Genomic DNA, 57,671 nt, shown 5'->3' on the forward strand with positions numbered 1-57,671 from the left:
TCCAATGCAAACTTGATACTGGCGGGCGAAAAATCTAATTTTTCTCTCATGTAGCCAAAATTAGGATTGGGTCCGGCAATTTTGGAGGCCAAAACAATTTCTTCTCTTTTCCCTGTTTTCTTGAACCAGGTTCCAAGGATTTTCTCTGTACTTCCATAGGTTTCCTGACGCCCCGGAATAGAATACATTTCGGCAGTATCAAAGAAATTGACTCCGTTTTCAAAAGCATAATCCATTTGTGCGTGACCATCAGCTTCTGTGTTTTGTTGCCCAAAAGTCATGGTTCCAAGGCAAATTTTGCTGACTTTTATATCAGTATTTGGTAATGTTGTATATTTCATATTTAAGGAAATTTTATTTTATTTTCGAAAACAAAGATAAAATTAGTTTGCGGTTACGATTTAGTGTTAACAGAAAATTGACAAAAGTTTACAGGATGTTAAAAAAATAACCGCGAATTCGCAAATTAAAAGCCCTTGAAACGAAAGATAAAATTAGCGAATTAGCGGTTAAGAAAAGGTTTCTTTTTTAAATCATTAAGAGAGTAAGTTTCATTAAGAATTCACGCATAATTTTCTTAATTCCTTAATGGTTAAACTTATAAAACTGGAGATTATTTTATAAAACATCCCGTAGAGAACAAAAAAAGGTTCAAAGCATACACTCTGAACCTTTCTATACTTTAACCTTTAAACCTTAATTTATTTCATTCAGCATTTCGGCAATTTCATCTAATCTTGGGGTAAGAATGATTTCGATTCTGCGGTTCTTCGCTTTTCCGTCAGCAGTTGCATTGCTGGCTAGCGGAGAGAACTCTCCTCGTCCTGCGGCGGTAAGACTTTGTTTGTTGATTTTTGAGTTTTCGCTCAAAATAGCTACGATTGCGGTGGCTCTTTTGGTTGATAAATCCCAGTTATCCGCAATTGGTCCAGAAGCTGAAAAAGCATCATCATCCGTATGTCCTTCAATAAGAACGGAGATTTCAGGATTGTCTCCTAAAACTTTACCTAATTCTACTACTGCCTTTTTCCCTTCGGAACCTACTGACCAACTTCCGGAATTGAAGAGCAGTTTGTTCTCCATGGATACGTATACTTTTCCATTTTTTTGTTCGACAGTCAATCCTTTTCCTTCAAAACTATTCAAAGCATTAGAGAGTGTTTCTTTTAGTTTTTTCATGTTGGCTTCTTTGGCGGCGATCAAGTCTTCTAATTCTTGCAAACGCTGGGCACTTTTGCTCAAACGCTCTTGTTCTACTGCCAACGCTTTTGCTTTCTCATCCAATTGGCCTAGTAAATCACGATTTTTCTTCATGTTACTTTGTAAAGCCTCTCCGCTGTTTTTCTCTAAAGCGGCATAGGAATCCTGCAGGACTTCGAGTTTGTTTTGAGCAGCAGCATAATCTGCTTTCAATTTATCAAGTGCTGCTTTAGAAGCACTCAAGTCAGAAGTTAAAGCAGTCCTATCTAAATCCAATTGGTTTTTAGTTTTCAGCAAATCTTCATTTTCGTCCGTTAGGCTTCGGTTTTCCTTTTTGGAATCCGCATACTTGCTTTCTAAGTCATTGTATATTTTTTTTGACACGCAGGATGTTGAAAGTGCCAATACGAGTAATCCTAAGGAAAATTTTTTAATCATTTTAATGGTGTTTATATCGTTTTTATTGTTGTTTTGAAATCAAAAATTTGAATTGCATTCGGATGCCCTAGCCCCGATAGAAGTGAAAATCCTTTTCTCTCGTTTTTTAACGAGAGAAAAGATTGTAACGGATAGCGGGAAATAGCTCCTCCTTTGGCTGCGTTAAAGATGATTACTCTAATTCTACCAAGACCGGGCAATGATCTGAATGTACGGCATCTGATAAAATAACGGCTCTTTTGAGTTTATGTTTCAAAGAATTGGCAACTAAATTATAATCGATGCGCCACCCTTTGTTATTCCCTCTGGCTCCAGCGCGGTAACTCCACCAGGAATACTGGTGCGGTTCACTGTTGAAATGGCGAAAACTATCGACAAATCCGGACTTTATAAATCCGTCAAGCCAGGTTCTTTCATGGGGTAAAAATCCGGAAACGGTCTTGTTTCTAATTGGGTCATGAATGTCAATTGCCTCATGGCAAATGTTGTAATCGCCACAGATAATCAAGTTTGGCGTTTCTTTTTTGAGTTCATCAATATAATTCTTAAAATCATCCATAAACATGAATTTATGGTCGAGTCGCTCCATATTTGTACCGGATGGCAGGTACAAACTCATCACGGAAAAATCATCAAAATCAGCCCGAAGATTTCTTCCTTCAAAATCCATGTGGTGAATTCCGGTTCCGTGGACCACATTATTAGGTTTGATCTTTGAAAGAATCGCTACGCCGCTGTACCCTTTTTTAGTGGCTGAATAATAATATTGATACGGATACCCTGCCTTTGCAATAGCCTCCACAGGAATTTGATCCTCAGTGGCTTTGATTTCCTGTAGGCAAATGATGTCCGGATTTGCCTGTTGCAGCCAATCGATAAATCCTTTTGAAATTGCGGCTCTAATTCCGTTGACGTTGTATGAAATAATTCTCATAAAGTGTGTATTTGAATTTCTGTAGAAATAAATAATTCCCAAATGGTATTAGAAATGCATTTTTAGAATCTGTCAGAAAAAATCATGGTGTGTATATAACGATTTCAAATGTAATAAAAAAGTACAAGTTTGACTCAGAAAAATAGAGAAAATGGAGTTTTTTGCTATCTTTGTTTCTTGCTTTAAAAGAAAAAAATTCATGGGTTTAGTAACCGCCAAAGAAGTTGCAAAAGCAATAAATGCTGATAAGTATGGAGTTCTAGGTACCTTCTCAGGATGGATGCTTATGAAGGTGCTAAAGATTTCTACCTTAAACAAAATGTACGACAGAAATAAGCATTTGAAAGATGTTAATTTCCTGAATGGAATATTAGATGATTTACAAATAAAATTTGAAATTCCGGAAGAGGATTTAAAGCGCCTGCCAAAAGAAGGAGCTTACATCACGATTTCAAACCATCCACTGGGAGGAATTGACGGGGTTTTATTATTGAAATTAATGCTGGAGAGAGAACCCAATTTCAAGATTATTGCTAATTTTCTTTTACACCGAATTAAGCCGCTCAAAAAATACATCATGCCTGTGAATCCTTTTGAAAATCATAAGGATGCTAAATCAAGCGTGGTGGGAATCAAGGAAACACTGCGTCATTTAAGCGATGGAAAACCCTTAGGCATGTTTCCCGCAGGCGAAGTCTCTACCTATAAAGATGGTAAGTTAATGGTAGATAAGCCTTGGGAAGAAGGAGCTATCAAAGTAATTAGAAAAGCGCAGGTGCCTGTGGTTCCTATTTATTTTCATGCTAAAAACAGTCGATTATTTTATTTGCTTTCTAAAATAAGCGGGACTTTTAGAACGGCAAAACTGCCTTCGGAAGTCTTTAGCCAGAAACGCCGTGTGATCAAAGTGCGTATTGGTAAACCAATTTCCGTAAGCGAACAAAATGAGCACAAGACTTTAGAGGAATACTCTGAGTTTTTAAGAAAAAAAACGTACATGTTGGCCAATCCTTTTGAGAAAGAAATTCCTTTTTTGCCAACGCCTACTTTAAAAATTCCTAAAAGCCCAAAGACAATTGTCACTGCTGCCAACAGCGAAAAGATGATTGCCGAAGTTGATGCCGCCAGAAATAGCGATTGCCGACTTTTACAAAGTAAAAATTATGAGGTTTTCTTTTCTGAAGCCACTAAAATTCCAAATATCCTGCATGAAATAGGACGTCTTAGAGAAATCACTTTCAGAGAAGTAGGCGAAGGAACCAATGAGTCTATTGATTTAGACAAGCACGATAAATATTATCATCACTTGTTTTTATGGGATAATGAAGCCCATAAGATTGCCGGTGCGTACCGAATGGGATTGGGTTCAGAAATTTATCCGAAGTATGGAATCAATGGATTCTACCTCAACGATCTGTTTAGGTTTGAGCCCGAATTACATGATATGATGCACAAATCTATCGAAATGGGACGCGCTTTTATCATCAAAGAGTACCAACAAAAACCAATGCCGCTTTTCCTGCTTTGGAAAGGAATTATGCATACCACCTTACGCTATCCCGAACATAAATTTTTATTGGGAGGCGTGAGTATCAGTAATCAATTTTCAGATTTTTCTAAATCCCTAATGATTGAATTTATGAAATCCAATTATTATGATCCGTACATTGCGCAATACATTCATCCCAAAAAAGCGTATAAAGTAAAATTAAAAGATGCCGATAAGGATTTTATTTTTAACGAAACCGAATCGGATTTGAATAAGTTTGATAAAATTATCGACGAGCTGGAACCGGGAAGTTTGCGTTTGCCGGTTTTAATCAAAAAATACATCAAACAAAATGCAAAAGTGGTCGCATTTAATGTGGATCCGTTGTTTAATAATGCCGTAGATGGATTGATGTACATCAGGATTGCAGACATTCCGGAAAGTACCATGAAGCCCGTAATGGAAGAATTCCAGAAAGAATTGGAGCGAAAACTGAGCGAGAAAGAAGATTAATTTCAGAATCCCATTAAATAAGTAAGTCGAAAGTTTAAAAGTCGTAAAGTCAAAAGAATTAACTTTAAGTAAAACAGCTTTAAATCAGATTGTTACATAATTTTATCCTGATTTTAAAATACGACATTATACCATGGTTATTACTTAGTTGCTAGAAATTTTACAAATCAGCACAAAATTAATTCGTGGCAATTAGTAAAATTTGTGGTAGAAAAATACCCCCAAATAGTGTCTGACTTTTTGGGGACAGTCTAAAACCGGGATTTTTTTATGTTTTAAAACCAAGCCTTTTTACCTACTTGATACATTTGGTAAAACTCCTCGTCAGATTTTGTCAAATAAATTATTCCTTCGATAATACCTAAAATGTATGTCACCGTTCCGCAGGTAAAAAGACTAATTACCAGCCATATTATCCCTTCAGTAGTATACCCCAATAGGAATTTATGAATCGCAAGAGGACCTAAAAGTATCGCTAAAATTCCGGCAGGCAGCTTTTTATTGTTTTGACGAACTGGCAGCGGATTATTCCAATTTTCAATCTTCGAATTTTGCATAAATAATTTGTATTAGATTGTTTTTCAATGGTTAAAAATATAAAAATTATTGAAACACTCTACCAATTGGTTCAAAAATTCGGTTTTATTTCCTCCACTATTCAAAATCTATCCGAATTTTCTAGAGTTACAAACCTCCATAACGCCCACAATTATTACGCCTTCATCTGATAATTTTGCAATAAACGTTCTAAATCATCAACTGTAAAATTTTGCACGAACCGTTTTTCGCTTGGCTTAAAATGATTGGTACCATCCATAAACGGCTGCCATTGGATAGAACAATCCTTCCCATTTTGTCTTTCCACCAAAAAGTAAAACGATACGAATTGGCTTTAAACCAATATGTTATCTTCGCAACAAGCGACGAGTTTTAGGGATTTTTACTTTAAAGAAGAAACTCCAATTCCCGTATTGCGCTGCTACGGCACGACAAATTTTACCTATCTAAGATACTTTGCTTTTATTTTATCAACGATCACTTGTGCCAATCGTTCATGGCTTTCGAAAGTCCAACCGGCAATATGTGGCGTCAGAATTGCGTTTTTGGCTTTCAACAAATACTGAAAAGCCTCTGGTGTGTTTTTATCGTTAAAAAGGGTTTCAAAAGACAACTTCTCATATTCCAGAACATCTAAACCTGCTCCGAGAATTTTTCCGGATTGCATGGCAGTAACCAAATCGGCAGTGACAATATTCTTGCCTCGAGAGGTATTAATAACCCAAAAAGGCTTAAGAAATCCATTGATAAAATCAGCATTCACCATTTTATTTGTTTCGGAAGTCCATGGAACATGCAAACTCACTACATCTACTTTTTGCTGAAATTCTGCTAAGGAAACCTGCTTCGCATTAGCATCACCCACATTTTCCTGAATGTCATAACACAAGACTTCGACATCAAAACCACGGAGTTTTTTGGCAAATGATTTTCCCATGTTTCCGTACCCGATAATTCCAACGGTTTTACCGTCAAGTTCCTGACCGCGATTGCTTTCCCGGTTCCAATGGCCTGCTCGTATCTCGCTGTCAGCTTGATTCAATTTATTAAAAATGGATAAGATCATACCCAAGGTGTGTTCAGCAACAGCGTTTCTATTTCCTTCTGGAGCGGCAATAAGTGTAATGTTTTTAGATGCTGCATGCTCGCAATCAATGCTTTCCAATCCGGCTCCAACGCGAGCGATGAATTGCAAATTAGTAGCTTTGTCCAAGAATGTTTTGTCAATCTTGAAACGGCTTCGAATCACAACTCCTTGATAATCCTGAATTTTAGCTTCGATTTCTTCTTTTGAAGAAGTAAAATCACTGTGATTGATAAACCCGGATTTTTGCAATTCATTCCACAGTAAGGAATGATTGCTGTCGATATGAAGTATTTTGATGGTCATAATTGCTTTGTTTTTGCTACATCAAAGAAACAAAAAAATTACGGTTTATACTTTTAAGAACGGAAATTAGCTTTCAAAAGCTTAAATTTGCAGAATTCCTATTCATCATTTATACTATTAATTATAGGAAAAGAAAAACAACAAATGAGATTAACAAAAACATTCAAAGCCTTTTTTGAAAACGAAAAAGCGGGAGGTCTTTTATTACTCCTAGTTACGATACTCTCTCTTCTATTTGCTAATTCCCCTTTTCAAACTGACTATATTGCCTTTTGGGAAACCAATGTCGGCAACCATTCGATCACCCACTGGATCAATGACGGACTGATGACTATCTTCTTTCTTTTGATTGGTTTAGAGCTAGAACGGGAGATCTACAAAGGAGAATTGTCGAGTATTAGAAATGCCACTTTACCTGTTTTTGGTGCTTTAGGCGGGATGATTGTTCCGGCAGGAATTTTTTTACTGCTCAATTTTGGAACACCCACACAAAATGGTGCCGGTATTCCTATGGCTACTGACATTGCCTTTGCAATTGGAGTTTTATCGCTTTTAGGAAATCGGGTTCCTACCTCGCTGAAAGTATTCCTTACTGCCCTTGCTGTAATTGACGACTTAGGGGCTATTTTGGTAATTGCTGTTTTTTATACAAAAACAATTGCTTTTACCAATCTGTTTATTGCTTTTGCCATTATGGGTGGTTTATTTATCCTGAACAAAAGAAAGGTTCACAACCTTATCCCCTATTTAATTGGGGGTGCTGCTATGTGGTATTTTATGCTGAATTCAGGTGTTCACGCCACAATTACCGGAGTGTTATTGGCTTTTGTCATTCCGTTTGGAGACGGAGGCAAGAAAACATCATCTTATAAATTACAGCATTTTTTGCACAAACCGGTTGCATTTTTGATTCTGCCGCTTTTTGCCATCGCCAATACCAGTATTGCCATTGGTTCTGATTGGTCAGAAGGATTGAATCATACCAATACAATTGGGATCATGCTGGGACTTGTGGTGGGAAAACCTCTTGGAATTTGGCTTTTCTCCTTTTTAGGAGTGAGTTTAGGCATTTGCACGTTGCCCAAAGATTTAAATTGGAAAAAAATAATTGGGGCAGGAATGCTTGGTGGAATTGGGTTCACCATGTCCATTTTCATTACCCTTCTTGCTTTCAAAGAAAGTGGTAAAGAGGTTATTACATACTCTAAAATTGCCATTCTGATTGCTTCTTTTGTTGCTGGTCTGACGGGTTTCTTCTGGTTGAAATATACCTTAAGAAAACAATCTAAAAAGAAGAAAACAGCACTAGTATAAAACATATTGTGATCCTAAAAAGCCTCGTTTAAGCAATTAAACGAGGCTTTTTTATGTTCAATAATTGCTTCTATTTTGAATAACTTATCGCAAAACTATTTTTAAAATCTCTTTTTTTAATAAATAAATAAAGCATGAATGGAATAATCATCACGGGAGAAAATTTTTGAAGTACTGCAAATTGAATAACCAAACCGGTTACCACCATTCCGGTCAGTATTCCGAATCCAAGATTGTACGTAAGACTGGGATTTATGCTCAGTACTTTCGTTTCTCCCGCCTTTAGCACTATCTCTTCTGTTTGAAAAGAAGTCCCATCACCAATTTCTATGGTATGTTTTCCGGGCAAAACACGGTATTCTTTCCGGTTGTTGCTGTAGTTCATTTCACACTCCGTTTTGCTATCAATACGTACTACATAGCGATTGGATTTATTGTAAATACCACTGCTTTTAGACATTCTGAAAACAATTGTGCTCTGATTCATGTTTTATTTTTTACGGTTTACTATGCAGAAAAATTGTTCTTTGATTATTTACTGCGATTTCTGTTTACTTATTCGTCCAATAATCTACTACGGTAACTTTATCTGGTGCCGGACTCAAAACAGCTACAAAAGCTTTGTGATCCGGATGAATTAAATATGCATCTCTGTCGGATTTACTGGTGAAAGTCAACACAAAACAATGGGTCAAACCATTATTCAGGTTTTCAGGACTGTTATTAATTCCCCATTCATACGCTTTGATCAATTTGATTTTATGTTCTAAGTTTCCAAAAGCAGTGACTACTTTGTCAATTGCTGCTGCATCTGTACCGGGTTTCCAACCAAACATCACCACATGCTTAAGGAGCTGTTTTTGTTCGTCTTTTTGCGCATTCACAGTATAACTTGAAATTAAAATAAGGATTAATAGGAGTAGTTTTTTCATGGTTGTTTTTTTCAAATATAAGATTTATTTGAGTGTTAATACAAATATGAAATGTCAATATTCATCCCTTTTAAGAAAAAAATTGCTTAAAGTCGGAGCCGTTTGCGCAGTTTATATAACGAAAAAATTACGGAGTAGCTGTTCGTTATTTTATATATTCACTTATCAATTCCATTTTTTGCTCAATATATTTCACTATTTCATTTGGTTTCATTTCATTTTCTTTAAATCCAGATATATCATTATCACAAGTCCCACAATATTGTCCAATTTCATTTGATTTATTTCCACATTCACAATTCCAAACATCTTTTTCTTTTGAGAACAAAAGTTGTTTTTTAGTTGTTATTTCACCTCTTTCTTTAAAAGTTGTAAAAATAAAATTTTTGGTTTGATTTAGATCTTCAATGTCATTTTTACCATAAAATGATTTGTCATAAGCAGATATTCTTATTCCAATTTTTTGTTTTTTGAAATCTGAATTTTTAAGTAAACTCATGTTTTTTTCATAATCAAATAGGTTTAATTCCTTGATTACTTTAGATAGATATAAAGCAACTTGCTGATTATTATCAGTTTCGATTGTGTCATAAAGTAAACTTGTTTTTTTGTTTTCCTCCAAAGAGTCAATGTAACTTATAAAATTTTTATTGAAAACATTATAAGAGTCTGGCATTGACTGAAAGTTTTCAATTGTGTGAGAAAATCTTTTTAATAAGAAAGTAAAAATTTCTTGAACTTGATTCGAAGTTATAAAACTCCATGTTTCATCATCGTAATCTAGTTCTCTATTCTCAGCTCTTTTAATAATATTTTTTCTTTGTCTTAAATTATTGATTCTCTCAACTCCAACATTTTCAAACTTTTCATTTGTATTTGATTGTGAGTTTGACTTTTCATCGCTTTCAATAATAACCGCAGTTCCAATTGCGGTTAACATAAACATTGATTTTCCTTTTCCTGATATTTCATCCATATCAATACTTAAACCAATGACACAATTTCCACCAATCTCGTGAGCATTATGTTTTATTCTCTCAATAGCTTCATTATAAAGTGACGATAATTGTTTTTGATAAGAGCTTGAACGACCACCAAAAACATCTGTCAATCCTCCTAAAAAATCACTAAATAAATTTGTTCCTGCAACAATATGAGCTGAAACTGGTTTTAAATGTTTTTTTATTTTCAAACCTTCTGCTGAAGATGTTGTTATTACCAAAATATCTTTAGGGTTTGCCATTTTTAAATTTTTATTTGATTTCTAAATGATTGTTTTTCGTAGCTAGTGCTAGCGTCTCGCTCGTATACATTATAATTTATATTTTAACTTTTAAATTAGTTTGTAGTCATTTTTTTGTGCTGTCGTTTGAGAGCTCTTAGGAGATGGCATTTATTTTTTTTCATCCTTGTTTTCAGTAGAACTAGATTGATTTTGATTGTTATTTTCTGTATTTGTTGTGATAGTTTGGTTAGTAAGTGAGCTTGGAGGCTGTCTTAGAAACATTGCTTTTTCTTCAATTTTGTCTTGATTTCCTAATCTTTGTTTAAGAATCTCATTTAATTGTTCTTTGTTTATTTTATCGCTCATAATTATTTTATTTTTATAGTTGTTTTTTTATTTAAGGTGTCATTATATCTAAATTCTTCCAATGAACCTTCTGTAAATATTTTTTCTCCATTTTTTGATTCTTTTTCAATTGTCATTTTTTTATTTAAATCTGTCTTTTTATGACCTCTTACATTCTCAATATTCAGCACACAATACAAAACCAAAAACAATATCCCTAAAGGTAATGATATTGCAATTGTTAAATTTATTTTAGGAATTAGATTGTCAATTTTTATTTCTGAGACTTTATTTTCTTCAACTTTTTTGATTGATTTTGAAATTTGATTTAAACTTAAATAATGAGCTATAAATCCAAGTGTTAAAGTCAAAATAAATAATCCTAATGAAAAATAAAAAAGTAAAATATATTTTGATTCTTCGAATGGAACAATTTCTTTTATGAAAGTTAATGATAAACCTATTGCACCGCTACTTATTGCTAAAGATTGACTATCAAATTTAGATAAGCTATATTTTAAATCTTCAAACAAATCTTTTATATATTGTTCTTTCTCAGTCATTTTTTGTTTTTAAAAGTTTTCCTGTAGCTATCTATTACCTAACTTGTTTATATAGCTTTTAGCGCCCGACTTATCTACCCTAAATTGAGTTGCTAAGTCTGAAAAGCGACCGTGTTTGTTTTCAAATATAAGATTTATTTTATAAAATTAATTCTCTCCAAATTTATCAAGAAGAAAACACACTTCTTTACGGTTTTCCTCATTTAGGTGAAAAATAAAATGATTGCAAATTTTTTATCAACGATTTTTGATTGCTGATGTAGAAAACCGAATACAATACCAATCCGAGCTACGTGAAGGATAGAAGCAAGCTACCGAAGTAGCGCGGATAGCCTGACGCCAATAAAAAAAGGGTCCTCTCAACAGTTACGCTGAGAGGACCCTTTTTGTAATGGCGGCACGCCCAAATGAAATTTACCCCTTGATTTGTTTCAATGACGTCTTAATACCTCGTATCAGGGACGAACTGAATCCGTGCATTTCCATTTCGTTCAATCCCGCGATCGTGCAACCTTGCGGCGTGGTCACGCGGTCTATTAATTGTTCCGGGTGTACTTTTTCTTCTAGTAGCATTTCGGCAGCACCTTTTACCGTTTGTGCCGAGATGGCTAAGGCGGTCTGCCAGTCAAATCCAATTTCGATTCCGGCTTGCATCGAGGCGCGAATGTAGCGTAGCGCAAAAGCGGTTCCGCTGGCCGCCAAAACGGTTGCAGCATCCATTAATTTTTCGTCAATAATAGGAGCGGTTCCCAAATTCTGAAAAAGGGAAACAACATCTTGCGCCTTCTCTTTGTCTTTTTCATTAAACGCAATACAGGTGGCTGAGGCGCCAAACTGTGCCGCGATATTGGGCATGATTCGGATGGCACTATTAGCCGTACCGATTTTGTTTTGCAGATTTTCTATCGACAATCCACTCACTGCCGAGGCGATGATTTTATTAGAAATTACGGGAAGAATTTCGGCCAAAACAGTGTCTACTTGGTATGGTTTGATGGTCAAAATAATGACATCGGCTTCCTGAATCTGATGCATATTATTTGTAGAAACTGTTGCTCCTAATTTTTCAAGATACAGAATGCTGGAGGTGTTTCTTCGGGTTATGGTAACTTGGTCATCTGGCGAAAATTTTGATAATCCTAATGCGATAGAAACTCCTAAGTTTCCTCCGCCAATAATGTGTACTTTCATGCTGGTTGTGGTTTTTCCTCTCCCCTCCAGAAGCTTTGGGACTTTCCAAAAGAAAGCCAAGCCGTCTGGAAAAAGTGTTGGTTGTATAGTTATAGATGTATTCGTTTGTTGTTGTATTTCCTCTCTATTCTCTTTGTTCTCTATTCTTTTTCTCTTCTCTTACTTCTATCTTAAAACCCTAAAATCATTTTTGCTATCGAAAAATAAATCAAAATGCCACAAATATCATTACTGGTTGTAATAAACGGACCAGTTGCCAATGCGGGATCAATACCAAATTTATCCAGCAATAACGGGATAAAAGTCCCTATTAATGAAGCAATAATAATTACTGAAATTAATGCTACGCAGATAATAACGCCAATTATCATTTCAACATCCAATAGAAAATGACTTCCTAAAAATAATATTGTAGCCAGAATCAATCCATTTAATAAACTTAGGGAGACTTCCTTAACTAATCTATTAAATAGCGATCCGCTCAACGTATTATTAGCCAAACCCTGTACAATAATTGCCGAGGATTGTACACCGACATTTCCTGCCATCGCAGCAATAAGGGGCGTGAAAAAGAATAAATTACCATGTTGCAGCATTGCGCCTTCAAACAATCCCAACACTTTTACGGAGATAAAACCGCCTAAAAGAGCCAAAACTAACCAAGGCAACCGTGCTTTTGTATGTTCAAATATGCTGTCATCTGCCTCAACATCTTGCGAGATACCTGCAGCCAACTGGTAATCCTGATCGGCTTCATCCTTGATTACATCCACAATGTCATCAATAGTGATTCGACCCACTAACCTTCCTAATTCATCTACAACAGGAATAGCTTCTAAATCATATTTCTGCATAATTCGGGCTACCTCAACATCTTCTGTATCTACTTTTACGGAGTTTAATTTCCGGATGTACACATCATTAATTGGGGTTCTGGAAGAAGTGGTCAATAAATCCTTGAGGGATAAACGCCCTTTCAATCGGTCTTCATCATCCACCACATAAATCGAATGGACTCTGGAGATATTTTCGGCCTGAATGCGCATTTCTTTGACACAAGTAAGCACATTCCAATTTTCATTGACTTTTACCAATTCCTTGTGCATGATTCCACCGGCGGTATCTTCGTCATAGCGCAATAAGTCAACAATATCTTTGGCATGTTCTACATCCTGAAGTTCTGATATTACTTCGGCTTTCAAATCTTGTGAAAGCTCCGCTATAATATCAGCTGCATCATTGGTTTCCAGCTCATCTAACTCTTCTGCAATTTCTTTTGGCGAAAGCCTGCTTAATATATTTTCCCGCAAATCATCTTCTAGTTCCAGAAGAATTTCAGCAGTTTTTTCACTGTCTAATACTTTAAAAATATAGGTCGCTTCATTAAAATCAAGCTCATCGAGAATTTCAGCAATATCAGCATGGTGCATATCATTCAATAATACTTCCAGTTGCTGGTCGTTTTTGTTTTGAATGAGTTGCTCTAATTCCTGAATTAATCCTTTGCTGATTTTAAACTCCATCGGCTTCTATTTTTTGGGTGAGTGCTATAAACTGCGCTACATTTAATTGTTCTGGTCGAAGGTTGAAAATTTCATCCTCTCTCAAACTATCCGACAAATTTAAGGTTTTTAAACTATTTCGTAACGTTTTACGTCTCTGCTGAAAAGCAGTTTTCACTACCGTAAAAAACAATTTTTCACCACATGGCAAGCTGTAATCTTTTTTTCTGCGCAAACGTAAAACACCTGATTTTACCTTTGGCGGTGGAATAAAAACATGTTCGTCTACCGTAAATAAATACTCGGCATCATAAAAAGCCTGTACCAAAACCGACAGTATTCCATACGCTTTTGTTCCCTTTTTTTCACAAATGCGTTGCGCCACTTCTTTCTGGAACATTCCGGCAAATTCCGGAATTTGGTGGCGATATTCCAATGTTTTAAAAACAATTTGTGTCGAAATGTTATACGGGAAATTCCCAATGATTGCGAACTGCTTTCCTTCAAAAACTTCGTTAATGTTGTATTTTAGGAAATCTTTAGAAATAATTTTATCTTTTAATTTTGGATAATTTTCGTCTAAATACGTCACTGATTCCGCATCGATTTCAATAACGTAGGTGTTCACCGGTTTATCCAACAAATATTTTGTCAAAACGCCCATTCCTGGTCCTATCTCCAGTACATCATCATACCCTTCTAAGTTCAATGTATCTGCAATGTCTTTGGCAATACTTTCGTCTTTCAAGAAGTGTTGTCCGAGGTGTTTTTTTGCTTTTACTTTTTCCATGTTTGTCTTTGCGAGGCACGAAGCAATCTCACTTTATTGTTAGGTTTATTTTGTCCCTAAGGCACTACTGTATTGTATTAAATATCCAGAAAACTATCGCAAAATCAATATTGCAACTACTTTTTATATCCTATTTTTCCTCGTTCTGGAATGATTTCTTTCTTTTCCATAAGTTCATCTACATATTGAAAAATGAGTACTATGTTTTTTCCCTGATTTTCAATTTTCTTTTTCATTGTTTCAAAATCAATACGTAAATCCGAATTATCAGAGAGCATTTGCCTCGTTTTTGTAAATATCCGCATTATCTGAATATTGGTTTGAATTGCTTTTTCACTATTCAAAACACTCGATAACATTAATACGCCGTGTTCTGTAAAAGCCATCGGAGCATATCGCAAACCCATCTTTTCAGAATTGGAGGTCGCAAATTGCGACCTCCAATTATATTTACTTTTACAATTTGAACTTAATATCGCAATTTCCCATTTCAAGATTTATTATTCCCAAACTGAACACTAAAAAGACGAACACTGAACACTTTTTTAATAATCCGCAATCAATTCTAATTCCGTTCTAAACGCCAGCATTTTGTCTCCAAACAGCTTCGCTCCTTCTTCACGAAAAGCAGGTGCGTCCTCCAGATAATATTTCTCCAAAGTGTCTTTGCTGTCCGTCACATATTGAACGGAATAGGTAACTCCGCCCATTTCTTCTTCAATTAAAACCCGTACCATTCTTGCCGAAGAGAATTTTCCTGTAGCCAGAATTTCTGGAATGTGCTTGTGTTGCATCCAAATCATCCATTGATCGTGCACGCTTTCGTGTATGTTTGTAGTAACGTTGTATAGTATCATTTTTTTGTTTAATTGGTTAACTGGTTAATCGATTAAACAGTTAAACTTTTTTATAAATTAGTATCTCCCCTCAATTGCCTGAATTTCTTTCTGGCTTCCACAAAATAAATACTGTCCTGATGATTAAAAATAATCTTCTCATACAAAGGTTTCGCTTTATCAGGCAATAGCAGTTGTTTTTTATATATCTCTGCCGAAAAATACAGCGCTTCGTCTATGTAAATCCCATCGCTATACTGATCCATAATCGTTTGATATTGGCTTAAAGCCAAAGTAAAATCGCCCGTTTCTTCGTAAATATTTCCCAAACGCAACAACGTCACGGCTTCTATTTGCTGACCTTTATGATTTTTTAAAATCGATAGAAACTGCGTTATCGCTTCCTGATTCCTATTTTGATACAACAGATAATCTCCTTTGGCAAATTGTTTCAAAGCCGTTTGTGTCGAATCAACGACGGTATTGTCATTGATTAACAGAAAATATTCCAAAGCATCATTCGCAATCAACTGTGTATTGGCTGATTTCAATTCCTTAAATTGTTTCAACGCCCAAGCAAAATCAGCTTTAAAATAACTCGTTTTTGCGGCTTTCAAACTGGCTTCATGCGCCATTACATCATTCTTCAAGTCCAATTCAATCTGCGAATAATAGATCAACGCCTGATTGAATTTTTCTTCGTACAACAAAATATCTGCCAGTTCCATTTTGGCATCAGCCACCTGATAATCATTCAATTGCAATTCCAGCGCTCTCTTGATTATTGCCTTTCCTTCCTCCGGTTTTTTTAACTTAAATGCCGTGAAATGTGCCTGAATCAGCTGCAAAGATAAGGTAAAAGGACTTATTTCAAATTGTTTCATCAAACCGTCTAATTCTTTGCTGATCGCGGCAAAGTCTTTTTCGGTTGCTTTTTCAATTTTCATCGCAATCAAATACGAATTCGCTTGGATCAGCAATTCTAAATCTAGTGTGTTTTGCAATACAAACCCTAAAATTTCCTTTGCCGCTTCCTCATTCTCTTCTTCAATTGCCAGTTGCCCTAAATTTACAATCGTAGCTAGCGATTCCGGATTGCGTTTATAAATGGCTTTTTGCTGAATAAATGCTTTCCCAAATTCCTTTTCCTGCACATAAAACCAACTCAGATAATGGTTCCAAAAAATGTCTTGATTTTTCTGCGTCCTTACAATTAAAGCTTTACGCAACAATTCATTGAAATTTGCATCGCCTTCATCAGCCATAAAACGAACCAGTTGATTTTGGATTCGAATGGAGTTTTGAGGATTAGCAAACGCTTCATCCAGAAAAGTGGAAATCATCATTTCTATATTAGACAATTGACCGTAAAGCAATCCTATTTGATAATTGAAATTAAAATTAGGCTCTAATTCTACTGCGATTTGGTAGGATTTCAGCGCGTATTCAAGTAGCACTTTTCGCTCAAAAGTGTTTGAAATTCCGTACACTTGATTTGGATTTTTTCTGATGCGGTCTAATGCCTGATCGTAGTACATCTTGGCTTTATCATCATTTTTTTGCAACTGAAAATTATATCCTAATTCTACCAGAAGATTTCCTTGATTGTACTTGTCAAGTCGTTCTTGAATGGCTTTTTCGGCACTTTCAAACTCTTGCAATTGCTGTGAACAATCGATTATTCTTAAAAAATACTGAGAGTTTAATGGAATCTCTTGCAGTAATTCTTCATAACTGATTTTGGCTTTTTCAAAATCGCCCTTGTCATAATAATACTGTGCCAATTGTTCGTTTTGGGCGAAAGCGAATAGCGATAAAAACAGGTGTATTAAGAGAACGATTTTTTTCATTTTTTATCTGTTTTTCTAATTCAGATTAGGTGTTGGAATACATATTCGTGTCTTTATTCATTTCCCTTTTTAATCCATTTTCCAACTTCCGGTGCGGTGTAATTTTCCATTTTGTTCAGCAATTCTTCCGCATTATCACTAACCAAAATCATCTTTTGATTGATTTCTTTTAAAAAACCGTTATCAACCATTTTTTGGATGAATTGCAATAATAAATCATAAAATCCATCAACGTTTAAAATCCCAATGGGTTTCTTATGAAGTCCGAGTTGCCCCCACGTGAGCATTTCGAAAAACTCCTCTAAAGTTCCAAATCCACCAGGCAATGCAATTACGCCATCGCTTAATTCATTCATTCTGGTTTTTCTTTCGTGCATACTTTCCACAATGATTAACTCGGTCAAATTATCGTGAGCCACTTCCTTAGACATCAAAAAACGGGGTAAAACACCAAATACTTTTCCGTTTTCACTCAAAACACCGTCAGCAACCGCACCCATTAAACCCACTTTTGCGCCACCGTAAACCAAATCAATGTTCTTCTTAGCCATTACCTGTCCCAGTACTATCGCTTGAACCTCATAATTTTTTTCATTCCCAAAACTGGAGCCACAGAACACCGTAATCTTTTTCATCAACAAAATATTTTTCAGTAGTGTTTTAACTAATTGATACTATCAAATCCGCAATACGCACGCAAAACCTCAGGAATTACGATTCCTTCCGGAGTTTGGTAATTTTCTAAAAGTGCTGCCAAAACTCTTGGCAAAGCCAATGAACTTCCGTTTAAGGTATGCGCTAATTGATTTTTTCCATCTTTATCTCTAAAACGTAATTTCAACCGATTTGCTTGAAAAGTCTCAAAATTAGAAACCGAACTGATTTCTAACCAACGGTCCTGTGCAGTAGAAAACACTTCGAAATCATAGGTTAACGCTGCTGTGAATCCCATATCGCCGCCACAAAGACGCAATATTCTGTAGGGTAATTTCAATTCCTGCAAAATACTTTTTACATGCTCCACCATTCCGTCCAAGGCTGCATACGATTTATCGGGATGCTCTACACGAACAATCTCGACTTTGTCAAATTGATGTAAACGGTTCAATCCACGTACGTGCGCACCATAAGAACCTGCTTCACGACGAAAACAAGGCGTGTAAGCCGTGGTCAAAACCGGTAATTCACTTTCGTTTAAAATTACATCCCGAAACAAATTCGTTACTGGAACCTCAGCAGTTGGAATCAAGTATAAATCATCCGTTTTATCATGGTACATTTGCCCTTCTTTGTCGGGCAATTGTCCCGTTCCATAAGCAGATGCTTCGTTTACCATGTGTGGCACCTGAACTTCGTTATATCCTGCAGCGGTATTTTTGTCCAGAAAATAATTGATCAAAGCACGTTGTAATTTTGCTCCTTTTCCTTTATAAACCGGAAATCCTGCGCCTGTGATTTTTACTCCCAATTCAAAATCGATAATGTCGTATTTTTTTACCAATTCCCAGTGTGGTTGCGCGCCTTCATGCAAAACTGGGATTTCCCCTTCTTCAAAAACGTTCAGGTTTTCCTCCGGTGTTTTTCCAATAGGAACAATATCAGCAGGAAGATTGGGTAAGGTATATAATTTTTCTAAAAGTTCAGCGGCAAGTGCATCAGCAGTTTCGGCTAATTTCTTGCTTTTCTCTTTATTTAAAACAGTTTTTTCTTTTAAGATTGCGGCTTTAGATTTCTCTCCCGCTTTCATCAATTCGCCAATATCCTTGGATAATTTATTAGATTCGGATAAAATGCTGTCTAGCTCCACTTGCGTAGCGCGACGTTTTTCATCCAGTTGTACCACTTCTTCAACAACACTTGTAGCATCGATGTTTCTCTTTGCCAAAGCGGTGATTACTTTTTCCTGATTCTCTCTAATAAATGCGATTTGTAACATAGCTTGATTTTTTTAACGCTAACTTATATATTAATGGAAGCAAATTTAGGGAAATGTTTGGTAGTATGAGATAAAAATTTTATCAAAAATCGAATTAAAAAGGGGAATTGCACCGCCATTTTTTGCGCGCCTATAGATTTAAATAAAATAAATAATCGAGAAAGTTTTTTGTGTAGTTTTAATGACCCGATTATAAATTTTTGCAGCAATTTGAACAATACATTATTTAAGTACAACATTTATAGCACGTTGAACGTATTGTAAAAAAACATAATTTTGAGTAGCTATTTTTACTTATTAGAAAATAATAAAGTAGTAGGGAGTCGATTGTACAAATCAAATTTGAAATCGTTATGAGTAATACTATTAACCGTAGAAATTTATTTAATTTAATACTAAATAAATTAAAAATTAATCAGGATACCAAAGATCCATTATTTGAAAAATATTCCCGAAAAATATTTACAGGCAGAAGATATCAAAGCGTTAAAAGCGCTACAAAATCGGCTTTTACCGATAGAGTAGTTCCTGTTAACAGTGGATTAAATCCCTACAGCGGTAGTTGGGGCAAGCAAGAAGTACTGCATTTGCTAAAACGTACTGGTTATGGTTTTAGAAAAGCCGATGTTGATGTGTTACTCGCTTTAAATATGACAAATGCAGTCAATGCCGTGTTGAACATCAGCACTACTGCGCCTGCGCCTCCCGTAAATTCATACAATAATTATTCTCCAGATGAGAGCAACTTGCCCTACGGAGCTGACTGGACAAATGACCCATTGCCTGCGGGAACCAATACCACTAACTCGAGAAGAATAGATTCATTATCACAGTGGAATTTTGGTTTAGCTTGTAATCAAAATTTGACTATTAAGGAAAAAATGACTTGGTTTTGGTATCATTTTATTCCAGTAGATTTTGACACCGTACGCAGTACACCATTTTCGTATGCGGGCAGTAATTCATGTCGCATATTGTACTCCTACATGAAAATGTTTCGAGATAATCCGCTTGGAAATTACAAAACACTGATCAGAAAAATGGCTACACAGCCCGCTATGATGTACTATTTAAATAATCAAGCCAACACAAAAACATCTCCAGACGAGAATTTTGCACGAGAGCTTATGGAGCTTTTTACTCTAGGAAAAGACCCATTAAGCCAGTATACTGAAGCTGATGTGTTACAAGCAGCAAAAGTTTTAACAGGATGGAGAGTTGTAAATTTAAATACAGCAACACCCAGCACTAATTTTGACACCAATTTTCATGATACGAGCAATAAGCAGTTCTCCTCGTTTTTTAACAATATCGTTATTAGCAATGCTGGTGCTTCAGAGTTAGATGCTTTGATTGATATGATTTTCACTAAATCACAAGTAGTTTCAGAATATATTTGCCGCCGATTATATCGCTATTTTATCTATTACGATATCGATGCCACAATAGAGTCAAACATCATTAAACCATTAGCACAAACATTTGTAGCTAACAATTGGGAAATCGCACCGGTATTAAACCAACTTTTCAAAAGCCAACATTTTTATGATATGGCCAATAGAGGCGTTTACATTAAATCGCCTTTTGATCTGGTCATTGGTAGTTTGCGGACTTTTAACTTGAATTATACGGTTACAGACGCAACTAATTTTGAAGCACAATACAGAGTTTGGAGTTACTTCAACAATACTGTTTTGAGCGGTTTAGAACAAACTATGGGGAAAATTCCAAATGTTTCCGGTTGGGTTGCTTTTTATCAAAATCCGTCTTTTCATGAATATTGGATCAATTCCAGTACCACTCAAAAAAGATTCGATTTCTTAAATAAAATTTTCAACGGTTACAATCTTACTTACAACTTGCTCACAACTCGGATAGAAGTAGATATAATAGGTTTTATTCAACAATTTAGTCCTGCTATTTGTGCTAATCCAGATTTATTAGTTGCTGAATCTATACAGTACTTACTGCCCATTGATATTAGTAGTACACAAAAAGAGCAAATAAAAATTCAATCGCTACTTTCCAATCAAACAAGCAATGATTACTGGACCTCAGCTTGGACACTTTACCTAAATGACACGTCAAATACAACCAATAGAAACATTGTGAAATCTCGACTTAAATCCTTGCTTGTGACTCTTACTCAACTTGCTGAATACCAATTAATGTAATCTTTTGAAGTTATGAAAAGAAGAAGTTTTATAAAAACAAGTGCATTAGCCTCCATCCCTTTAGCTTTGAATGGAATTCCTGTAATGGCGTCAGCTTCAATTGAAAGTAATGCATTAGATGTTTTGGCAAACGCAGCGGTAAATTGCGGGAAAATTTTGGTTATCATTCAAATGAATGGCGGTAACGATGGGTTAAATACCGTTTTCCCTTTAGATAAATGGACAAATTTAAATAACGCACGTTCGAATATATTGATGAACCAAAATTCTGTTCTGCCACTGGCCAATAATACCACTACTGGCATACACCCTGCAATGTCTGAAATGAAAACTTTGCATGATAATGGCAAATTAATGATTATTCAAGGGGTTTCCTATCCCAATCCAAGTTTCAGTCATTTTAGAGCAACTGATATTTGGTTTACAGCTTCTAATAGCAATCAAACCCTTGATGATGGCTGGCTAGGACGATCGCTAGATACCATATATCCTAATTTCCCTATTGGTTATCCTAATAGCGCCATGCCTGATCCATTGGCTATTCAAATAGGTTCTACTTTGCCTTTTTCTTTACAAGGACCTACTATTAATATGGGTTATAATGCTCCGGATCCAAATGCACTTTTGAACGTTATTAATCAAATTACGGATCCCGCACCTAATTCTGATTACGGAACGGAGTTGACTTTTTTACGTTTAATGAAAGACCAAAGCAATGTGTATCGCACTGCAATACAAACTGCTTTTAACACTGCTCAGTCACAAACCGCAACATATCCCAGTGCTAATAAACTAGGTGATCAATTAAAAATTGTTGCTAAATTAATCAACGGCGGATTACAAACTCCTATTTACATTGTCAATCACCCTAATACATCTGATTTACACAGTGGTCAAGTGGATGCTGCTGATAAGACCAAAGGTGCTCATGCTACAAATCTCAGTATTTTATCGCAGGCAATACATGCATTTCAACAAGATTTAGAGCTTATGGGGAAATCAAATTTAGTAACAGGAATGACTTTTAGCGAATTTGGTCGAAGAATTAAAAGCAACGGTAGCCTTGGTACCGATCATGGAGCTGGAGCGCCTGTAATTTTCTTTGGAGCCGCCTTGAATACTGGATCTAGTGCTATAACCGCTCAAAATCCAGTTTCAGGAATGATGGGAACCTCACCAAACATACCTTTAAACCCAACCGTTTCAGACCAGATTGCGATGCAATTTGACTTTAGACAAATTTATTCTTCGATTATGCAAGATTGGTTGTGTATGAGTGAAGCACAAACTGCGGAAGTTTTGGGTGGCACTTTTACAAAATTAGCCCTGTTCAAAACTGCAACTTTAGACACCGTTTCTTATGAAAATGAGCACTTTTTTGTTGTTTATCCAAATCCAATTATAAACAATACTATCAATATTAATTTTAAAGACAGTTTAAGTGATTACATAAATGTGCAGTTGTTTACGATTCAAGGAACAAAAGTCTTCCAAAAATCGTTCAAAGTATATGGAAATACCTTAACATTTTCGCCAGATAATACCTTGGCATCTGGAATCTACATCTTAGAAATAGAATACAACAACTATAAATTTCACACCAAAGCGATTGTGTCTTGATAGATTAAGAATGGAATGCTTTAAGTTACTTCATAGAAAAACACAAATGTAAAACACAGAGATTCGCTACGTTATACTTTAACTCTCTCCACGTTTATTTGTACTTTTTCTATGTAAAATAACTACTCCCTTTTAATCTCATGTCCCACAAATTCTTCTAAGGTTGCAAACATATCATCTACAGAAAGAACTTCAAAATCTGGGTGTGTTTTTAAGAAAGTAGCATTCAACGTAATCAAGTTTTCTTCAATTTCGAAAAAAGTGTCGTTGTTAAGCAAATCTCGAGTAGGATTTACGCCTTCGAGTTTTCCTTTCAGGAATTTATTCAGCTTGACACTGCTAATTAATTTCACTTTTTTGGATTGTTGTTGAAACAATTCCAAGTGCTTTTCAGCACCAATCAAAGCCAAACCTTCTTCGATCAATTCGTTTAGTTCTTTATCCCAACCCGAATTGTGAACAAATTGAGCAAAATTTCCTTCAGTATATTGCGACGTGTAATAGTCTAAATAATAACTCATTATGGCATCTTCGTGAATCAAATCATCGTTCACGCCTTCCTCACGCATTAAGTTGATTACCGATATATTAGAGTGAATTACATCTTGGAGATTTCCACTGTTCATTGCTGTTTCTGAAATAATTATTCTACCGAATTCCATAGGTTTTGTATTTGAATATGTGCTGCAAATTTCGGGCAAAATAGTGAAGAATCGAAATGTTTTTTTAGCCACAGATTAGCACCGATTGATTAGCGCAACCATTTAACTGACATCAGATTCGTCACTACGCTTTTTCTGATTCATTTTGGTAACCAACGCTTTCAAACGCATCGCTTTTTCTTTTTTTTCTTCTTGAAGTTTGGTCTTTTTCCGATTGAGCAATTTGGTATGCAACGCCTTATTTTTGGTGTTTTTTTCGGGTCCTTTTGCCATAATGTAGAAACTTTGTTAATTACCGTTACAAAGATATAAAAGAGACCACTCTTTCTGGATTTGTTATCTATAAAACAGAAAATATCTTTTAAAAAAATAAACTATCTTAACTTTATGAAAATGAAAGAGTCTATACAAATGAGATTAGCGGAATTTTTAACATTATGCAAAAGTCATAATGTTAAAAATATTTATGCTTTTGGCTCTGCTGTGACTGAAAATACCAAATCCCCTAGCCCCGATAGCAGTGGAAATCCCACGCTTTTGGGCGTGGATTGCAACGAATAGCGGGAAATAGCTCCAAAAAATACAAACAATTTCTCCGTAGTACAGACAAGTCGCGAGCTGTTCTTATCCTAAAAAATATTTTGTTTTTTGCTGCCAAAAACATATAATTTTCAGAAATATTGGGACATGAAGGAAGCGAACTGATGCTAAGCAGCGACTTAAAATTATTTTTTGGCTACAAATCTGGTGTCGGTTTCCATTATGGTTCCACATTTTTCACAGGTTCGCATCTTTGTAGAAGTATAGAACTGTTCAAAATGAGGCAGGAAATCTTTCTCGATATTATGAAGTTCAAAATAGACTTCGTGCAGCTTATGATTACAAGTATCACAAAACCAAAGCAATCCGTCCGTGAATCCTTTTCCAGCTCTTTTTCTTTCGATGACAAGTCCTATAGAACCCTCGGAACGCACCGGAGAATGAGGGATTTTAGCAGGATGAAGATACATATCACCGGCGTGTAATTCCATTTCTTTGCGTTCCCCATCTTCTTGAATAATCACTTTGATGGAGCCTTCAAGCTGGTAAAACAATTCTTCAGTTTCGTTGTAATGGTAGTCTTTCCTGGCATTTGGGCCGGCAACAACCATGACGATATAATCACCGGATTCCGTGTATAAATTTTTATTACCAACGGGTGGTTTCAGCAGATGACGGTTTTCGTCAATCCATTTATTGAGGTTGAAAGGTTTTGCAATTGCCATTTTTTCTGAAGGTCAAAGTTTTTAAGGTACTAAGGTACTAAGATTTTAAATGATAGAACCTACTAATTCTCTCCAAAAGTACAAGCACTTTAGTTCCGTTTTTCCTTAATCAAATAAATATACACGGGAAAATGGTCGCTAAATCCTATTTCGGTGGGGGAATGCCGCAACGGATAGCCTTTGTATTGTCCGCTGGTTTGTATCAAAAAAGATTTGTTGTAAATTCCGGCTTTCCAATACCGAAAGCTAGAATAGTCTGATTGCAGTAAGGTTTCGGAAACCATTATTTGGTCAAAAATATCCCATGCATCACGAAATGCGATAGTTCCAAATCCTTTCTTGGCCATTTCCTCGAAGGGATTATAAATCCCAAACGGTAGCACGTCTGCTTTTTTTGCTTTGGCGCCAAGCCCAAATTTGACACTTCTATTATATGGTCCGTCATTCAAATCACCTAAAGTAATCACTTTTGCTTCTGGATTTATGCGTTGCAAAGAATCGATTATTTTTCGGTTTAATGCTCCAGCGGCTTCCCGGAACGGACTTGATTTTTTCTCGCCGCCAGAACGCGACGGCCAGTGATTGACTATGATATTGATTTCCTCTCCGTCCAGAAATCCGGTTACCAATAGCTGATCTCGTGTGTAAACCCGATAATTTTTGGTGCTTATTTGCAATTCGTCATCTGTTTTTTCTTCGGAATTGGCTTTAGAATTTTCGTTTGTGGTGGTTCCTTCTTTATAAATGTACAACGGAATGTTACTATAACTCGTGGGCTGAAATTTCTTTTTTTGATACAACAGCGCCACGTCAATTCCTCTTTTGTCTGGTGAATCAAAATGGATGATTCCGTAGTCTTTATCAATAAGTTTGGGCTGTTTTACTAAATCTTCTAAAACGCCTCTGTTTTCTATTTCACAACCGCCAATAAATGTGGGCGAATCCGTGTTTTCAGCTGAACCAATTTCAGCTAACACTCGGGCTAAGTTTTCCAATTTTTTTTGGTACTTCCCATAATTCCAGCGTTGCAACCCTTTTGGAGTCCACTCTTCGTCAAAAGTATCCGGATCGTTTATGGTGTCAAAAAGATTTTCAAAATTATAAAACGCAACGGTATGAATAACATATTTTTTTGGTTGCGCAGTATTTTTTGCAATTGGAAAGAATAAAAAAAGAATAGGAATCCAGTACGTAATTCTCATAAATATCATTTATTTACCGCTGTTGCTGAGATCCCTTTTAGAATCTGGTTATTGTAAAAATAGTCATTTGAGTGTGAACTTAGAATTATTTTCTAAATGTCTATCTTTGTTTTTGTCATTTAACGCCTTTATCATTAGAATTTCTCAGAAAAGCAATACCGCATGAATCAAAATCAATTTACTTTTACATCCCGTTATTCTATTTTATATCAATTGCTATTGCTTATTTTTGTGTTACAATCTTTCAACAGTCAAGCCCAATACAATATGATTACACCCCCTAGTTTACAAAAAGGAGATACCGTAGCTATTTTGGCAACAGCCCGAAAAAACACAGATGATAACTTGAAACCAGCTATTGATTTGCTGCACAGTTGGGGCCTGGAAGTGGTCATAGGCAGCACAATAGGTTTAGACAACAACCAATTAGCCGGGACTGACGAACAGCGAGCAACTGATTTTCAGCAGCAACTGGACAATCCAAACATCAAAGCCATTTGGTGCGTAAAAGGCGGATACGGAACCGTGCGTATGATTGATTTGTTAGATTTTACTGCGTTCAGAAAAAATCCGAAATGGATTATTGGCTTTAGTGATGTGACTGTTTTACACAATCACTTGAACACTATGGGTTTCAAATCCATTCACGGAATCATGCCGATAACCGCTCCAAGAGCCACTCCTGAAGCTATAAAAACTATGCGGACTGCTTTATTTGGTGAAAAACTATCCTACAATATAACGCCTTTTGTAATGAATAGACCCGGGAAAGCTACCGGAGAATTAGTGGGTGGGAATTTATCCATTCTATACAGTTTGTTGGGTTCACCCTCCGCGATTGATTGTTCCGATAAAATCTTGTTTCTAGAAGATTTAGACGAATATTTGTATCACATTGACCGCATGATGATGAATTTAAAACGAAATGGTTGCCTGGAAAGCGTCAAGGGAATTGTGGTAGGTTCGATGACAAAGATGAAGGATAATGATATTCCGTGGGGGAAAAATGCCATCGAAATTATCGAGGATGTAACCAAAAAATACTCTATTCCTATTTTGTATAATTTCCCGGCGGGACACATACAAGATAACAGAGCCTTAATTTTAGGCAATACTGTAACGATCAATGTCAGCGAGAAAAGCAGCACACTAGTTTTTGAATAAAGAAATCCTCCCTCCGGCTCCCTCCGAAGGAGGGAGAGACTAAACGGAAATAGACTCAGGATAATTGTTTGTAATATTACATATCATTTTGGGTTTTTGGTTATAAATTACCATTCTGAATTGTAGGAATTAATTTCACAGGTTTATTAACTGAAAACTTTTTTATGGCTGCACATAATGAACTTGGAAAACTAGGAGAAGAAATGGCAGTCGAATTTCTACGGAAAGACGGCTACACGATTTTGCAAACCAATTGGACCTTCCAAAAAGCCGAAATAGATATTCTCGCCCAAAAAGGAAACACACTTGCTGTTGTTGAAGTCAAAACGCGTTCCTCATTAGAATTTGGCTTACCACAAGATTTTGTAAAACCAAAAAAAATCCAGCTCCTTGTCAAAGCAGTAGACGCATTTGTAAACGAAAGAAATTTAGATATAGAAGTCCGTTTTGACATTATTGCAATACATAAAGAAGGGAAATCTTATGTCATTGAGCATCTTATCGATGCGTTTTATCATTTTTAATTCGTTTTTTTAATGTTATATTTGTAACAAATTGTTTTTTTATTTACATTTGCGTTATATGTACACACTGACTACGCGTATATTTACAACCACTAAAAAAATTAAATTATGAAAACTGTTTCTTCCATTGTAGAGAACTACATCAAAACAAAGCCATTTTTGTTGAATGCGTTATCATTAGGGATCATTAATCTGACCTCATTATCCCGGAATATAATGACTGAATTAGAAAGTGAATTTGGCAAGGAAGTAAAACAAGGCGCAGTGGTTATGGCTTTAAAAAGACTCACTGAAGAACTGGATTTCAGACTGAATCACAAGATCAATAAAGTAATTAAAAATATTGGGGAAATTACCGTTCGTTCTGCTTTGACGGATTATACATTTGCTGCTTCTGACACTGTTTTAAATAAACAAGCAGATTTAATTACCGATATTAATACGCTGCCGGATATTTTTTACACTTCGTCCAGAGGTGTGAATGAAACAAATATTGTGGTCAGCAACAGCATCAACAATTTGGTTGACAAGCATTTTGCTTCTGAGAAATTAATTCAAAAACTGGATAATCTGGCTTCGATTACCGTGAAATTACCGAAAGAAAACATCGTTGTTCCTGGGATTTACTATTTTATTTTCCAGCGTTTGGCTTGGGAAGGAATCATCATAAACGAAGTAATTTCGACTTCTAATGAATTCACTATTTTAGTAAGTGAAGAACAAGTAGATGTGGCTTTCAAAGTAATTAAGGATTTGAAGAATTAACAAAGCTTCCAGCCTTTTGAAGGCTGGAAGCTTTAAGAGGGAAGAAGTTTTAAAACTAAAAAATACATTATGAATCCAATTCCTCTTGAAAACGGTAAATATTATCATATTTATAATAGAGGCAATAATGGAATTGATTTATTTCATGAAATTGAAAACTACAAACATTTTTTGAGGTTATACGAGAAATACATTGACCCGATAGCAGAAACTTACGCTTGGTGTTTGATGAAAAATCATTTTCACATTCTAGTTTACATCAAAGAAACCGAAGAAATTGATGTTACCAAATTAGAATATTCTTCAACTGATAAACCAAAAATGGTTAGCGCTTCAAAACAGTTTTCTAATTTATTCAACGCTTATACTTTAGCGATGAATAAACGATATAAAAGGACCGGTAGTTTATTTGAGAAAAACTTTAGGCGAAAAGTGGTTGATTCGGAAACTTACTTTCAAAAACTTGTTTTTTATATCCACAATAATCCGGTTCATCATAAGTTTGCAGAACACATCATAGAATACCCTTGGACTTCTTATGGAACAGTTATCTCAAACAAGAAGACAAAATTACAAAGAGAAAAGGTAATAGAATATTTTCATGATTTAGGAAATTTTAAATACTATCATTCTAGTAATCCAAATTTGGATGAAATCGAAGGATTGCTTATGGAGTAAGTTTAAAAGCTTCCAGCCTTTTGAAGGCTGGAAGCTTTAGAAATGTCTTATTCCCCGCCCAATAGCTCCATCAATTCCAAAGCTCTCCTGGTGTACTTTACATTGTCAAAAGTCAACAGTAATCGCAAACCAGCCGGCGTTTGTTTTTCTTTCATTTTACAAATAGAACTGTTTTTTTGCACAAACAGTAGGACTTGATTAAAACGTTTCGATTGGTAATAATCGGATTGTTGATCCGAAATGAAATACCCAATCATCTTGCCTTGTTTCATTACTAATTTTTCAATTCCAATGCGGGTAGCGATCCATTTGATACGAATACTGTTCATTAATGCTTTGGCACGTGGCGGCATTGGGCCAAAACGATCAATCAATTTATTTTGGAAAATGATGAGTTCTTCTTCGTTTTTTACAGCGCCTAATTCATTGTACAAACTCAATCGTTCCGATACATTATTGATGTATTCATCCGAAAATAATAACTCAAAATCAGTGTCGATTTGAAGGTCCTTGACATATTCTTTGGTTTCCAAATTATTTTCCTCCGGATACAAATCCTTGAATTCATTTTCTTTCAATTCATCAAGGGCTTCATTCATAATTTTTTGGTACGTATCAAAACCAATTTCGTTGATAAAACCGCTTTGTTCACCGCCCAATAAATCTCCGGCACCACGAATCTCAAGATCTTTCATCGCAATATTAAATCCACTTCCCAATTCACTAAATTGTTCCAAAGCCTGAATTCGTTTTCTAGCATCGTCTGTCATTGCGGAATACGGCGGGCAAATAAAATAACAAAACGCTTTCTTGTTGCTACGTCCTACACGACCGCGCATTTGATGTAAATCAGACAATCCAAAATTATTCGCATTATTGATGAAAATCGTGTTCGCATTAGGAACATCCAAACCGCTTTCGATGATGGTCGTGGCCACCAAAACATCAAATTCTCCGTTCATAAAAGCCAACATTAATTCCTCCAGTTTTCGTCCTTCCATTTGGCCGTGACCAATTCCAACTTTGGCATTGGGTACCAAACGCTGGATCATTCCGGCCACTTCTTTGATGTTTTCTATTCTGTTATTGATGAAAAACACCTGTCCGTTACGCTGAATTTCATACGAAATCGCATCCCGAATCAACTCTTCGCTAAAACCGACTACATTGGTTTCAATAGGATAACGATTGGGCGGTGGAGTTGTAATTACGGATAAATCACGCGCTGCCATCAACGAAAATTGTAATGTTCGTGGTATTGGAGTTGCGGTCAATGTCAGTGTATCAACATTGGCAGCTATGGTTTTCAGTTTGTCTTTTACATTAACTCCGAATTTTTGTTCCTCATCCACAATCAACAATCCAAGGTCTTTAAAAACTACATTTTTGTTGACCAGTTGGTGTGTTCCTATCACAATATCGAGTTTCCCTTCGGCTAGTAATTTTAAGGTTTCTGCTTTTTGTTTGGCAGTTCTAAAACGGTTTAAATAGCCAACGGAAACTGGCATATCTTTCAATCGTTCCGTAAAAGTACGGTAATGCTGGTATGCCAAAATAGTTGTAGGAACTAATATCGCCACTTGTTTGCTATTATCCACAGCTTTGAAAGCCGCACGAATAGCGACTTCAGTTTTACCAAAACCTACATCACCACAAACCAAGCGATCCATTGGACGGTCACTTTCCATATCCGCTTTTACTTCTGCCGTTGATTTAGTTTGGTCCGGCGTATCTTCATAAATGAACGAACTTTCCAGTTCATTTTGTAAATAACTGTCGGGCGCAAACTGGAATCCTTTTTCGAGTCTTCTTTTGGCATACAACTGAATCAAATTGAAGGCAATATGTTTGACACGCGCCTTGGTTTTTTGTTTTAAAATCTTCCAGGCGTTCGAACCCAATTTGTAAATTTTGGGTGGCGTTCCGTCTTTTCCGTTGTATTTTGAAATTTTGTGCAGCGAATGAATACTCACATACACAATATCATTATCGGCATACACGAGCTTGATGGCTTCTTGCGTTTTGCCTTCGACTTGTATTTTTTGCAGTCCTCCAAATCGTCCAATTCCGTGATCGATATGCGTCACATAATCCCCAACAGCTAAGGTCGTCAGTTCTTTTAACGTGATATTCTGCTTTTTCGAATAACCGTTTTTAATATTGAATTTATGATACCGTTCAAAAATCTGATGGTCAGTGTAACAGGTAATTTGGTTTTCCTCATCAATAAATCCTTGGTACAAAGGCAAAACAACCGTGTGATACTGCTTGCGGATATTCTCAGAATTGGCTTCATCCAAAGTTTTGAAAATATCATGAAATCGTTTGGCTTGAGCCTCATTAGAACAAAATAAATGATTCTTGTATCCATTGAAATGATTTTCATTCAGATTATTCAACAACAAATCAAATTGTTTGTTGAACGACGGCTGTGGTTGAATGTGAAATTCGAATTTTTTGGTGGTTCTAAAAATAGGTTTTGAACTCAATTCTACAATCGAGAAATCCAAGGCTCGTTTTATAAATTCGGCTTGATTCAAGAACAATTGCTCCGGGGATGACCGCTTTATTTCTTGCGATAATTTTGCGAAAGCTTCTTCGGCTTTGCCAAATTGCTTGTCTAATTGTGATAAAAAATCTTCAGTATTCTGGATGAAAATCACCGTTTTCTCTGAAATATAATCCAAGAAACTTTCTCTGTTTTCCTGAAAAACTTTGTTTTCCACATTAGGGATTATCGTAATTTTCTTCTGTTGTACCATTGACAATTGGGTCGCAACATCAAAGGTACGAATGCTCTCCACTTCATCTCCAAAAAACTCAATTCGGTACGGATTATCATTCGAAAACGAAAAGACGTCGACAATGCCACCACGAACCGAAAATTCTCCGGGTTCAGTAATAAAATCGACTCTTTTGAACTCGTATTCGAACAATACTTCATTGATAAAATCGATAGAAATTTTGTCACCAACAGCAACCTTCAACGTGTTTTTATCTAATTCTTTCCGGGTGACCACTTTCTCGAATAAGGCTTCGGGATAGGTGACAATAACGGCTGATTTCTTGCGGGAATTGATCCGGTTGAGGACTTCGGCGCGAAGCAAAACATTCGCATTATCCGTGTCTTCAATTTCGTACGGGCGGCGAAATGAACCAGGATAAAAGAGTACATCTTGTTCGCCAATCATTTGTTCCAGATCGTTCAAGTAATACGCTGCTTCTTCTTTATTGTTTAGAACAATTAGAAGAGGAAGTTCGGCTTTCTTAAAAACGGATCGAATTACAAATGAAAGTGCGGAGCCCAAAAGTCCCGACAGCTGTATTTTGATTTGCTTGTTTTCTAATAAACGAGCAACGATTTGCTGGGTTTTTGGCGAATTATCGTAGGTATTGTATAAGGCTGTTTTACTCAACGCGTGGAATATTTGGGTCGATTATCGGTGTATTGGGAATGGCTCTTGTGGTATCCATCATTTTCATTAACTCAGATTCCCCTTCCTCGATGGGAATCTTACTTTTCTCTATGATTTTGTCCATCTGTCTTTGAAGCGAAACCAATTCTAAATTGATTTCTGACACTAGCTGCGTTACTTTTTTATCTGGAATAGCATCTAAATTAATAAATAAATCCAACAATCGTACCTTAGTAATTAAGGTCGAAATTCTGCTTTTTATTTGAGGTTTACTGTATTCATAAGGGATATTTTCGTTTAAATCCATTACTTTTTTAGAAAGTGCTTTTGATTTTTGTTGGAACGCTTTAATTGATTTTCTGGGTTTCAGCGCTAATTCAGCCAAAAAAATACGCCAGGCATTCCAAGTAGCCAAACTTTTTTCAGAAGCCTCCGTAACTGGAGTATCATAAAAAACCCAACCCTTCTCTATGTTTTTAAAAATAATTTCTCTTCGCTGCATCTCTTTTTTATTTTCGGAAAGGCGTTTTTGATTATTATCCTGACAGGAAAACAAGAGCAAAGCAAGAGCAAAGAAGATTGCTGTTTTATATTTCATGTGTGGCAATTTGTTGTTTTTTACTGGCTGAATGCAATCGCTATACGCTCTTACTTTTGCAAACGAAAACCCATTATGCTCGTTTAAAAATCGCCATTAATTTAGGTGCAAAGTTACAAAGTAAATTTACAATTACGAATTACGGCATCGGAATAACTATCTAATATCCCTAAAGCAGATTTTATATTTAAAACCTATAAAATTAAGAAACATAGCTTGTTTTTAATTACAACTTTAAGAATTTAACAGTATTTTTTATCAAAATTATGTTATTTACGAAAACGTTATCTTTGTTTTTTAAAACAGACAAAAATGAGTACTAAAATATTAATTATTGGCGCTTGCGGCCAGATAGGAACGGAACTTACCCAAAAATTACGAAAAATATACGGAACAGAAAATGTAATTGCTTCGGATATTCGAAAGTTAAATATTGACGTTGTCAATTCCGGTCCATTTGAAGTGGTAAATGCCTTGGATTTCAATCAAATTGAACATCTGGTGGAATTGCATCAGATTGACGAGGTCTATTTGATGGCAGCACTTTTATCAGCTACAGCAGAAAAAAACCCAGCTTTTGCTTGGGATTTGAATATGAATTCGTTATTTCATGTTTTAAATTTGGCGAAAGCCGGAAAAATAAAAAAAATATTCTGGCCTTCGAGTATTGCTGTTTTTGGTCCAACAACACCCAGAGAAAATACGCCGCAATACACAATCATGGAACCTTCAACGGTGTACGGAATCAGTAAACAAGCTGGCGAAAGATGGTGCGAATACTACCATAATATTTTTGGTGTAGATGTAAGAAGCATTCGTTATCCTGGTTTAATTAGCTGGTCATCGCCTCCTGGTGGCGGTACAACGGATTATGCGGTAGATATTTTTCACAAGGCGATTTCGGATAAAACATACGAATGCTTTTTATCCTTCAAAACTAAAATGCCCATGATGTACATGGACGATGCGATTGCTGCGACGATTCAAATTATGCAAGCGCCGGTAGAACAAATAAAAATTCATTCTTCGTATAATTTGGCGGCAATGAGCTTTACACCAACGCAGATTGCTGCCGAAATCCAGAAACATATTCCTGAGTTTACGATCACTTATGAGCCGGACTTCCGTCAAAAAATAGCCGATAGCTGGCCAGCGAGTATTGATGACGCTGAGGCTAGAAAGGACTGGGGATGGAAACATGAATTTAATTTAGAAACGATGACTGTCGATATGTTGGAGCATTTGAAGTAAATCATTTAACAATATAAACCAAAAAAAAGTCTAGTTGTTGAACTAGACTTTTTTTATAACGTTTCAATAGTAGTTACTTTATCTCGTACGTATTGTTTTCCTTTTTCAAATCAGCCATTAATCCGCTTGGGTCAATGGTAATTTTTTTGATGGAAGTTTTCGATTTAGAAATATCAAATTCAAAGGTTGGGTACGCCCACGCCCAATCATTCAAAACCGTTCTTTTTATGGCGGGATTTGGATTTTCTTTTTCGAAACTCATCATGCGCAACGGAATGTAGAAACTTTCCGTTGTTCCATCTGTGTACTCCACTAATAAATCAATTGGCATTGGCATTCTACCAATTCTTTCTAAAGTAACGGTTGTTTTGTCTCCATTTTCTTTTATATCCTTAATACCATAATCAATAGTATTGGTGGTTTCTGTCCAATCCACTAAGTACCAATCGAGATTTGCTCCAGAAATTCGTTCTGCAGATCTTTTAATGTCATTTGGCGTAGGGTGCTTGAATTTAAAATCGCTGTAATATTTCTTCAATGTTTTCATGACATTATCTTTTCCAATCAAATACATCAATTGAGTCAAGAAAATTTCCCCTTTACTATACGATGTGATGCTGTAGACTCTGTTTTCATCAAAACGATCTGCATGCGTTCCTTGTGGTAATTCTTTTCCCGAATTTGCCATAGAAAAATAACCGGTATAGGCTCCTGTATAAGGGTTTTCTACTTTTTTATTTGCAATTTCATTCAGTCCAAAATCTTCCAGAAATGAGGTAAAACCTTCGTCCATCCATCCGTGTTTTGATTCATTGGAAGCCAAAACATGTTGGAACCAAGAGTGCGCCATTTCGTGTGCAGTTACTCCAAGCAATCCTTCAAAACTACCTTGTCCTAAAATCAGTGTACACATGGCATATTCCATACCACCATCGCCACCCTGAATCACAGAATATTGTTTGTACGGATAATCCCCTACCGTTTTGTTGTAAATTTCCATTAACTGGACCGTTTTTGGTTGCAGGTTTTTCCAGTTTTGAATGTATTTAGGGTTGTTTTTATACAAAAAATGCAAATCAACACCGTTAGGCCCTTTTACTACATCGTGAATGTAATCTGGATCAGCAGCCCATGTAAAATCATGAACCATTGGTGCATTAAAATGCCAAGTCAACATTTTTGTTTTCTTTGGAACAGACACAACAACACCTTGGTCTTGATAGCCGTGACCAATTTCATTTTTGTTTTGTAAATAACCGGTACCGCCTAAAACGTAATCCTTGTCAATAGTAATATTCACGTCAAAATTTCCCCAAACACCATGAAATTCTCTGGCAATGTAAGGATCTGCGTGCCAACCTTCAAAATCAAATTCAGCCATTTTTGGATACCATTGCGACATAGATAATGCTACACCTTCAGCATTATTTCTTCCGGAACGACGAATCTGAATGGGAACCTGACCCTCAAAATCTAATGTAAATGTAGTTTTAGTATTCGGTAATATTGGCTTGGCCAAAGTCACTTCAAGAATAGTTCCAACCTCTTTTGCAGTAGCAACTGCTCCATCTTGTTTAAAATTAGAAATTCGCAAAAAACCAATTTCATTTGGTTTCAGGTTTTTAATGCGGCTTTCCTTCACTTCTTTACCGTCTACTTTTATTTTGGTGACCATTCTGCCGTCAGGATCTTTGATACTTTGGATTCTGGCATCCATTTCGCTTCCGGGCTGAAAGGCATTATTAAATAGGTGATAATATACTTTTCTCAAAGTATCCGAAGAATTATTGGTGTATACCAATTCCTGCTTCCCGGTGTACTGGTATGTTTTTACATCCAAGGTAACATCCATTTTGTAATCGACATGTTGTTGCCAATACGAGGAGTTTTGGGCAAAAACAGTTCCGAGACCAAAAACAACAAAAGAAAATAAAAGTAATTTTTTCATAGGTAGGTTTAAATAAAAATGGAAGGACAAACTGCCCTTCCAAGTACTAAATTCTTAAAATATTATTTTTTAGACATTTTTTCTGCCATGAGTAAAGCATTGTATGCATTTACTATTTTACCAGATTTAGAAAGTGCCGAAAAGGGACGCGTGTCATTTGGTTTTCCTCCCACAATAACAGCTGTTGTAATTGCAATTCCGGAATCCATCAAGATGTGTTTTACTTGTTGCGCGGATAATTTTGGGTAATACGAACGGATCAAAGCCGCTACTCCGGCAACGTTTGGCGCAGCCATTGAAGTTCCTTGCAAGTATTTATAAGTATCGTTTGGAGTTGTAGCATAGATTTTTACGCCAGGCGCAAAAACATCTACATTAATTTTTCCAATGTTAGAAAAACGAGCCACCACTTTGTTTCCATATTCAAAATTTAAAGCCCCAATTGTGATAAAATTATCTGCAAACTCTGTTATTTTATCCTCAGAGTCATTTGGAAAATTGTCTGCATAATCGATGTCTTTTGCGTCATTTCCGGCTGCATGTACAATCAAGACGTCTTTTTTCTCTGCATATTTTATAGCATCGTACACCCATTGCTTGTGAGGAGAAAAGCCTTTTCCAAAACTTCCGTTGATTACTTTGGCTCCATTATCTACTGCGTAACGAATTCCAAGTGCAATATCTTTATCATACTCATCTCCATCCGGCACAGCGCGAACGGTCAGAATTTGAACATTATTAGCCACACCATCACCCCCCAAAGTATTATTTCTGGTTTGAGCAACAATTCCGGCAACGTGAGTCCCATGAAGAATTTCATTCTTGTCTGGTCCCATCACATTATTGTTTCCGTATTTAGTATCCGTAATATCATTTGGATTATCTCCTACCACTTTACGGTAGTCTGTTTTTAGATTGTCTCCGTTTATAAGGGCAACCTGATCGTCTAATTGTTTTTGAATAGCCACTTTTAGTTCCGCAATTGGCAATCCATAAGAAAGCATTTGTTGCATAGCCGCTTTGCTCTTTTGTATTTCCAGTTCTTGCGAAACAATCGCATTTACCTCTTCAATGGTATAAACTGACTTACCAAAATGTTTTACTAAAGTAGCATCGCTGGTCATAAGAGCCGCTAACATTTGCTCGGAACGTGTTTTTCCTGCCGCAGCATCAGCCACTTTTTTGTCATTCAACGCTTTTGCAGCTTGATAGGTAACGTCATCTACCAGGGTTTTATCTTTGATAATCCTTTCGTATTCCAGATTCTCTTTGGTACTATCTCCAAGAAAATTCCAACCGTGAATATCATCAATATATCCATTTTTGTCATCGTCAATTCCGTTTCCGGGAATTTCTTTGGTATTAGTCCAAAGTGCCGATTTTAAATCCTCATGTTCAATATCCACTCCCGAATCTACAATCCCAACAATAACAGGCACGCCTTTTTTACCCTTCAATAATTCAGCATACGCTTTATCTACGCTCATTCCGGGAATCGTGTCAGTAACAATATCTAAATGGCTCCAACGTTTCAAGTCATTTTCAGTTATTGGTGCTTTTTTTGTAATATTCAAAGGAGCGCTTATGGCAACCAGTCCAGAAATTGAAGTATTTGAAACTTGTCTTGAAGCGCCACAACCTGCTAATGCTAATAAAGCAAAAGCAGAAATGCAAATGGGTTTAATGGTATTCATCGAAAATGTTTTTTGTTAATTTTAAAATATTTGTCTAAAATAATTTTTTTTGTTACAACTGAAACTATACTTAACACTACGTTAAGACTTCATCACATGAAAACCGTTCTTTCAAACGCACCCCTTTTTCCGTTTTTTCAACCGTTATGATTTCGTTATGCGCATCATGTTCTAAAAATAAATAGTAATTATTTTCTGCTGCAGCATTTAGAAATTTCGCTTTTTCAGGCATCGTTAACAAAGGTCTGGTGTCATAACCCATGACATACGCAATGGGAACGTGTCCGGCTGTTGCCAATAAATCAGCGCAAAAAACGATTGTTTTGTCCTTGTATTGTATGTGCGGAATCATTTGCTTTTCCGTATGTCCATCAGCAAAGAAGATGCCAAAACCCAATTCCGATTTTGCCAGAAAATCGCCTTCCGGTCTTTGGATGAAATGCAACTGACCGCTTTCCTGTATCGGCAAAATGTTTTCAGACAAGAACGATGCTTTCTCTCTGGGATTTGGTTTGGTTGCCCATTCCCAGTGATTTTCGTTACTCCAGAATTTAGCGTTTTTAAAAGCCGGTTCATACCCCGTTTTGCCCTTATTCCATTGTACACTGCCCCCACAATGGTCAAAATGCAAATGCGTCATAAAAACATCCGTGACATCATCCCGATGAAAACCGTGTTTAGCTAATGAGTTGTCCATCGAATGGGTACCCCAAAGCGAGTAATACCCAAAAAATTTATCGGATTGTTTGTTTCCCATTCCGGTATCAATCAAAATCAATCGATTTCCCTCTTCAATTAGTAAACAACGAGCGGCAATGTCAATCAGGTTATTCTCATCTGCGGGATTGGTTTTGTTCCAAATGGTTTTTGGCACTACGCCAAACATTGCACCTCCATCTAATTTAAAGTTTCCAGTTTCTATGGGGTATAATTTCATGTTTTTGTGTTTTTTGAGAAGTTTCAAAGTTAAGGAATTCAAATGCTTTTAGTTGTTTAAAATAGCTTTTTTCTATTTTTGTATTGGTTATAAAAATGTTATCAACTATGTAAAAAGCTTTTTATATACTATCTTTGTCTTTAATTTAGACAAAATCAATATAAGCTATGATAAAAGTTTCTGACACAGCAAGAAAAAAAATCATCGATTTAATGCAAGATGATGGTTTTGACGCCTCCATAGACTACGTGAGAGTAGGTGTGAAAAGCGGCGGATGTTCTGGATTGTCTTATGATTTAAAATTTGATAAAACAAAAAGCGACGACGATAAGATTTTTATTGACAACGATATCACTATTGCTGTCGAAAAAAAATCCTTTCTGTACCTAGCCGGAACAGTATTAGAATTTTCAGGAGGAATAAATGGCAAAGGATTTGTTTTTAATAATCCTAATGCCAATAGAACATGTGGTTGCGGTGAGAGTTTCTCTCTTTAATTTAAAGATTGAAAAATTTAAAAATTAAAAGATTAATGATAGTATGACAAAATCATTTGAAGAATTTGATGTCCATAAAAAAGGTATTGTCTTAACTAAATTAGTTTTTGAATTATTAAATAATAAATCCTTGGAAAAAGAATTTGGTTTTAAGGACCAAATAAAAAGAGCAGTAGTTTCAATTACAAATAATATTGCCGAAGGTTCAGAATACAACAGTAATAGACAATTTACAAGATATTTAAAAATCTCCAAAGGCAGTTGTGCTGAGGTTAGAAATATGTTGGTATTATCCAGATAGTTAGGTTTTTGCAATCACGAAGAAATTCAAAAAAGTTATAATTTAACTATTGAGATTTCTCAAAACCTTTCTAATTTTATTAAATATTTAGACACAAATAATAAAGTTTAATATTCAATAATTGAATCTTTAAATCTTTAAATCTTTAAATCAGAATGAGCAAATATACAGAAGACGACTTAAAAATCGAACTCGAAAATAAAGAATACGAATACGGATTTTACACTGAATTAGAATCAGAAACGTTTCCTATAGGTTTAAATGAAGATATCGTTCGTGCTATTTCGCACAAAAAAGGAGAACCACAATGGATGACTGATTGGCGTCTTGAGGCTTTTCGTGCTTGGGAGCAAATGACAGAGCCAGAATGGGCAAATGTGCATTATACCAAACCTGATTTTCAGGCTATTTCCTATTATTCAGCTCCAAAAGCGGTAGATCCAAATAAAACATTGGATGATGTAGATCCGGAACTTTTAGAAATGTACAAAAAGTTAGGCATCTCTGTCGATGAGCAAAAGATGATGAATAATGTAGCTATGGATATCGTTGTGGATTCCGTTTCAGTAGCAACGACTTTCAAAAAAACATTAGGCGAAAAAGGAATTATCTTCATGAGTATTTCTGAAGCCATCAAAGAACATCCCGAATTAGTTCGTAAATATTTAGGGACAGTTGTACCGCAAAAAGACAACTTTTATGCAGCGCTGAATTCGGCAGTTTTCTCGGATGGATCTTTCTGTTATATTCCAAAAGGCATTCGTTGTCCAATGGAACTTTCGACCTATTTTAGAATTAATCAAGCAGGAACAGGACAATTTGAAAGAACATTATTAATTGCTGACGAAGGTAGCTATGTGTCTTACTTAGAAGGTTGCACCGCTCCAAGTCGTGATGAAAATCAATTGCACGCTGCAGTAGTAGAATTAATCGCTTTGGACGATGCCGAAATAAAATATTCAACCGTACAAAACTGGTATCCGGGAAACAAAGAAGGAAAAGGCGGCGTTTTCAACTTTGTAACCAAAAGAGGAATTTGCGAGAAAAACGCAAAAATTTCCTGGACACAAGTGGAGACCGGCTCTGCAATAACATGGAAATATCCTTCGGTTATTTTAAAAGGAGACAATTCAACCGGCGAATTTTATTCGATTGCGGTGACCAATAATTTCCAACAAGCCGATACAGGAACTAAGATGGTGCATCTAGGTAAAAACACTAAATCTACTATTATATCTAAAGGGATTTCTGCCGGAAGATCACAAAATAGTTACAGAGGTTTGGTGCGCATTTCAGCAAACGCAGAGAACGCTAGAAACTTTTCACAATGTGATTCCTTATTAATGGGAAACAATTGTGGCGCGCATACCTTTCCTTATATCGAAAGCAAAAATCCATCGGCAAAAATCGAACATGAGGCTACGACAAGTAAAATTGGCGAAGACCAAGTTTTCTATTGCAACCAACGTGGAATTCCAACCGAAAAAGCTATTGCTTTAATCGTAAACGGTTTCAGTAAAGATGTATTGAATAAGTTACCAATGGAATTCGCCGTAGAAGCACAAAAATTATTAGAAATTTCGTTAGAAGGTTCTGTAGGGTAATTTTTTAAATCTAAATATTATGGATATAATTTTAAAAAATGTAAAGAAAAAAGATTTTCCAGTGTTAAAATCGTTGGCGAAATCACTTGGATTTGAAATTGTAAAAGAAGAAAATCCATATAACCCTGAGTTTGTAAAAGAAATTTTGGAAGCAGAACAAAGTATTAAAAACGGGAAAGGGATAAAAATGACGATGGAAGAAATACGTGCTTTATGCAAATAGTATTTACGACTAAAGCTAGAAAAGATTTAGATTTTTGGATTAAATCTGGAAATAAAAATATTTTAAATAAAATTACAGATTTAATAGAAGACATTCAACTACATCCTTTTGAAGGAATTGGAAAGCCTGAACAATTGAAATACCAGCTTTCTGGAAAATGGTCAAGAAGAATAAATCAAGAACATCGTATTATATATAAAGTTACCGAGAAAATACAATTGAAATATTAGACATTTTATCACTAAAAGGTCATTACGAATAAACAAAGAAACAAATGTTAAGTATAAAAAATTTACACGCCTCCATTGGGGACAAAGAAATATTAAAAGGAATCAACCTTGAAGTAAAAGCGGGAGAAATTCACGCGATAATGGGACCAAACGGTGCCGGAAAAAGTACGTTAGCCTCCATCATTGCAGGAAACGAAAACTACGAAGTAACCGAAGGCGAAATCACTTTAGACGGAGAAGACCTTTCGGAATTGGCACCAGAAGAAAGAGCGCACAAAGGCGTTTTTCTTTCGTTCCAATATCCAGTGGAAATTCCAGGAGTTTCAGTTACCAACTTCATGAGAACAGCAATCAACGAAACCCGTAAAGCTAAAGGATTAGAAGAAATGCCTTCTAATGAAATGCTAAAAGTGATTCGGGAGAAATCAGAATTATTAGAAATTGACCGTAAATTTTTGTCTCGCTCTTTAAACGAAGGTTTTTCTGGTGGTGAGAAAAAAAGGAATGAAATTTTCCAAATGGCAATGCTAGAACCAAAATTGGCTATTCTTGATGAAACTGATTCTGGACTTGATATTGATGCCTTGCGTATTGTTGCAAATGGGGTAAACAAACTAAAAAGCGACAAAAATGCAATTGTAGTGATCACACACTACCAAAGATTGTTAGACTATATCGTTCCTGATTTTGTTCACGTATTGTACAATGGAAAAATTGTAAAATCTGGTGGAAAAGAACTGGCACACGAACTGGAAGAAAAAGGATACGACTGGATTAAACAAGAACAAGAAGCTTAAAATTAAAATAGTCTAAAGTCGAAGGTCATAAAGTCAAAAGAAAAAAGTAATGGGAAAATTTAATTCTTTCGAAGAAATTAATTCTTGGCAAAAAGCAAGAGTTTTTAACAAAAAAGTTTACTTAGTTACCGAAAATACAAATTTCAAGAAAGACTTTGATTTCACTAGACAAATTAGGCGAGCATCAATTTCTATATCATCAAATATCGCGCTGAAGGCTTTGAGAGAAATACAGACAAAGAGTTTATTTACTTTTTATATGTTGCTAAAGCTTCCGCCGGAGAAGTTCGTTCTCAATTATATTTAGCATTTGATTTAGATTATATTACTAAAGAAGAATTTGAAAAACTTTTAGAATCAGTAACAGAAATATCAAAATTGTTAAGTGGTTTTATTAAATACCTAGAATCTAGTCGTAAAGTTTAAAAATCGAAAGTCGAAAGTCTAAAATAGTTGAATCAGCTATTTTATGCTTATACCGACTTTAAGACATTTGACTTTCGACTTTAAGACTTAAATAAAAATGGAATTAAAAGAAAAATTACTATCGTCTTTTATGGCTTTCGAAGAACGCATTGATGTACATTCTGAACTTCATGACGTGAGAACTGCTGCCATAAAAAACTTCGAAAATAAAGGTTTCCCAACAAAAAAAGAGGAGTCTTGGAAATACACATCGCTAAACGCCATCCTGAAAAATGACTTTACCGTTTTTTCAAAACAGGAAAATGCAGTTGAATTCAACCATGTAAAAAAATATTTCTTACACGAAATAGACACCTACAAAGTAGTATTTATCGACGGTGTTTTCAGTTCTAATTTATCGTCAACCACACACGAAGGAATTGATGTTTGCTTAATGTCATCGGCATTGACCAAACCAAAATATAAAATGGTTATTGATACTTATTTTAATCAAATTGCCAGCAAAGAGGAAAGTCTAACATCATTGAATACGGCTTTCGCCAATGAAGGAGCGTATATCAATATCCCAAAAAGTAAAGTAGCTGACAAGCCTATTGAAATCATGTATTTCTCTACAGGGAATGAAGCAGCACTAATGGTTCAACCTAGAAATTTGATTATTGTAGGGGAGAATTCCCATGTACAAATTATTGAACGGCATCAAAGCTTAACCGAAAATCCCGTATTAACGAATTCTGTGACTGAGATTTTTGCTCAAAAACGCGCCATCGTTGATTATTATAAAATTCAAAACGATACGCTTGAAGCCAATCTCATTGACAATACCTACGTTTCTCAAAAACAAGAAAGCAGTGTATCCGTTAATACGTTTTGTTTTGGCGGAAACCTCACCAGAAACAACTTGAACTTTTATCATTTTGGAGAAAGAATCGTAAGTTATCTTAACGGAATAACAATAATTGGGGAGAAACAACACGTAGATCATTACACTCTAGTGCAGCACTCTACTCCTAATTGCGAAAGTCATCAAGATTATAAAGGAATCTATTCTGATCGCTCGACGGGCGTTTTCAACGGAAAGATTTTTGTAGAAAGAGAAGCCCAGAAAACCAATGCCTTTCAGAAAAGCAATAATATACTATTGAGTGATAAAGCAACAATCAACGCCAAACCGCAACTAGAAATTTTTGCTGATGATGTAAAATGTTCTCATGGTTGTACTATTGGACAATTGGACGAAACCGCAATGTTCTACATGCAAGCGCGTGGAATTCCTAAAAAAGAAGCCAAAGCGTTATTAATGTATGCCTTCTCCAATGCAGTTATTGAAAGCATTAAAATACCGGAACTCAAAAAACGAATTACTACGATTATTGCAACTAAATTAGGTGTAAAAATGGGATTCGATTTGTAATCAACACTAAAAAGAAGTTATAATAGTAACCCTGTCAGAGTTTAAAACTCTAACAGGGTTTTTTATCCAATCATTTTTTCACACTCTCCACAATCCCACGCAACATTCCATTAAAATCAAAATTAGGATTTTCCTTCAAACCCATTCGTACAATCACTAAATCCAGTGATGGAATAATCGCTACCATCTGACCTTGAAAACCGCTGCAGTAATACATATCTCTGGGAACATCAGGGAAGTGTCCGCCGGCATTGAGCCAAAAATGCGCACCATATCTTCCATTGGAAGTGTTTGTAGGAGTTGCGGTGTATTTTGCCCAACTTTCGTTGAAAATTTGTTCACCATTCCAGTTGCCTTTATGCAAATACAACAACCCAAATTTAGACCAATCACGTGTGGTAGCCCAACCGTAAGATGAACCCACATAATTTCCTGCCATATCCGTTTCGATTACCATCGAGTACATTCCTATTTTATCTATCAAGGCACTGTACCAGAAATCTAAATATTCCTGATGCGTTTTGAACTGCTTCCGTAAAATTCCCGAAAGCAAATTCGTGGTCCCCGAAGAATAATTCCAATGCGTATTCGTCCGGAATACCATTGATTTTTTCCGTTGTACAAGGGTCATGTCTTCGGCTTGGAAAAGCATTTTGGTGGCATCAGAAATTTTATCGTATTGCTCCTCCCATTCTAAACCGGAATTCATGTGTAATAAATCATTGGTAGTAATACTTTTTCGATCGTCATTTTTCCATTCTGGAATTGGAGCAGGTTTGTAAATATCGTATTTGCCTTGTATTTCCAAAATTCCAAACATGGCGCTGGTAATACTTTTTGTCATCGACCAACCCAATATTTTACTGTTTTTATCAAAACCGCTATCGTATTTTTCGGCAATAATTTTATCTTTATAAATCACTAAAAGGGAGCGGGTTCTTTTTTTGATTGCCTCTTTTTCATCAAAAGCATTGGCAACAGCTGCATTCAATTTAGTGTAATCAACATCTGAAAAAACAGTGTCTTTTGGCTCGTTATTCCCGTATGGAAAAGGCATATTAATATTCAATCTCGTTCTTTTAGGAACCAAATACGGCTTTGAAACATCAAAATCATCGTTGATTAAAGTGGCCCCCAAGCCTTCACGATAAATCGCTTTTCGTTCTTTCAAACCATAAACCGAAGCAATCGCAAATTTTCCGGTAGCTTCTATTTTGTTTTTGGCTAAGTCAATCATATCGATGTCATTGTCGCCTTTTTCTATCATTTTCTGCGAACGATTATCAATAAAATGTCCCGAGGCTATACTTTTGGCTGAAAAGCCAGAAATTAAATCCAATTTTGGATAGGTTATTAAACCAACATAAAAGATTCCGATAAAAGAGACAAAACCAACGAACTTGAATACTTTTTTCATAGAGGCTTAATTTGAAGCAATTTAATAAAAAAGAACCACATTATTGGAACAGTATCGGATTGAGAAAATGAGGTATTATTAACAAGTGTTTGCTATAAATTAATTCCAATTTCACTACTTTTGTATGTAGAAAAATTCTAAATAAGAAAAGACCAATACTAAATTGGATTGTCGAAAAAATTGTTGACTATTGGCGTTCTATCTTACCAATAAAAACAATAAAAACAAGCAGATAAAATGTTAGATGTAAATAAAATTAGAGCCGACTTCCCTATTCTTTCTCAGAAAGTAAACGGGAAAGCATTGGTTTATTTTGACAACGGAGCCACTTCGCAAAAGCCACAAGTTGTGATTGATGCGATCTCTAAATACTACCAGGAAATCAATGCTAATATTCATCGTGGTGTTCATACGCTGAGCCAACTGGCCACCGATGCATATGAGATTTCACGCGGTAAATTACAAAATCACATCAATGCAAAATTTCCCCATGAAGTGCTTTTTACTTCGGGGACTACTCATGGAATTAATTTAGTGGCCAATGGATTTGCTTCGATTTTGAAACCCGGTGATGAAATTTTAGTTTCGGCAATGGAACACCACAGCAATATTGTGCCTTGGCAAATGTTGTGTGAGAAAACCGGAGCAATTTTGCGGGTCATTCCAATGAATCTGGATGGAGAACTGATCATGTCCGAATATGACAAATTACTTTCGGACAAAACGAAGATTGTAACAGTAAATCATATTTCGAATGCTCTTGGAACTGTCAATCCTATCAAATACATGATTGACAAAGCACATGAGGCAGGAGCCGCAATTTTGATTGATGGCGCACAAGCCGTTCCACACCTGAAACCAGATGTACAAGAATTAAATTGTGATTTTTATGTTTTTTCAGGACATAAAATATGTGGTCCAACAGGCGTCGGAATTTTATACGGAAAAGAAGCGTGGTTGAATAAATTACCCCCATATCAAGGCGGAGGCGAAATGATCAAAGAAGTAACTTTCGAAAAAACTACTTATGCGGAATTGCCCCATAAATTTGAGGCCGGAACACCAAATATTGCCGGAGGAATTGTTCTGGGAACTGCGGTTGATTATATGAACGAAGTGGGTTTTGACAACATTCAACAACAGGAATTAGAATTATTGGAATATGGAACCAAACGGTTATTGGAAATTGAAGGGTTGAAAATTTTTGGCACCGCAGCAGCAAAGACTTCCGTAATATCCTTTAATATTGAAGGCATTCATCCGTACGATATTGGCACTATAATTGACAAGCTAGGAATAGCCGTACGAACAGGCCATCATTGCGCGCAACCCATCATGGATTTCTTTAAGATTCCAGGTACGATACGAGCATCATTTGCTTTTTATAATACCACCGAAGAAATTGATGTTATGGTTGAAGCTATTAAAAAAGCAAAAGTCATGCTGTCCTAAAATTTAAAATTATCTTCATATGAAATCGCCATGACAGAAGCTGTATCAAACACCAATGAAGATCTGGCGATACCATATTCCTATAAAAAACAAATATTATCTTCATATGAAAATACTATCTATTATATTCCTGACTATTTTTATGGGCAACGGTTGCAATAGTGCCAAAGCGCAAGATATGGAAACTACTGTTATTGAATACACGGCCAACACCAGAGGTTTTTATCAAAAAATAACGCTGAAAAATCAGATACTGACAGTTTCAAAAGACAGAGACGGAAATGACAAACCAATACCCAAAAAAGTATCGGATGCCGACTGGAAAGAGTTAGTAGATTGTTTTAAAACAGTGAAATTGGATAGTTTGTCTAAGCTCAAAGCGCCCAGCGAAAAACGTTTTCATGACGGTGCCGCTATAGCCAAACTGAAAATTACCCTTAAGGAGAAAGCCTATGAAACCACTAGTTTTGATCACGGTTTTCCACCAAAAGAAATTAAGAAGTTTGTGAATACGATAACTTCATTAGCTAAAGAATAATACTGAAATAAATTCAGCATAGTATGAAAATTAAAGAAATACAAGAAGAAATTGTAGCGGAGTTCTCCATGTTTGACGACTGGATGGAGCGTTATGAATACATCATCGAATTAGGAAGAAAGCTTCCTTTAATCAAAGAAGAATTCAAGACAGAGAACAACATTATCAAAGGCTGCCAGTCCAAAGTGTGGTTGCAAGGAGAGCAAACGGATGATAAAATTATTTTCACTGCTGACAGTGATGCCATTTTGACCAAAGGAATTATTGCGATATTAATTCGTACTTTTTCCAATCAAAAAGCATCTGATATTCTGGAAGCAGATCTACATTTTATTGACGAAATAGGTTTGAAAGAACACTTGTCGCCAACTCGAGCCAACGGATTGGTATCTATGATAAAAAATATAAAAATGTATGCTTTGGCATTCAATTCGCAGAATTAATTGCGAACTAATTCGTTTAACCATATAAGACATTTAAGGTCATATAAGTCAGAATAAAAAATGGAAATTTATGACCAAAACATATTTAAAAGATTTAATTTATCAGGTTAATGGTTGTGCCATAGAAGTACATAAACATCTTGGTCCCGGTCTTTTAGAAAGTGTTTATCATACTTGTTTAAAAAAAGAATTGACAATAAGAGGTTTTGAATTTCAAACTGAACTTACAATTCCTGTTTATTATAAAGGTTTAGAACTTGAAACAGGATTAAGATGTGACTTATTGGTTGAAAAAAGTTTGGTTGTTGAACTGAAAGCAATAGAAAAAGTTTTACCAATACATGAAGCTCAAATTTTAACCTATATGAACCTTTTAGAAATTCCTATAGGATTAATGATAAATTTCAATGTAACACATATTTTTAAAGAAGGACAAAAAACATATGTCAACGAAAGATATAGATATCTGGAAGAATAAAAAACAAACATAGCAGACTTTAAATATGATTTAATCAAGCTAAATAATAAAAAAAAGTACAAATATAATATTCAAAACAAAAACCTTAAATGACCTTCAATGTCTTATATGGTTAAAACACTCAAATAATGGAACAAGAAATAGACACAACTGAATTAGGAGAATCGATCGTAAAAATATTAAAGACTATTTACGATCCGGAGATTCCTGTAGACATTTACGAATTAGGATTAATTTATGACGTGATGGTCAATACGGATTATGAAGTAAAAATCCTGATGACCCTTACTTCGCCCAACTGCCCCGTTGCAGAAAGCTTACCAAGAGAAGTGGAAGAAAAAGTGAAATCGATCGAACATGTAAAAGACGCTGAAGTAGAAATTACTTTTGATCCGCCTTGGAGCAAAGATTTAATGAGCGAAGAAGCTAAATTAGAATTGGGAATGCTTTAAATTAGTCCTAATGTCGAAAGTCATAAAGTCTCTAAGTAATTGACCTTATGACTTTCGATATTCGACTTTATGACTTTTAAAATGGAAATAATAAATAAAGTTGCGAATAGTGTTTTGGAAGTTTTCGATCTTGAAGACTATTATCCAAAAGGGATTCGTACGCAAATCGATATTTCAAAATGGCTTTTAGAAGGATTTTTATTGAAAGAAAAAGACTTTAGAGAGGAACTGAAAAATCACGATTGGTCACAATATCAAGATCACTATGTGGCAATTCACTGCAGCACTGATGCTATTGTTCCTGCCTGGGCTTCGATTTTGGTTGCCATTCAATTGGCGCCATTTGCAAAGAAAATTATCAATGGAACCTTGGAAGATTTAGACGCATCCTTGTATGAAGAATTACTGCCTAAAATTGACTACTCAGCGTATGAAAACAAGCCTATTATTATAAAAGGATGCTCCAGAAAACCGGTTCCGATGCGGGCTTATGTATTGGCCGCGCATTACTTGTACCCTTTTGCACGAAGTATCATGTATGGTGAAGCCTGCTCTGCCGTTCCATTATACAAAGCGCCTAAAAAAGGATAATACCATTACGGAAACTAAAAGCGCCATGAAAGGAAAGCCGGTATTAGTATCTGTGAATATTTCTAATCCAATGGTTTTTGGGGAATTTAAAAAAGAAGTAGATGCCATCGTGGGAGAATTTGGTGTTCAAATGGAAGCTTTATTGGATATTGTTTCGGGTAAAACAGAACCTTCCGGATTATTGCCTTTGTAAATGCCATTGAATATGACAACCGTTGAAAAACAATTAGAAGACGTTCCTCTCGATATGATTCCATACACAGATGCATCTGGTAATGTGTATGATTTTGGTTTTGGATTGAACTGGAAAGGGGTAATCAATAACGCCAGAACTGCAAAATACAGCGCTAAGAAATAATTTTTTTTCAAGAAGATTAAATTTTAACCCCCTGATTTTTAGGTGAGTTTTTTGTCCAATTCTAAATTTAAATTATAGCTCTAAAAAAGGAATTCAATAGCTTCCTTTTGTTAATTCTAAGCAAAATTAAATACTTATTTGCCTTTTTAAATCCTCTTTTACTATCTTTAAAAAGATTTCTTTTTTAAAAAGACCAAAAATGATACTCATGAAAAAAATTAAATTAGTTTCACTTTCAATTATATCCTTTCTTTCTTTAAGTTGTAACGCTCAGGTAAAATCTGATGACATTCCTATTAAAGACGAGGTAAAAAACTATACGCTTGAAACCGTGGTTGCAGATATTGTTGTTCCGTGGGGGATGACTTGGTTGCCAGAGGGCAGCATGTTAGTTACCGAAAAAAGTGGTGTTTTATACCATATCAAAAACGGAACAAAAACAGAAATCAAAAATGTTCCAAAAGTATACGCACGTGGACAAGGCGGGTTATTAGACATCGCTTTACACCCTGATTATGCTAAAAATGGTTGGATTTATATGACCTTCGCTTCCGATGAAGGGGAAGGTACCGGCGGTCACACAAAACTCATTCGAGCCAAATTATTGGACGGAGCGCTGACACAAATTGAATCACTTTACAAAGCCACTCCAAACACTACAAAAGGACAACATTTTGGTTCCAGAATTCTATTTGACGACGATGGTTATTTATATTTCTCCATCGGAGAGCGGGGCGAACATTTTGTAAATCCGCAAGACATTACACGCGATGGCGGAAAAATATACCGATTAAATGATGATGGAAGCATTCCTAAAGACAATCCATTTGTAGGTCAAACCGGAGCCAAAGAAGCAATTTACACTTATGGAAATCGGAATCCGCAAGGAATGGCCAAAAACCCAGTAACAGGCGCCATTTGGGAACATGAACATGGCCCACAAGGTGGAGACGAAATCAATATCATAAAAAAAGGAATCAATTATGGATGGCCTGTGGTTACTTATGGTATCGATTATGACGGAACCACCATTAGTAAAGAAAATGAAAAACCAGGCATCCAAAAACCTATTTATTATTGGTTGCCGTCCATCGCTCCAAGCGGAATGACCTTTGTCACCAGCGACAAATATCCAGACTGGAAAGGACATTTATTGGTGGGCTCTTTGAAATTCCAATATCTTGAATTGCTAAAGTTAAAAGGAAACGAAGTGATCGGCAGACAAAAAATTGCAACCGGAATTGGTCGCGTGCGTAATGTGGCACAAGGTCCGGATGGCTATATTTATATGGGCGTGGAAGGAAAAGGAATTATTAAAATTATACCAAATTAAACGATGTTGATAACGAAATTATTTTTAGGATTTGGAGTGTTTGTATTGGGAAGCTTCTCTTTTGCAAATCCATTTTCCGCAGACAACTATATTGACTTGAATACTGAAACCGAAGTTGCTGCAAAACTTCAGTCACCCGGAAAAGAAATTTATGCAGATTTTTGCATGCAATGCCATGGCGCAAATGGAAAAGGAGATGGTAAGAACTTCCCGCCTCTAGACGGTTCGGACTGGTTGAAAACTAAGAGAAATCAAAGTATCGCTGCCGTAAAATTTGGACAAAGTGGCGAAATTGTTGTCAATAAAATCAAGTACAATAGCAGCATGCCGGCCATGGGACTTACGGATCAGGAAGTGGCTGATGTGATGAATTACATTATGACTTCCTGGAGTAATAAACAAACCAAAATCGTTACCGAGAAAGAAGTCGCTGCCATTAAAAAATAAAATATCGACTGATTCCTATCTAAAAAAGAAACGCTACCGAAAAACCACCGTAAAAATTGACGGGATTTCCTGGATAAAAATAACGTGGCGCGGCAGTGCCGAAACCAACTGCGTTTGGCAAAATATTAGCCGCATATTTAGTACCCAAAGCGTTATTGATTCCAGCATTCAGCTCTGTTTTCAGGATTTTAAAAATCGTGAAAACATAGGTCGTTTTAATATCAAGCAACGAATACCGCTCACTGTATTTTGTATTGGAATCATTTAACGGAATTTTACTCATCGTTCGGAAAGAAGTGTTGACACCAAATCCATTTTTTGTGGTTAAATCTACTCCAAAATTAAATTGCTTTTCAGGAACGCCCGTCAATTGATTTCCCGAATAATCAGCATCACCATCCAAGAATTCTTTGAATTTAAAGTTATTCACCGCACCTGAAAAATAAGAAGTCATTTGAAATTGAGTAAGTTCGAAAAGTTTGTAATTAACCAAGAATTCTAATCCTGAATGTGAACTGCTTCCTGCATTAATCCCAACAAATTGATCATTGGCGGTGCGTCGTGCCACTAATAAATTTTCAATTTGTGTGCTATAAAACGTTACTTCGGTGTATATTTTATTTTCAAGCCAGTTTCCTTTGAAACCCAATTCATAATTCCACCCCACTTCTGGTTTCAAATCGGTGTTTATTTGCCCTTCTGGAGTCAGTGTTTCAGCAACTGATGGCACCGAAAATCCTTTACTCACCGATGTAAATATATTTTTTCCTTTGCTTACTTTATACGAGAAACCAATTCTTGGTGACCACACATTTCCAAAAGTAAAGGGCATTTTTTGAGCCCCAGAATTATTTTCGAAAATATCTTTTAACGAATATTTGGTTGTGTTAAATGCTACTCCGGTTTCCAGATGCAGTTTATCTGAAATCCAAAATTCCATTTGTAAAAAGTAGTTGCTGTAGTTCCGGTTTTGTTCGATGGAGCTGAATTCGTCGCCTTTTAAACTACCTTGACCAGGTTGCGATTTGTACAAATTTTTAAAAAGGGAATACGCGTATTTTTCCGTTAATAATTCGGTGCCAAAACTCAGTTCAAAGGGCAAAGAAAACAATTGGTCTTTGTAATTCACATTCGAACGAAGGCCTAGCGAACTTGTTTTTTCGTCCAAAATGTCAAAAGGTCTGGGTTCGTAAGCATCTTTAAAATTAGAAAAAATACTGGTTTGCAGCGACCATTTTTCAGAAAATTGATGGTCGTATCCTAAACCCAGCATGAATTTATCATACGACTCAAAACCTTGTGCGGCTGCCCATGTAGCGGCTGCTTTCTCTGGATTATTTTTTAAATCCGTCTCATTGATAGAACTTGGAATAAAAGCTTTCAATCGGGTGAATGTTCCCAAAAAGGAAAAACTACCCTTTGAATTAATTTTTTGTTTGGCATGCAGGTTAAATGATTTTCTGTCATAGGAACTATTTTCCCTGAATCCCTCACTTTGTAAATCCGTAAAACTCGCAAATACATTCGTTTTGGAATCGCTGTATCCTGCCGAGAGTCGGTTTTGTAGCAACCCAAAACTCCCAAAAGTAACTGTTGATTTTCCAAACGATTCCAATAATGGAGTTTCTCTTGAAAACAACTGAATCACGCCACCCAAACCGGATCCAAAACTCGTAGAATTTGGTCCTTTTATGATTTCTATTTTTTCGATTGACGCTAAATCAATATCGTCAATAGTGGTTTCACCATCACCGGAACTCAATGGTATACCATCAAAATAGGCTTTTATTTTATTGGTTCCGTATTGAGATCTGGCGCCAATGCCACGAATCGTAATCCTGTTGGTGTTCAACGCACCTTGTTGCATGGTAACCCCGGGAATTTTGTTTAGCACAGGAGTCAGTATAATGCCATCACTTTTATTGATGTCGGCAGTAGTAATCACTGAAACGGAAGAAGCAGTGTTTTGAGGTGCATTTTTAATTGGCGAACCCTTCAAAGTGATTTCTGAAAGGGCTATGGTATCTTTTTTTATTTGTCCAAAAACAGTGAAAACACTACATAAAAAAAGAAGAAAGGAAAGGCTGTTTTTGAACAATTTTTGTTGTGTTTAAGGGAATGAAAACGTTTATAAAGTTAGTATTTTCTTTTTGTTCCAAAAAACCCTTTTAAATAAAATATGGATTAAATAAAAATGCTCCCTACAATTATAAGTTGCAATTTACATTCTGTTTCATATTGTTTTGAATTCGATTAAAGATTATTGTAAAATTACACAAAAGTCTAGTTTAAACGGAAATTATATAAAAAACACCATTTTAAAAACACTAGTTTAACCAAAATGACGTTCTTTAAAAATCATATCTTTGTGATTAATCCCAGAATTAAATTATCTTTAAACTTGGACCTTCATTTTAAATAAAAAGTAGTAGCTACCTATGAAAAAATCAACAATTGCATATATCACACTTCCCGTATTATTGTTAAGTACGCTAGCCTGTAATCGGAATAAAGCCGCTGATAATGAAAGTGAAACAGAAAAACCGGCCACCGTAAAAGTAGATTCGATAGAAAAGAAAATAGCCCTTACCATCGACACGCTTGATTTTAATTCCAGAATGATTGCCTTAAGCAACAATGACACCACGGGCAGATGGCCTGTAAAAGCCCCTTATCCTTTACCGGGCGCACTCTTGCCCTACAATAGAATCATTGCTTATTACGGCAACTTATATTCCACCAGAATGGGAATATTAGGTGAAATTCCCCGAAAAGAAATGTTGGCAAAATTACAAGGTGAAGTGGCCAAGTGGCAAGCTGCTGATTCTACTGTAAAAGCAATTCCCGCTTTGCATTATATTGCCGTTACCGCTCAAGGCGCTCCGGGAAAAAATAATATGCACCGCATGCGTATGCCATTTAAGCAAATAGACACTATTATAAGTTGGGCAAAACCTATAAATGCGCTGGTATTTCTAGACATTCAGGTGGGACACAGCACCGTTAAGGCAGAAGTGGCAGAACTGGAACAATACCTTTCAATGCCTAATGTACACCTTGGAATTGATCCGGAGTTTTCTATGAAAAATGGAGAGCGCCCAGGTTCAAAAATCGGGCATTTCACTGCCGCTGATATTAACGATGCCATTGACATATTGGCAAATATTGTGCGCAAAAATAAACTGACTCCAAAAGTGCTTGTAATACACCGTTTTACTCAGGGCATGGTAAAAAACTATAAAGAAATCAAGACCGTTCCTGAAGTTCAAATCGTTATGGACATGGATGGTTTTGGAAGTAAAATTCTAAAAAAGTCCACGTATATGAGTTATATTTATAGAGAACCGGTACAATTCACTGGTTTTAAATTATTTTATAAAAATGACAATAAAAACGATTGGAAGATGTACAGCCCAGAGGAATTAGTAAAATTCACTCCAAAACCAATTTACATTCAGTACCAATAATTTACTAATTGATTTATGAAGAATATTCTTTATTCGGTTTCTATTGGATTTTTTTTAGTAGTTGGATGCCAATCAGAACCTCGTAAAATAATACCGGAAATCCCGCTTATAACTGTTCCTGCAAAAATTATTGCACCAAAAAAAGTAGCGGCTGATGCTGCGACTATTCTTTCAAAAAAAGAAGTACCCGTTTTATGTTATCATAATATCCGAGATTTTAGTGCCAGTGCGAGCGGAAACATGAAAGTGTACACCGTAAAACCTGGTGCTTTTGCAGCACAAATGAAAGCCTTAGCCGATGCAGGATATAAAACCGTTTTGCCACAACAACTCTATGATTATTTAGTATTTGATGGTCCCTTACCGGAAAAACCAATCATGATTACTTTTGATGATACCAGAGAAGAACAATTTAGCATTGGCGCAGCCGAAATGAAAAAACAGGGTTTCAAAGGCGTGTTTTATATTATGACTGTCTCAATTAATCGTCCCGGATATATGAGCAAAGAGCAAATTAAAAGCTTATCTGATGACGGACATGTGGTAGGCGCGCATACTTGGGATCATCATATGGTTACAAAATATACGGGCGACGACTGGAATTTACAATTGGTAAAACCAAAAGCAAAATTAGAAGAAATCATAGGAAAACCGGTGACGGATTTTGCCTATCCATTTGGATTATGGAATACTGCAGCTATTCCTGAAATTAAGAAAAGTGGTTATGAAATGGCTTATATTTTATCAACCAAAAGAGATCCTGCAGATCCATTGTACACTATCAGACGTATTATAGTTTCCGGAACCTGGTCTACTGAAGGAATGATGAAAGCTGTACATTCTTCTTTTAACAAAGCAGAATAACCCATTAAAAGGTTCTAAATTCGTTAATTTATTCAAAAATCAAACAGCTATCTATACTAACACTACAGTAATGGAGCACAACCGTCAAAAAGGTTTCGTCAACAGACCTTTTATCCATTAATACTAAAGAATTCCTTAACTAAAAAAAGCACTATCAATTCGATTGAATTGATAGTGCTTTTTTTATCAGACAACTATTTTCTATCTCGGGGACAACCAGCTTGAAGGATTATTATAGGTTGTATTTTGTAGGATTAAAAATTTAATTATCGTTTTTCCGGTCTCGCCATTCGTTCTTACTTTTCCAAGACTTTGCTTTATACTCACTTTATCTCCTTTATTGACTGACACTGAGCTTAAATTTTGATAGACCGTAAAGAAATCTCCGTGCTGTATCATTACCGCTTTGTTTACTGGTGACAAAACGATGACACTGGTTACTTCTCCTCCGAAAACAGCTCTGGCACTTGCGCCATTGTCCGTAGTGATTTCTACACCGCTGTTGTGAACCGTAATTGTATTGAACAAAGGATGGGTTTGGTTTCCATATCCTAATGATATATATCCTTTTTCAACAGGATACGGCAATCTTCCTCTATTCGCTCTAAAATTATCAGCAACTATTTTAGCTTCGGGAGTTAACTCAATTTTAGAGGATGACACTGCACCTCTGGAAACCGGAGCACTTGGATTGGCTTTCGCTTTTTCTAAGGCGGCTTTCCTATTGGCTGCCGCAATGGCTTCCCGAATTAATTTATTGATTTGTCTGTCAATTGATTTGTACTCTTGTTGTCTTTTCTTAAGCTCTTTGGCAATCATATTTTTATCTTTTTTGATAAAATTTACTACCTTTTGCTGTTCTTTCTTTTCCTTTTCCAGAGCCAATCGTTCCTTTTCGTTTTCGGCAATCAGTTTTTGTTTTTCCTTTTTTTGAATGTTTAATTTATCATTATAGTCCAATAACTTGGTCGACTTAGATTTAATTTCCTCGCCCTGTGCTTTTCTATAACTGGTGTACTGCTTCATGTACTGCGCTCTTTTGTATGCCTGTAAAAAGTTTTCAGAAGACAATAAAAACATCGCTCTACTTTCTGACGAACGGCTTTTATATGATTTTAAAATCATTTCGGCATAATCCTCCTTCAGTTCCCCCAATTCTTTTTTTAATTTATTGATCTGAACCTGATTAATGTACATATCGTTGTTAAGCAACTTGGTTTGCTTTTCAGTGGTATTTATTAATTTTTCTTTAAGCCTTATTTTAGTACTTTGAATAATCACCACATTGAGAGCGGATTTCTCTTTTTTCTTTACATTCTGCAGTAATCTTTCATTTTCTCGAATTTCTTTTTGAATTTGAGCTTTACGTTCTTCTAATTTTTCTTGTTGGGATTCCTGACTCCATAGTAATGAAGTGGTACAAATTAAAATTAGG

General features: G+C 35.8%; 60 protein-coding genes (2 of these 60 cut by a window edge). 30 read left to right on the forward strand and 30 right to left on the reverse strand.

What is annotated here, in order from left to right; all coding sequences use genetic code 11:
- The 3 genes from EKM03_RS00225 to EKM03_RS00235 form a co-directional block, all read right to left on the reverse strand.
- Positions 1-341 carry the 5' portion of an aldo/keto reductase gene (locus tag EKM03_RS00225; protein ID WP_126457926.1) on the reverse strand. 697 nt of this gene lie to the left of the window's left edge, so the window shows 341 of its 1,038 coding nt (coding positions 1-341); the start codon lies at positions 339-341; its stop codon lies off the left edge, out of view.
- Between the two features lie 355 nt (positions 342-696).
- Positions 697-1,638 (reverse strand): OmpA family protein, encoded by a 942-nt coding sequence (locus tag EKM03_RS00230; RefSeq protein ID WP_126457923.1) that lies wholly within the window; start codon positions 1,636-1,638, stop codon positions 697-699.
- 172 nt (positions 1,639-1,810) lie between these two features.
- On the reverse strand, positions 1,811-2,572 hold the full coding sequence (locus EKM03_RS00235; protein ID WP_126457920.1) for an exodeoxyribonuclease III: 762 nt from the start codon (positions 2,570-2,572) through the stop codon (positions 1,811-1,813).
- Positions 2,573-2,771: 199 nt separating this feature from the next.
- Between EKM03_RS00235 and EKM03_RS00240 the strand changes: the two genes are divergently transcribed.
- Positions 2,772-4,574 carry a lysophospholipid acyltransferase family protein gene (locus EKM03_RS00240; protein ID WP_126457917.1) on the forward strand — a complete coding sequence of 601 codons (1,803 nt, stop codon included), beginning with the start codon at positions 2,772-2,774 and terminating at the stop codon, positions 4,572-4,574.
- Positions 4,575-4,849: 275 nt separating this feature from the next.
- On the opposite strand, the gene EKM03_RS00245 is transcribed toward EKM03_RS00240, so the two are convergent.
- Positions 4,850-5,131 carry a TM2 domain-containing protein gene (locus EKM03_RS00245; RefSeq protein ID WP_126451929.1) on the reverse strand — a complete coding sequence of 94 codons (282 nt, stop codon included), beginning with the start codon at positions 5,129-5,131 and terminating at the stop codon, positions 4,850-4,852.
- A 443-nt stretch (positions 5,132-5,574) separates the two neighbouring features.
- Entirely contained in the window at positions 5,575-6,522 is a 948-nt protein-coding gene (locus EKM03_RS00250) for a 2-hydroxyacid dehydrogenase (RefSeq protein WP_126561314.1), read from the reverse strand.
- Positions 6,523-6,666: 144 nt separating this feature from the next.
- Between EKM03_RS00250 and nhaA the strand changes: the two genes are divergently transcribed.
- Positions 6,667-7,836 carry a Na+/H+ antiporter NhaA gene (nhaA, locus tag EKM03_RS00255; protein WP_126451927.1) on the forward strand — a complete coding sequence of 390 codons (1,170 nt, stop codon included), beginning with the start codon at positions 6,667-6,669 and terminating at the stop codon, positions 7,834-7,836.
- A gap of 70 nt (positions 7,837-7,906) precedes the next feature.
- Here the strand turns inward: nhaA and EKM03_RS00260 are convergent, their stop codons facing one another.
- From EKM03_RS00260 to serS, 13 genes are all read right to left on the reverse strand, one after another.
- Positions 7,907-8,323 carry a hypothetical protein gene (locus EKM03_RS00260; protein ID WP_126451926.1) on the reverse strand — a complete coding sequence of 139 codons (417 nt, stop codon included), beginning with the start codon at positions 8,321-8,323 and terminating at the stop codon, positions 7,907-7,909.
- A 64-nt stretch (positions 8,324-8,387) separates the two neighbouring features.
- Positions 8,388-8,768, reverse strand: a complete 381-nt coding sequence (locus EKM03_RS00265; protein WP_126739678.1) for a Dabb family protein — start codon at positions 8,766-8,768, stop codon at positions 8,388-8,390.
- Between the two features lie 145 nt (positions 8,769-8,913).
- Positions 8,914-10,011 carry a YbjQ family protein gene (locus tag EKM03_RS00270; RefSeq protein ID WP_126739679.1) on the reverse strand — a complete coding sequence of 366 codons (1,098 nt, stop codon included), beginning with the start codon at positions 10,009-10,011 and terminating at the stop codon, positions 8,914-8,916.
- A gap of 150 nt (positions 10,012-10,161) precedes the next feature.
- A complete protein-coding gene (locus EKM03_RS00275) occupies positions 10,162-10,359 on the reverse strand; it encodes a hypothetical protein (RefSeq protein ID WP_126451923.1) in 198 nt (65 codons plus the stop codon).
- A 2-nt stretch (positions 10,360-10,361) separates the two neighbouring features.
- The gene (locus EKM03_RS00280; protein ID WP_126739680.1) at positions 10,362-10,901 is read right to left on the reverse strand and encodes a hypothetical protein; all 540 of its coding nucleotides are present in this window, start codon (positions 10,899-10,901) and stop codon (positions 10,362-10,364) included.
- Between the two features lie 414 nt (positions 10,902-11,315).
- Positions 11,316-12,092, reverse strand: a complete 777-nt coding sequence (gene proC / locus EKM03_RS00285; protein ID WP_126739681.1) for a pyrroline-5-carboxylate reductase — start codon at positions 12,090-12,092, stop codon at positions 11,316-11,318.
- Between the two features lie 170 nt (positions 12,093-12,262).
- Positions 12,263-13,615, reverse strand: coding sequence for a magnesium transporter (gene mgtE, locus EKM03_RS00290; protein ID WP_126552959.1), 1,353 nt, complete (start codon positions 13,613-13,615; stop codon positions 12,263-12,265).
- Complete coding sequence (rsmA, locus tag EKM03_RS00295) at positions 13,605-14,384, reverse strand: 16S rRNA (adenine(1518)-N(6)/adenine(1519)-N(6))-dimethyltransferase RsmA (RefSeq protein ID WP_126457893.1); 780 nt, start codon at positions 14,382-14,384, stop codon at positions 13,605-13,607. The genes mgtE and rsmA overlap by 11 nt, the downstream gene beginning before the upstream one ends.
- Before the next feature lie 116 nt (positions 14,385-14,500).
- Positions 14,501-14,878 carry an ORF6N domain-containing protein gene (locus tag EKM03_RS00300; protein WP_158614907.1) on the reverse strand — a complete coding sequence of 126 codons (378 nt, stop codon included), beginning with the start codon at positions 14,876-14,878 and terminating at the stop codon, positions 14,501-14,503.
- Between the two features lie 51 nt (positions 14,879-14,929).
- Positions 14,930-15,241, reverse strand: coding sequence for a DUF4286 family protein (locus EKM03_RS00305; RefSeq protein ID WP_126451918.1), 312 nt, complete (start codon positions 15,239-15,241; stop codon positions 14,930-14,932).
- Between the two features lie 50 nt (positions 15,242-15,291).
- On the reverse strand, positions 15,292-17,070 hold the full coding sequence (locus EKM03_RS00310; RefSeq protein WP_126563496.1) for a tetratricopeptide repeat protein: 1,779 nt from the start codon (positions 17,068-17,070) through the stop codon (positions 15,292-15,294).
- Between the two features lie 53 nt (positions 17,071-17,123).
- On the reverse strand, positions 17,124-17,705 hold the full coding sequence (locus EKM03_RS00315) for a TIGR00730 family Rossman fold protein (protein WP_126451916.1): 582 nt from the start codon (positions 17,703-17,705) through the stop codon (positions 17,124-17,126).
- Positions 17,706-17,734: 29 nt separating this feature from the next.
- On the reverse strand, positions 17,735-19,006 hold the full coding sequence (gene serS, locus EKM03_RS00320) for a serine--tRNA ligase (protein WP_126739682.1): 1,272 nt from the start codon (positions 19,004-19,006) through the stop codon (positions 17,735-17,737).
- A 353-nt stretch (positions 19,007-19,359) separates the two neighbouring features.
- On the opposite strand from serS, the gene EKM03_RS00325 reads away from it, so the two are divergent.
- Both EKM03_RS00325 and EKM03_RS00330 read left to right on the forward strand, forming a co-directional pair.
- Positions 19,360-21,180, forward strand: coding sequence for a DUF1800 family protein (locus tag EKM03_RS00325; RefSeq protein ID WP_126563497.1), 1,821 nt, complete (start codon positions 19,360-19,362; stop codon positions 21,178-21,180).
- A 12-nt stretch (positions 21,181-21,192) separates the two neighbouring features.
- Positions 21,193-22,800, forward strand: coding sequence for a DUF1501 domain-containing protein (locus EKM03_RS00330; protein ID WP_126739683.1), 1,608 nt, complete (start codon positions 21,193-21,195; stop codon positions 22,798-22,800).
- A 122-nt stretch (positions 22,801-22,922) separates the two neighbouring features.
- On the opposite strand, the gene EKM03_RS00335 is transcribed toward EKM03_RS00330, so the two are convergent.
- The 4 genes from EKM03_RS00335 to EKM03_RS00345 all read right to left on the reverse strand — a co-directional run bounded on the left by EKM03_RS00335 (position 22,923) and on the right by EKM03_RS00345 (position 25,929).
- Positions 22,923-23,462 carry a DUF4375 domain-containing protein gene (locus EKM03_RS00335; protein WP_126739684.1) on the reverse strand — a complete coding sequence of 180 codons (540 nt, stop codon included), beginning with the start codon at positions 23,460-23,462 and terminating at the stop codon, positions 22,923-22,925.
- Between the two features lie 102 nt (positions 23,463-23,564).
- Positions 23,565-23,735: a hypothetical protein gene (locus EKM03_RS15055; protein ID WP_199734592.1), complete on the reverse strand. Its 171-nt coding sequence runs from the start codon at positions 23,733-23,735 to the stop codon at positions 23,565-23,567.
- A gap of 452 nt (positions 23,736-24,187) precedes the next feature.
- Complete coding sequence (locus EKM03_RS00340; RefSeq protein WP_126451913.1) at positions 24,188-24,727, reverse strand: 3-hydroxyanthranilate 3,4-dioxygenase; 540 nt, start codon at positions 24,725-24,727, stop codon at positions 24,188-24,190.
- A gap of 89 nt (positions 24,728-24,816) precedes the next feature.
- Positions 24,817-25,929 carry an endonuclease/exonuclease/phosphatase family protein gene (locus EKM03_RS00345; RefSeq protein ID WP_126739685.1) on the reverse strand — a complete coding sequence of 371 codons (1,113 nt, stop codon included), beginning with the start codon at positions 25,927-25,929 and terminating at the stop codon, positions 24,817-24,819.
- 162 nt (positions 25,930-26,091) lie between these two features.
- Between EKM03_RS00345 and EKM03_RS00350 the strand changes: the two genes are divergently transcribed.
- From EKM03_RS00350 to EKM03_RS00365, 4 genes are all read left to right on the forward strand, one after another.
- Entirely contained in the window at positions 26,092-27,093 is a 1,002-nt protein-coding gene (locus EKM03_RS00350; RefSeq protein ID WP_126457871.1) for an LD-carboxypeptidase, read from the forward strand.
- Between the two features lie 164 nt (positions 27,094-27,257).
- The gene (locus EKM03_RS00355; RefSeq protein WP_126739686.1) at positions 27,258-27,617 is read left to right on the forward strand and encodes a YraN family protein; all 360 of its coding nucleotides are present in this window, start codon (positions 27,258-27,260) and stop codon (positions 27,615-27,617) included.
- 108 nt (positions 27,618-27,725) lie between these two features.
- On the forward strand, positions 27,726-28,382 hold the full coding sequence (locus EKM03_RS00360) for an aspartate kinase (protein WP_126451909.1): 657 nt from the start codon (positions 27,726-27,728) through the stop codon (positions 28,380-28,382).
- A 69-nt stretch (positions 28,383-28,451) separates the two neighbouring features.
- Complete coding sequence (locus tag EKM03_RS00365) at positions 28,452-29,060, forward strand: hypothetical protein (protein ID WP_126457866.1); 609 nt, start codon at positions 28,452-28,454, stop codon at positions 29,058-29,060.
- A gap of 47 nt (positions 29,061-29,107) precedes the next feature.
- Here EKM03_RS00365 and mfd read toward each other — a convergent pair whose 3' ends face one another.
- Both mfd and EKM03_RS00375 read right to left on the reverse strand, forming a co-directional pair.
- The gene (mfd, locus tag EKM03_RS00370; RefSeq protein ID WP_126739687.1) at positions 29,108-32,476 is read right to left on the reverse strand and encodes a transcription-repair coupling factor; all 3,369 of its coding nucleotides are present in this window, start codon (positions 32,474-32,476) and stop codon (positions 29,108-29,110) included.
- Positions 32,469-33,074, reverse strand: coding sequence for a hypothetical protein (locus EKM03_RS00375; RefSeq protein WP_126563506.1), 606 nt, complete (start codon positions 33,072-33,074; stop codon positions 32,469-32,471). Before EKM03_RS00375 ends, mfd begins: the two co-directional genes overlap by 8 nt.
- A gap of 312 nt (positions 33,075-33,386) precedes the next feature.
- Here EKM03_RS00375 and EKM03_RS00380 point away from each other — a divergent pair, with 312 nt between their 5' ends.
- Complete coding sequence (locus EKM03_RS00380) at positions 33,387-34,325, forward strand: L-threonine 3-dehydrogenase (protein WP_126739688.1); 939 nt, start codon at positions 33,387-33,389, stop codon at positions 34,323-34,325.
- 73 nt (positions 34,326-34,398) lie between these two features.
- Here EKM03_RS00380 and EKM03_RS00385 read toward each other — a convergent pair whose 3' ends face one another.
- The 3 genes from EKM03_RS00385 to EKM03_RS00395 all read right to left on the reverse strand — a co-directional run bounded on the left by EKM03_RS00385 (position 34,399) and on the right by EKM03_RS00395 (position 38,904).
- Positions 34,399-36,273, reverse strand: coding sequence for a M1 family metallopeptidase (locus EKM03_RS00385; RefSeq protein WP_126457856.1), 1,875 nt, complete (start codon positions 36,271-36,273; stop codon positions 34,399-34,401).
- A gap of 62 nt (positions 36,274-36,335) precedes the next feature.
- A complete protein-coding gene (locus EKM03_RS00390; protein ID WP_126515245.1) occupies positions 36,336-37,967 on the reverse strand; it encodes a S8 family peptidase in 1,632 nt (543 codons plus the stop codon).
- Between the two features lie 76 nt (positions 37,968-38,043).
- Positions 38,044-38,904: an MBL fold metallo-hydrolase gene (locus tag EKM03_RS00395; protein WP_126455803.1), complete on the reverse strand. Its 861-nt coding sequence runs from the start codon at positions 38,902-38,904 to the stop codon at positions 38,044-38,046.
- Positions 38,905-39,071: 167 nt separating this feature from the next.
- Between EKM03_RS00395 and EKM03_RS00400 the strand changes: the two genes are divergently transcribed.
- The 9 genes from EKM03_RS00400 to sufD all read left to right on the forward strand — a co-directional run bounded on the left by EKM03_RS00400 (position 39,072) and on the right by sufD (position 44,396).
- Positions 39,072-39,401 (forward strand): iron-sulfur cluster assembly accessory protein, encoded by a 330-nt coding sequence (locus EKM03_RS00400; RefSeq protein WP_126455801.1) that lies wholly within the window; start codon positions 39,072-39,074, stop codon positions 39,399-39,401.
- A 43-nt stretch (positions 39,402-39,444) separates the two neighbouring features.
- Complete coding sequence (locus tag EKM03_RS00405) at positions 39,445-39,702, forward strand: four helix bundle protein (RefSeq protein WP_126552925.1); 258 nt, start codon at positions 39,445-39,447, stop codon at positions 39,700-39,702.
- 155 nt (positions 39,703-39,857) lie between these two features.
- A complete protein-coding gene (sufB, locus tag EKM03_RS00410) occupies positions 39,858-41,306 on the forward strand; it encodes a Fe-S cluster assembly protein SufB (RefSeq protein WP_126457852.1) in 1,449 nt (482 codons plus the stop codon).
- A 19-nt stretch (positions 41,307-41,325) separates the two neighbouring features.
- A complete protein-coding gene (locus EKM03_RS00415) occupies positions 41,326-41,529 on the forward strand; it encodes a DUF2683 family protein (RefSeq protein WP_126457848.1) in 204 nt (67 codons plus the stop codon).
- Positions 41,520-41,759 carry a Txe/YoeB family addiction module toxin gene (locus EKM03_RS00420; protein WP_126457846.1) on the forward strand — a complete coding sequence of 80 codons (240 nt, stop codon included), beginning with the start codon at positions 41,520-41,522 and terminating at the stop codon, positions 41,757-41,759. The genes EKM03_RS00415 and EKM03_RS00420 overlap by 10 nt, the downstream gene beginning before the upstream one ends.
- Positions 41,760-41,803: 44 nt before the next feature.
- Entirely contained in the window at positions 41,804-42,556 is a 753-nt protein-coding gene (gene sufC / locus EKM03_RS00425) for a Fe-S cluster assembly ATPase SufC (RefSeq protein WP_126455797.1), read from the forward strand.
- 49 nt (positions 42,557-42,605) lie between these two features.
- The gene (locus tag EKM03_RS00430; RefSeq protein ID WP_255416577.1) at positions 42,606-42,863 is read left to right on the forward strand and encodes a four helix bundle protein; all 258 of its coding nucleotides are present in this window, start codon (positions 42,606-42,608) and stop codon (positions 42,861-42,863) included.
- The gene (locus EKM03_RS15350) at positions 42,803-42,982 is read left to right on the forward strand and encodes a four helix bundle protein (protein WP_255416579.1); all 180 of its coding nucleotides are present in this window, start codon (positions 42,803-42,805) and stop codon (positions 42,980-42,982) included. The genes EKM03_RS00430 and EKM03_RS15350 overlap by 61 nt, the downstream gene beginning before the upstream one ends.
- A 97-nt stretch (positions 42,983-43,079) precedes the next feature.
- Complete coding sequence (gene sufD, locus EKM03_RS00435; RefSeq protein WP_126552917.1) at positions 43,080-44,396, forward strand: Fe-S cluster assembly protein SufD; 1,317 nt, start codon at positions 43,080-43,082, stop codon at positions 44,394-44,396.
- Between the two features lie 70 nt (positions 44,397-44,466).
- On the opposite strand, the gene EKM03_RS00440 is transcribed toward sufD, so the two are convergent.
- Positions 44,467-45,813 carry a serine hydrolase gene (locus EKM03_RS00440; RefSeq protein ID WP_126739689.1) on the reverse strand — a complete coding sequence of 449 codons (1,347 nt, stop codon included), beginning with the start codon at positions 45,811-45,813 and terminating at the stop codon, positions 44,467-44,469.
- Between the two features lie 237 nt (positions 45,814-46,050).
- Here EKM03_RS00440 and EKM03_RS00445 point away from each other — a divergent pair, with 237 nt between their 5' ends.
- The 10 genes from EKM03_RS00445 to EKM03_RS00480 all read left to right on the forward strand — a co-directional run bounded on the left by EKM03_RS00445 (position 46,051) and on the right by EKM03_RS00480 (position 51,905).
- Positions 46,051-47,265: an aminotransferase class V-fold PLP-dependent enzyme gene (locus EKM03_RS00445; protein WP_126457837.1), complete on the forward strand. Its 1,215-nt coding sequence runs from the start codon at positions 46,051-46,053 to the stop codon at positions 47,263-47,265.
- 106 nt (positions 47,266-47,371) lie between these two features.
- Positions 47,372-47,803 carry a hypothetical protein gene (locus tag EKM03_RS00450; RefSeq protein ID WP_126552911.1) on the forward strand — a complete coding sequence of 144 codons (432 nt, stop codon included), beginning with the start codon at positions 47,372-47,374 and terminating at the stop codon, positions 47,801-47,803.
- Positions 47,804-47,826: 23 nt separating this feature from the next.
- Positions 47,827-48,246, forward strand: a complete 420-nt coding sequence (locus tag EKM03_RS00455; RefSeq protein ID WP_126563510.1) for a SufE family protein — start codon at positions 47,827-47,829, stop codon at positions 48,244-48,246.
- A 70-nt stretch (positions 48,247-48,316) separates the two neighbouring features.
- Positions 48,317-48,724, forward strand: coding sequence for a GxxExxY protein (locus EKM03_RS00460; RefSeq protein WP_126457831.1), 408 nt, complete (start codon positions 48,317-48,319; stop codon positions 48,722-48,724).
- A 128-nt stretch (positions 48,725-48,852) separates the two neighbouring features.
- Positions 48,853-49,176 (forward strand): SUF system Fe-S cluster assembly protein, encoded by a 324-nt coding sequence (locus tag EKM03_RS00465; protein ID WP_066075681.1) that lies wholly within the window; start codon positions 48,853-48,855, stop codon positions 49,174-49,176.
- 81 nt (positions 49,177-49,257) lie between these two features.
- Positions 49,258-49,767 (forward strand): DUF2480 family protein, encoded by a 510-nt coding sequence (locus tag EKM03_RS00470; protein ID WP_126552907.1) that lies wholly within the window; start codon positions 49,258-49,260, stop codon positions 49,765-49,767.
- A 25-nt stretch (positions 49,768-49,792) separates the two neighbouring features.
- A complete protein-coding gene (locus EKM03_RS14930) occupies positions 49,793-49,960 on the forward strand; it encodes a hypothetical protein (protein WP_156063277.1) in 168 nt (55 codons plus the stop codon).
- 12 nt (positions 49,961-49,972) lie between these two features.
- Positions 49,973-50,125 (forward strand): hypothetical protein, encoded by a 153-nt coding sequence (locus EKM03_RS14935; RefSeq protein WP_158616358.1) that lies wholly within the window; start codon positions 49,973-49,975, stop codon positions 50,123-50,125.
- 208 nt (positions 50,126-50,333) lie between these two features.
- On the forward strand, positions 50,334-51,458 hold the full coding sequence (locus EKM03_RS00475) for a PQQ-dependent sugar dehydrogenase (protein ID WP_126739690.1): 1,125 nt from the start codon (positions 50,334-50,336) through the stop codon (positions 51,456-51,458).
- A gap of 3 nt (positions 51,459-51,461) precedes the next feature.
- Positions 51,462-51,905 (forward strand): cytochrome c, encoded by a 444-nt coding sequence (locus EKM03_RS00480; protein WP_126515255.1) that lies wholly within the window; start codon positions 51,462-51,464, stop codon positions 51,903-51,905.
- 19 nt (positions 51,906-51,924) lie between these two features.
- Here the strand turns inward: EKM03_RS00480 and EKM03_RS00485 are convergent, their stop codons facing one another.
- The gene (locus tag EKM03_RS00485; RefSeq protein WP_126739691.1) at positions 51,925-54,003 is read right to left on the reverse strand and encodes a TonB-dependent receptor; all 2,079 of its coding nucleotides are present in this window, start codon (positions 54,001-54,003) and stop codon (positions 51,925-51,927) included.
- A 340-nt stretch (positions 54,004-54,343) separates the two neighbouring features.
- Between EKM03_RS00485 and EKM03_RS00490 the strand changes: the two genes are divergently transcribed.
- Entirely contained in the window at positions 54,344-55,372 is a 1,029-nt protein-coding gene (locus EKM03_RS00490) for a hypothetical protein (protein ID WP_126739692.1), read from the forward strand.
- A gap of 15 nt (positions 55,373-55,387) precedes the next feature.
- On the forward strand, positions 55,388-56,236 hold the full coding sequence (locus EKM03_RS00495; RefSeq protein ID WP_126739693.1) for a polysaccharide deacetylase family protein: 849 nt from the start codon (positions 55,388-55,390) through the stop codon (positions 56,234-56,236).
- A 201-nt stretch (positions 56,237-56,437) separates the two neighbouring features.
- Here EKM03_RS00495 and EKM03_RS00500 read toward each other — a convergent pair whose 3' ends face one another.
- Positions 56,438-57,671, reverse strand: partial view of a murein hydrolase activator EnvC gene (locus EKM03_RS00500; protein ID WP_126455028.1) — the 3' portion only. Its footprint extends 20 nt past the window's final position; the window shows 1,234 of its 1,254 coding nt (coding positions 21-1,254); its start codon lies beyond the right edge, outside the window; it ends in the stop codon at positions 56,438-56,440.

This window comes from Flavobacterium sp. GSP6 (genome assembly GCF_003984855.1).
Taxonomy (GTDB): Bacteria; Bacteroidota; Bacteroidia; order Flavobacteriales; family Flavobacteriaceae; genus Flavobacterium.

Bases quoted from the DNA above. Each gene is read 5' to 3' on its own strand.
- EKM03_RS00230 (WP_126457923.1), bottom strand. From the start codon at position 1,638: ATGATTAAAAAATTTTCCTTAGGATTACTCGTATTGGCACTTTCAACA.
- EKM03_RS00235 (WP_126457920.1), bottom strand. From the start codon at position 2,572: ATGAGAATTATTTCATACAACGTCAACGGAATTAGAGCCGCAATTTCA.
- EKM03_RS00240 (WP_126457917.1), top strand. From the start codon at position 2,772: ATGGGTTTAGTAACCGCCAAAGAAGTTGCAAAAGCAATAAATGCTGAT.
- EKM03_RS00245 (WP_126451929.1), bottom strand. From the start codon at position 5,131: ATGCAAAATTCGAAGATTGAAAATTGGAATAATCCGCTGCCAGTTCGT.
- EKM03_RS00250 (WP_126561314.1), bottom strand. From the start codon at position 6,522: ATGACCATCAAAATACTTCATATCGACAGCAATCATTCCTTACTGTGG.
- nhaA (WP_126451927.1), top strand. From the start codon at position 6,667: ATGAGATTAACAAAAACATTCAAAGCCTTTTTTGAAAACGAAAAAGCG.
- EKM03_RS00260 (WP_126451926.1), bottom strand. From the start codon at position 8,323: ATGAATCAGAGCACAATTGTTTTCAGAATGTCTAAAAGCAGTGGTATT.
- EKM03_RS00265 (WP_126739678.1), bottom strand. From the start codon at position 8,768: ATGAAAAAACTACTCCTATTAATCCTTATTTTAATTTCAAGTTATACT.
- EKM03_RS00270 (WP_126739679.1), bottom strand. From the start codon at position 10,011: ATGGCAAACCCTAAAGATATTTTGGTAATAACAACATCTTCAGCAGAA.
- EKM03_RS00275 (WP_126451923.1), bottom strand. From the start codon at position 10,359: ATGAGCGATAAAATAAACAAAGAACAATTAAATGAGATTCTTAAACAA.
- EKM03_RS00280 (WP_126739680.1), bottom strand. From the start codon at position 10,901: ATGACTGAGAAAGAACAATATATAAAAGATTTGTTTGAAGATTTAAAA.
- proC (WP_126739681.1), bottom strand. From the start codon at position 12,092: ATGAAAGTACACATTATTGGCGGAGGAAACTTAGGAGTTTCTATCGCA.
- mgtE (WP_126552959.1), bottom strand. From the start codon at position 13,615: ATGGAGTTTAAAATCAGCAAAGGATTAATTCAGGAATTAGAGCAACTC.
- rsmA (WP_126457893.1), bottom strand. From the start codon at position 14,384: ATGGAAAAAGTAAAAGCAAAAAAACACCTCGGACAACACTTCTTGAAA.
- EKM03_RS00305 (WP_126451918.1), bottom strand. From the start codon at position 15,241: ATGATACTATACAACGTTACTACAAACATACACGAAAGCGTGCACGAT.
- EKM03_RS00310 (WP_126563496.1), bottom strand. From the start codon at position 17,070: ATGAAAAAAATCGTTCTCTTAATACACCTGTTTTTATCGCTATTCGCT.
- EKM03_RS00315 (WP_126451916.1), bottom strand. From the start codon at position 17,705: ATGAAAAAGATTACGGTGTTCTGTGGCTCCAGTTTTGGGAATGAAAAA.
- serS (WP_126739682.1), bottom strand. From the start codon at position 19,006: ATGTTACAAATCGCATTTATTAGAGAGAATCAGGAAAAAGTAATCACC.
- EKM03_RS00325 (WP_126563497.1), top strand. From the start codon at position 19,360: ATGAGTAATACTATTAACCGTAGAAATTTATTTAATTTAATACTAAAT.
- EKM03_RS00330 (WP_126739683.1), top strand. From the start codon at position 21,193: ATGAAAAGAAGAAGTTTTATAAAAACAAGTGCATTAGCCTCCATCCCT.
- EKM03_RS00335 (WP_126739684.1), bottom strand. From the start codon at position 23,462: ATGGAATTCGGTAGAATAATTATTTCAGAAACAGCAATGAACAGTGGA.
- EKM03_RS15055 (WP_199734592.1), bottom strand. From the start codon at position 23,735: ATGGCAAAAGGACCCGAAAAAAACACCAAAAATAAGGCGTTGCATACC.
- EKM03_RS00340 (WP_126451913.1), bottom strand. From the start codon at position 24,727: ATGGCAATTGCAAAACCTTTCAACCTCAATAAATGGATTGACGAAAAC.
- EKM03_RS00345 (WP_126739685.1), bottom strand. From the start codon at position 25,929: ATGAGAATTACGTACTGGATTCCTATTCTTTTTTTATTCTTTCCAATT.
- EKM03_RS00350 (WP_126457871.1), top strand. From the start codon at position 26,092: ATGAATCAAAATCAATTTACTTTTACATCCCGTTATTCTATTTTATAT.
- EKM03_RS00355 (WP_126739686.1), top strand. From the start codon at position 27,258: ATGGCTGCACATAATGAACTTGGAAAACTAGGAGAAGAAATGGCAGTC.
- EKM03_RS00360 (WP_126451909.1), top strand. From the start codon at position 27,726: ATGAAAACTGTTTCTTCCATTGTAGAGAACTACATCAAAACAAAGCCA.
- EKM03_RS00365 (WP_126457866.1), top strand. From the start codon at position 28,452: ATGAATCCAATTCCTCTTGAAAACGGTAAATATTATCATATTTATAAT.
- EKM03_RS00375 (WP_126563506.1), bottom strand. From the start codon at position 33,074: ATGAAATATAAAACAGCAATCTTCTTTGCTCTTGCTTTGCTCTTGTTT.
- EKM03_RS00380 (WP_126739688.1), top strand. From the start codon at position 33,387: ATGAGTACTAAAATATTAATTATTGGCGCTTGCGGCCAGATAGGAACG.
- EKM03_RS00385 (WP_126457856.1), bottom strand. From the start codon at position 36,273: ATGAAAAAATTACTTTTATTTTCTTTTGTTGTTTTTGGTCTCGGAACT.
- EKM03_RS00390 (WP_126515245.1), bottom strand. From the start codon at position 37,967: ATGAATACCATTAAACCCATTTGCATTTCTGCTTTTGCTTTATTAGCA.
- EKM03_RS00395 (WP_126455803.1), bottom strand. From the start codon at position 38,904: ATGAAATTATACCCCATAGAAACTGGAAACTTTAAATTAGATGGAGGT.
- EKM03_RS00400 (WP_126455801.1), top strand. From the start codon at position 39,072: ATGATAAAAGTTTCTGACACAGCAAGAAAAAAAATCATCGATTTAATG.
- EKM03_RS00405 (WP_126552925.1), top strand. From the start codon at position 39,445: ATGACAAAATCATTTGAAGAATTTGATGTCCATAAAAAAGGTATTGTC.
- sufB (WP_126457852.1), top strand. From the start codon at position 39,858: ATGAGCAAATATACAGAAGACGACTTAAAAATCGAACTCGAAAATAAA.
- EKM03_RS00415 (WP_126457848.1), top strand. From the start codon at position 41,326: ATGGATATAATTTTAAAAAATGTAAAGAAAAAAGATTTTCCAGTGTTA.
- EKM03_RS00420 (WP_126457846.1), top strand. From the start codon at position 41,520: ATGCAAATAGTATTTACGACTAAAGCTAGAAAAGATTTAGATTTTTGG.
- sufC (WP_126455797.1), top strand. From the start codon at position 41,804: ATGTTAAGTATAAAAAATTTACACGCCTCCATTGGGGACAAAGAAATA.
- EKM03_RS00430 (WP_255416577.1), top strand. From the start codon at position 42,606: ATGGGAAAATTTAATTCTTTCGAAGAAATTAATTCTTGGCAAAAAGCA.
- sufD (WP_126552917.1), top strand. From the start codon at position 43,080: ATGGAATTAAAAGAAAAATTACTATCGTCTTTTATGGCTTTCGAAGAA.
- EKM03_RS00440 (WP_126739689.1), bottom strand. From the start codon at position 45,813: ATGAAAAAAGTATTCAAGTTCGTTGGTTTTGTCTCTTTTATCGGAATC.
- EKM03_RS00445 (WP_126457837.1), top strand. From the start codon at position 46,051: ATGTTAGATGTAAATAAAATTAGAGCCGACTTCCCTATTCTTTCTCAG.
- EKM03_RS00450 (WP_126552911.1), top strand. From the start codon at position 47,372: ATGAAAATACTATCTATTATATTCCTGACTATTTTTATGGGCAACGGT.
- EKM03_RS00455 (WP_126563510.1), top strand. From the start codon at position 47,827: ATGAAAATTAAAGAAATACAAGAAGAAATTGTAGCGGAGTTCTCCATG.
- EKM03_RS00460 (WP_126457831.1), top strand. From the start codon at position 48,317: ATGACCAAAACATATTTAAAAGATTTAATTTATCAGGTTAATGGTTGT.
- EKM03_RS00465 (WP_066075681.1), top strand. From the start codon at position 48,853: ATGGAACAAGAAATAGACACAACTGAATTAGGAGAATCGATCGTAAAA.
- EKM03_RS00470 (WP_126552907.1), top strand. From the start codon at position 49,258: ATGGAAATAATAAATAAAGTTGCGAATAGTGTTTTGGAAGTTTTCGAT.
- EKM03_RS14930 (WP_156063277.1), top strand. From the start codon at position 49,793: ATGAAAGGAAAGCCGGTATTAGTATCTGTGAATATTTCTAATCCAATG.
- EKM03_RS14935 (WP_158616358.1), top strand. From the start codon at position 49,973: ATGACAACCGTTGAAAAACAATTAGAAGACGTTCCTCTCGATATGATT.
- EKM03_RS00475 (WP_126739690.1), top strand. From the start codon at position 50,334: ATGAAAAAAATTAAATTAGTTTCACTTTCAATTATATCCTTTCTTTCT.
- EKM03_RS00480 (WP_126515255.1), top strand. From the start codon at position 51,462: ATGTTGATAACGAAATTATTTTTAGGATTTGGAGTGTTTGTATTGGGA.
- EKM03_RS00490 (WP_126739692.1), top strand. From the start codon at position 54,344: ATGAAAAAATCAACAATTGCATATATCACACTTCCCGTATTATTGTTA.
- EKM03_RS00495 (WP_126739693.1), top strand. From the start codon at position 55,388: ATGAAGAATATTCTTTATTCGGTTTCTATTGGATTTTTTTTAGTAGTT.